Origin of the sequence: Paracoccus halophilus, from assembly GCF_000763905.1 — a bacterium.
GTDB lineage: Bacteria > Pseudomonadota > Alphaproteobacteria > Rhodobacterales > Rhodobacteraceae > Paracoccus > Paracoccus halophilus.
On the sequence record NZ_JRKN01000009.1, the window covers coordinates 53,956 to 109,772 of the forward strand.

Annotated in this window: 54 protein-coding genes (2 of these 54 only partly in view); 34 read left to right on the top strand and 20 right to left on the bottom strand. The window is 67.6% G+C overall.

Annotated elements, in window-relative coordinates; genetic code table 11:
* Both olsB and IT41_RS08655 read right to left on the bottom strand, forming a co-directional pair.
* A protein-coding gene (gene olsB / locus IT41_RS08650; protein ID WP_036740302.1) for an L-ornithine N(alpha)-acyltransferase crosses the window boundary here: on the bottom strand, nt 1-728 show its 5' portion. It extends 52 nt beyond the left edge of the window; only the first 728 of its 780 coding nucleotides appear in the window; it begins with the start codon at nt 726-728; its stop codon lies beyond the left edge, outside the window.
* 147 nt (nt 729-875) lie between these two features.
* Nucleotides 876-1,055 (bottom strand): DUF3553 domain-containing protein, encoded by a 180-nt coding sequence (locus IT41_RS08655; protein WP_036740303.1) that lies wholly within the window; start codon nt 1,053-1,055, stop codon nt 876-878.
* Between the two features lie 39 nt (nt 1,056-1,094).
* Here IT41_RS08655 and IT41_RS08660 point away from each other — a divergent pair, with 39 nt between their 5' ends.
* Nucleotides 1,095-1,748: a histidine phosphotransferase family protein gene (locus IT41_RS08660; RefSeq protein ID WP_052081357.1), complete on the top strand. Its 654-nt coding sequence runs from the start codon at nt 1,095-1,097 to the stop codon at nt 1,746-1,748.
* Nucleotides 1,749-1,759: 11 nt separating this feature from the next.
* On the opposite strand, the gene IT41_RS08665 is transcribed toward IT41_RS08660, so the two are convergent.
* Nucleotides 1,760-3,031 carry a glutamate-5-semialdehyde dehydrogenase gene (locus tag IT41_RS08665; protein ID WP_036740304.1) on the bottom strand — a complete coding sequence of 424 codons (1,272 nt, stop codon included), beginning with the start codon at nt 3,029-3,031 and terminating at the stop codon, nt 1,760-1,762.
* An 80-nt stretch (nt 3,032-3,111) separates the two neighbouring features.
* Nucleotides 3,112-3,798 carry a GntR family transcriptional regulator gene (locus IT41_RS08670; protein WP_036740305.1) on the bottom strand — a complete coding sequence of 229 codons (687 nt, stop codon included), beginning with the start codon at nt 3,796-3,798 and terminating at the stop codon, nt 3,112-3,114.
* A 114-nt stretch (nt 3,799-3,912) separates the two neighbouring features.
* On the opposite strand from IT41_RS08670, the gene IT41_RS08675 reads away from it, so the two are divergent.
* Both IT41_RS08675 and IT41_RS08680 read left to right on the top strand, forming a co-directional pair.
* Complete coding sequence (locus IT41_RS08675; RefSeq protein ID WP_036740307.1) at nt 3,913-5,262, top strand: glutamine synthetase family protein; 1,350 nt, start codon at nt 3,913-3,915, stop codon at nt 5,260-5,262.
* Nucleotides 5,262-6,569: an NAD(P)/FAD-dependent oxidoreductase gene (locus tag IT41_RS08680; RefSeq protein WP_139221648.1), complete on the top strand. Its 1,308-nt coding sequence runs from the start codon at nt 5,262-5,264 to the stop codon at nt 6,567-6,569. The genes IT41_RS08675 and IT41_RS08680 overlap by 1 nt, the downstream gene beginning before the upstream one ends.
* Here the strand turns inward: IT41_RS08680 and IT41_RS08685 are convergent.
* From IT41_RS08685 to IT41_RS08705, 5 genes are all read right to left on the bottom strand, one after another.
* Nucleotides 6,566-7,546 carry a glutathione S-transferase family protein gene (locus IT41_RS08685; RefSeq protein WP_036740449.1) on the bottom strand — a complete coding sequence of 327 codons (981 nt, stop codon included), beginning with the start codon at nt 7,544-7,546 and terminating at the stop codon, nt 6,566-6,568. The genes IT41_RS08680 and IT41_RS08685 overlap by 4 nt on opposite strands.
* A 231-nt stretch (nt 7,547-7,777) precedes the next feature.
* Entirely contained in the window at nt 7,778-9,508 is a 1,731-nt protein-coding gene (locus tag IT41_RS08690; RefSeq protein WP_036740309.1) for a SulP family inorganic anion transporter, read from the bottom strand.
* Nucleotides 9,509-9,556: 48 nt separating this feature from the next.
* Nucleotides 9,557-10,435: an MBL fold metallo-hydrolase gene (locus IT41_RS08695; RefSeq protein ID WP_036740311.1), complete on the bottom strand. Its 879-nt coding sequence runs from the start codon at nt 10,433-10,435 to the stop codon at nt 9,557-9,559.
* 186 nt (nt 10,436-10,621) lie between these two features.
* Complete coding sequence (pyc, locus tag IT41_RS08700) at nt 10,622-14,056, bottom strand: pyruvate carboxylase (RefSeq protein WP_036740312.1); 3,435 nt, start codon at nt 14,054-14,056, stop codon at nt 10,622-10,624.
* A 92-nt stretch (nt 14,057-14,148) separates the two neighbouring features.
* Entirely contained in the window at nt 14,149-14,601 is a 453-nt protein-coding gene (locus IT41_RS08705) for a nucleoside deaminase (protein ID WP_036740313.1), read from the bottom strand.
* Between the two features lie 126 nt (nt 14,602-14,727).
* On the opposite strand from IT41_RS08705, the gene IT41_RS08710 reads away from it, so the two are divergent.
* Complete coding sequence (locus IT41_RS08710; RefSeq protein ID WP_052081367.1) at nt 14,728-16,011, top strand: pseudouridine synthase; 1,284 nt, start codon at nt 14,728-14,730, stop codon at nt 16,009-16,011.
* Nucleotides 16,012-16,032: 21 nt separating this feature from the next.
* Here the strand turns inward: IT41_RS08710 and hemP are convergent, their stop codons facing one another.
* Nucleotides 16,033-16,209, bottom strand: a complete 177-nt coding sequence (hemP, locus tag IT41_RS19895) for a hemin uptake protein HemP (protein WP_074948071.1) — start codon at nt 16,207-16,209, stop codon at nt 16,033-16,035.
* 168 nt (nt 16,210-16,377) lie between these two features.
* The gene (locus tag IT41_RS08715; RefSeq protein WP_036740314.1) at nt 16,378-17,295 is read right to left on the bottom strand and encodes a zinc ABC transporter substrate-binding protein; all 918 of its coding nucleotides are present in this window, start codon (nt 17,293-17,295) and stop codon (nt 16,378-16,380) included.
* Nucleotides 17,296-17,374: 79 nt separating this feature from the next.
* On the opposite strand from IT41_RS08715, the gene IT41_RS08720 reads away from it, so the two are divergent.
* The 4 genes from IT41_RS08720 to IT41_RS08735 all read left to right on the top strand — a co-directional run bounded on the left by IT41_RS08720 (nt 17,375) and on the right by IT41_RS08735 (nt 19,881).
* Nucleotides 17,375-17,869, top strand: coding sequence for a Fur family transcriptional regulator (locus tag IT41_RS08720; RefSeq protein WP_036740453.1), 495 nt, complete (start codon nt 17,375-17,377; stop codon nt 17,867-17,869).
* A complete protein-coding gene (locus IT41_RS08725; protein WP_036740315.1) occupies nt 17,866-18,645 on the top strand; it encodes a metal ABC transporter ATP-binding protein in 780 nt (259 codons plus the stop codon). The genes IT41_RS08720 and IT41_RS08725 overlap by 4 nt, the downstream gene beginning before the upstream one ends.
* Before the next feature lie 8 nt (nt 18,646-18,653).
* Nucleotides 18,654-19,439, top strand: coding sequence for a metal ABC transporter permease (locus IT41_RS08730; protein ID WP_036740316.1), 786 nt, complete (start codon nt 18,654-18,656; stop codon nt 19,437-19,439).
* Nucleotides 19,440-19,650: 211 nt separating this feature from the next.
* The gene (locus IT41_RS08735; protein WP_331435285.1) at nt 19,651-19,881 is read left to right on the top strand and encodes a hypothetical protein; all 231 of its coding nucleotides are present in this window, start codon (nt 19,651-19,653) and stop codon (nt 19,879-19,881) included.
* 177 nt (nt 19,882-20,058) lie between these two features.
* On the opposite strand, the gene IT41_RS08740 is transcribed toward IT41_RS08735, so the two are convergent.
* The 4 genes from IT41_RS08740 to IT41_RS08755 form a co-directional block, all read right to left on the bottom strand.
* Complete coding sequence (locus tag IT41_RS08740; protein WP_036740318.1) at nt 20,059-20,715, bottom strand: YjbF family lipoprotein; 657 nt, start codon at nt 20,713-20,715, stop codon at nt 20,059-20,061.
* Nucleotides 20,712-22,919, bottom strand: a complete 2,208-nt coding sequence (locus IT41_RS08745; protein ID WP_036740319.1) for a YjbH domain-containing protein — start codon at nt 22,917-22,919, stop codon at nt 20,712-20,714. Before IT41_RS08745 ends, IT41_RS08740 begins: the two co-directional genes overlap by 4 nt.
* 88 nt (nt 22,920-23,007) lie before the next feature.
* Nucleotides 23,008-23,853, bottom strand: coding sequence for a hypothetical protein (locus IT41_RS08750; protein WP_036740320.1), 846 nt, complete (start codon nt 23,851-23,853; stop codon nt 23,008-23,010).
* A gap of 125 nt (nt 23,854-23,978) precedes the next feature.
* Nucleotides 23,979-25,361, bottom strand: coding sequence for an L-serine ammonia-lyase (locus tag IT41_RS08755; RefSeq protein ID WP_036740321.1), 1,383 nt, complete (start codon nt 25,359-25,361; stop codon nt 23,979-23,981).
* A 234-nt stretch (nt 25,362-25,595) separates the two neighbouring features.
* On the opposite strand from IT41_RS08755, the gene dusB reads away from it, so the two are divergent.
* The 9 genes from dusB (at nt 25,596) to hflX (ending at nt 37,762) form a co-directional block, all read left to right on the top strand.
* On the top strand, nt 25,596-26,609 hold the full coding sequence (dusB, locus tag IT41_RS08760) for a tRNA dihydrouridine synthase DusB (RefSeq protein ID WP_036740323.1): 1,014 nt from the start codon (nt 25,596-25,598) through the stop codon (nt 26,607-26,609).
* A complete protein-coding gene (locus tag IT41_RS08765; protein WP_081967506.1) occupies nt 26,606-27,778 on the top strand; it encodes a two-component system sensor histidine kinase NtrB in 1,173 nt (390 codons plus the stop codon). Before dusB ends, IT41_RS08765 begins: the two co-directional genes overlap by 4 nt.
* Nucleotides 27,779-27,787: 9 nt before the next feature.
* Nucleotides 27,788-29,287: a response regulator gene (locus IT41_RS08770; protein WP_036740324.1), complete on the top strand. Its 1,500-nt coding sequence runs from the start codon at nt 27,788-27,790 to the stop codon at nt 29,285-29,287.
* Between the two features lie 44 nt (nt 29,288-29,331).
* The gene (locus IT41_RS08775; protein WP_081967507.1) at nt 29,332-31,629 is read left to right on the top strand and encodes a sensor histidine kinase NtrY-like; all 2,298 of its coding nucleotides are present in this window, start codon (nt 29,332-29,334) and stop codon (nt 31,627-31,629) included.
* Nucleotides 31,626-33,014: a nitrogen assimilation response regulator NtrX gene (gene ntrX, locus IT41_RS08780; RefSeq protein WP_036740326.1), complete on the top strand. Its 1,389-nt coding sequence runs from the start codon at nt 31,626-31,628 to the stop codon at nt 33,012-33,014. The genes IT41_RS08775 and ntrX overlap by 4 nt, the downstream gene beginning before the upstream one ends.
* Nucleotides 33,015-33,131: 117 nt before the next feature.
* Nucleotides 33,132-34,508 (top strand): Trk system potassium transporter TrkA, encoded by a 1,377-nt coding sequence (trkA, locus tag IT41_RS08785; RefSeq protein WP_036740327.1) that lies wholly within the window; start codon nt 33,132-33,134, stop codon nt 34,506-34,508.
* Between the two features lie 8 nt (nt 34,509-34,516).
* Nucleotides 34,517-36,139, top strand: coding sequence for a potassium transporter TrkG (locus tag IT41_RS08790; protein ID WP_036740329.1), 1,623 nt, complete (start codon nt 34,517-34,519; stop codon nt 36,137-36,139).
* Between the two features lie 81 nt (nt 36,140-36,220).
* The gene (gene hfq / locus IT41_RS08795; protein ID WP_017999735.1) at nt 36,221-36,454 is read left to right on the top strand and encodes an RNA chaperone Hfq; all 234 of its coding nucleotides are present in this window, start codon (nt 36,221-36,223) and stop codon (nt 36,452-36,454) included.
* On the top strand, nt 36,455-37,762 hold the full coding sequence (hflX, locus tag IT41_RS08800) for a GTPase HflX (protein WP_036740330.1): 1,308 nt from the start codon (nt 36,455-36,457) through the stop codon (nt 37,760-37,762).
* A 91-nt stretch (nt 37,763-37,853) separates the two neighbouring features.
* Here hflX and IT41_RS08805 read toward each other — a convergent pair whose 3' ends face one another.
* The 5 genes from IT41_RS08805 to IT41_RS08825 form a co-directional block, all read right to left on the bottom strand.
* Complete coding sequence (locus IT41_RS08805) at nt 37,854-38,774, bottom strand: carbohydrate kinase family protein (protein WP_036740332.1); 921 nt, start codon at nt 38,772-38,774, stop codon at nt 37,854-37,856.
* Nucleotides 38,771-40,129 (bottom strand): TFIIB-type zinc ribbon-containing protein, encoded by a 1,359-nt coding sequence (locus IT41_RS08810; protein WP_052081359.1) that lies wholly within the window; start codon nt 40,127-40,129, stop codon nt 38,771-38,773. Before IT41_RS08810 ends, IT41_RS08805 begins: the two co-directional genes overlap by 4 nt.
* Before the next feature lie 11 nt (nt 40,130-40,140).
* Entirely contained in the window at nt 40,141-41,295 is a 1,155-nt protein-coding gene (locus IT41_RS08815) for an SPFH domain-containing protein (protein WP_036740463.1), read from the bottom strand.
* Nucleotides 41,296-41,416: 121 nt separating this feature from the next.
* Entirely contained in the window at nt 41,417-42,448 is a 1,032-nt protein-coding gene (locus IT41_RS08820) for a DUF2927 domain-containing protein (protein WP_052081360.1), read from the bottom strand.
* Nucleotides 42,449-42,453: 5 nt separating this feature from the next.
* Nucleotides 42,454-43,632 carry a toxic anion resistance protein gene (locus tag IT41_RS08825; protein ID WP_036740338.1) on the bottom strand — a complete coding sequence of 393 codons (1,179 nt, stop codon included), beginning with the start codon at nt 43,630-43,632 and terminating at the stop codon, nt 42,454-42,456.
* Between the two features lie 220 nt (nt 43,633-43,852).
* On the opposite strand from IT41_RS08825, the gene fabF reads away from it, so the two are divergent.
* From fabF to IT41_RS08910, 17 genes are all read left to right on the top strand, one after another.
* Entirely contained in the window at nt 43,853-45,115 is a 1,263-nt protein-coding gene (gene fabF / locus IT41_RS08830) for a beta-ketoacyl-ACP synthase II (protein WP_036740341.1), read from the top strand.
* On the top strand, nt 45,112-46,290 hold the full coding sequence (gene mltG / locus IT41_RS08835) for an endolytic transglycosylase MltG (RefSeq protein WP_036740342.1): 1,179 nt from the start codon (nt 45,112-45,114) through the stop codon (nt 46,288-46,290). The genes fabF and mltG overlap by 4 nt, the downstream gene beginning before the upstream one ends.
* Before the next feature lie 132 nt (nt 46,291-46,422).
* Nucleotides 46,423-46,866: a type 2 periplasmic-binding domain-containing protein gene (locus IT41_RS08840; RefSeq protein ID WP_036740346.1), complete on the top strand. Its 444-nt coding sequence runs from the start codon at nt 46,423-46,425 to the stop codon at nt 46,864-46,866.
* A 318-nt stretch (nt 46,867-47,184) separates the two neighbouring features.
* The gene (locus IT41_RS08845; protein ID WP_036740466.1) at nt 47,185-47,499 is read left to right on the top strand and encodes a hypothetical protein; all 315 of its coding nucleotides are present in this window, start codon (nt 47,185-47,187) and stop codon (nt 47,497-47,499) included.
* Nucleotides 47,450-48,790 (top strand): DNA-packaging protein, encoded by a 1,341-nt coding sequence (locus IT41_RS08850; RefSeq protein ID WP_052081362.1) that lies wholly within the window; start codon nt 47,450-47,452, stop codon nt 48,788-48,790. Before IT41_RS08845 ends, IT41_RS08850 begins: the two co-directional genes overlap by 50 nt.
* A gap of 114 nt (nt 48,791-48,904) precedes the next feature.
* On the top strand, nt 48,905-50,089 hold the full coding sequence (locus tag IT41_RS08855; RefSeq protein ID WP_036740347.1) for a phage portal protein: 1,185 nt from the start codon (nt 48,905-48,907) through the stop codon (nt 50,087-50,089).
* A gap of 1 nt (nt 50,090) precedes the next feature.
* A complete protein-coding gene (locus tag IT41_RS08860) occupies nt 50,091-50,324 on the top strand; it encodes a GTA head formation protein, RCAP_rcc01685 family (RefSeq protein ID WP_036740348.1) in 234 nt (77 codons plus the stop codon).
* 1 nt (nt 50,325) lies between these two features.
* Nucleotides 50,326-50,874, top strand: a complete 549-nt coding sequence (locus IT41_RS08865) for an HK97 family phage prohead protease (RefSeq protein WP_036740351.1) — start codon at nt 50,326-50,328, stop codon at nt 50,872-50,874.
* Nucleotides 50,875-50,897: 23 nt separating this feature from the next.
* Nucleotides 50,898-52,064 carry a phage major capsid protein gene (locus tag IT41_RS08870; protein WP_036740352.1) on the top strand — a complete coding sequence of 389 codons (1,167 nt, stop codon included), beginning with the start codon at nt 50,898-50,900 and terminating at the stop codon, nt 52,062-52,064.
* Between the two features lie 140 nt (nt 52,065-52,204).
* Nucleotides 52,205-52,822 carry a head-tail connector protein gene (locus IT41_RS08875; protein WP_036740473.1) on the top strand — a complete coding sequence of 206 codons (618 nt, stop codon included), beginning with the start codon at nt 52,205-52,207 and terminating at the stop codon, nt 52,820-52,822.
* A complete protein-coding gene (locus IT41_RS08880) occupies nt 52,819-53,169 on the top strand; it encodes a head-tail adaptor protein (protein WP_036740353.1) in 351 nt (116 codons plus the stop codon). Before IT41_RS08875 ends, IT41_RS08880 begins: the two co-directional genes overlap by 4 nt.
* A complete protein-coding gene (locus IT41_RS08885; protein WP_036740356.1) occupies nt 53,166-53,585 on the top strand; it encodes a DUF3168 domain-containing protein in 420 nt (139 codons plus the stop codon). Before IT41_RS08880 ends, IT41_RS08885 begins: the two co-directional genes overlap by 4 nt.
* Before the next feature lie 12 nt (nt 53,586-53,597).
* Entirely contained in the window at nt 53,598-54,011 is a 414-nt protein-coding gene (locus IT41_RS08890; RefSeq protein ID WP_036740358.1) for a phage major tail protein, TP901-1 family, read from the top strand.
* Nucleotide 54,012: 1 nt separating this feature from the next.
* On the top strand, nt 54,013-54,330 hold the full coding sequence (locus IT41_RS08895; RefSeq protein ID WP_036740359.1) for a gene transfer agent family protein: 318 nt from the start codon (nt 54,013-54,015) through the stop codon (nt 54,328-54,330).
* Complete coding sequence (locus tag IT41_RS08900) at nt 54,327-54,554, top strand: phage tail assembly chaperone (RefSeq protein ID WP_036740360.1); 228 nt, start codon at nt 54,327-54,329, stop codon at nt 54,552-54,554. Before IT41_RS08895 ends, IT41_RS08900 begins: the two co-directional genes overlap by 4 nt.
* Nucleotides 54,555-54,614: 60 nt before the next feature.
* A complete protein-coding gene (locus IT41_RS08905; protein ID WP_036740361.1) occupies nt 54,615-55,283 on the top strand; it encodes a phage tail tape measure protein in 669 nt (222 codons plus the stop codon).
* Nucleotides 55,284-55,286: 3 nt separating this feature from the next.
* A protein-coding gene (locus IT41_RS08910) for a DUF2460 domain-containing protein (protein ID WP_036740362.1) crosses the window boundary here: on the top strand, nt 55,287-55,817 show its 5' portion. It continues 102 nt past the right edge of the window; 531 of the gene's 633 nt are visible here — the first part of the coding sequence; its start codon is at nt 55,287-55,289; its stop codon lies beyond the right edge, outside the window.

The window sequence follows — 55,817 nt, forward strand, 5'->3', positions numbered from 1 at the left end:
TCGGTGTCCACCAGCATGAAGACATCGGTGGTATTGAATTCGCGGTCCAGCCAGGCGCCTTCGCCGACCGTGCCGCCCATGCGCAGATAGGCCTTGATCAGGGTCGGCATGGCGGCCATGGCCGCGCGGCGGTCCAGCGCATCCGGCGGGATCATATCCATGGGCAGGAACCCGTCGGCATGCGCGCGCGGACGCAAGGCTTCGGGCGCCAGGTGATGGTGATGCAGCCAGGCCAGCGGCTGTGCCAGCCGGGCGGTGTCGGTCCCGTGGAACGAGGCGACGCCGAACAGGATCTCGATCCCGCGCGACAGCACGTAATCGGCCAGCGCGTTCCAGATCAGGAACAGGCCGGCACCGCCGCGAAAGCCCGGATCGATGCAGGAGCGGCCCATTTCGAGCAGCGACCGCCCGGAGGCGCGCAGCGGTGCCAGGTCATATTCCCCGTCGCTGTAGAAACGCCCGAAATCGGCCGCCCGCGCGCCGGGCAGAAGGCGATAGACGCCGACCACATGGTCCAGCGCCTCGGGCGAGCGGCGCCTGTCGACAAGGATCAGGTGATCGACGACCGGGTCGAATTCGTCCCGCTCAAGGCGGTTGGCGTGATCCACCAGCGCGCCATTGCCGCCCAGCTCCTCGACAAAGACGCGATAGCGCAGGCGCTGCGCCGCCAGAAGATCGCTTTCATCCGTGGCCAGCCGGGTCTCGAAATAGAAAGTTTCGGGCGTCATCGTCCGGCCAATACCCTGCTGGTTCGCGTCTGCGCCCGTGTCTAGGCGCGGGTGCGTGACAATGCAACCGCATCGATTCGCCCGATCCGCAATCGCTGCGGGCAAAGATTGACACACGCATAAGTTGCTATAATTTGCCCATATATCTTAATGGGATGTATCCGTGACCAGCTCCAGATTGACCCTCCGCCCATCGACGACCTGCTTTCCCGCATGTGTGAAATTGACCGTGATCCTGTCGCCGATGCGTGACTGGACCTGGCCGGTGCCCCATTCCGGCGCGCCGGGATGACGCACGATCATGCCGGGTTCAAGAATTTCATTCATCCGATGCCCTTTCATGCGGCAAAAGCAGGCTAGCTATCCATGGACGATCTGACAATCCACCGCAGCCCCCGGGCCGACAGCCCGATCGCGGCCGAGCATCTGGCGGCACTGGTCAGTTCGCGGCTGTGCCACGATCTGGTCTCGCCCCTGGGCGCGATCGGCAACGGGCTGGAATTGCTGGAACTTTCCGGCGATTTCCCGGGCATCGCGAAAAGCGGCGAAATGATGCTGATCGCGGAAAGCGTCGAGGTGGCGCGGGCGCGGGTGCGCTGGTTCCGCGTCGCCTTCGGCCATGCCGCGCCCGATCAGCGCCTGAGCGGGGCCGAGCTGCAGGCGCTGCTGGCCGATGTCGAAAAGGGCGGCCGCATCCGCATCCGGCTGGATGCCGAGGGCGACCTGCCGCGGATCGAGGCGCGGCTGATCCTGTTGGCGCTGATGTGTCTGGAAAGCGCCATGCCCTGGGGCGGCAGCGTGCTGATCTGCCGCGGCGCCAGCGGCTGGCGTCTTGTCGCCGAGGCCAGCCGCACCAAGCTGGATCCGGCGCTGTGGTCCTGGCTGGACACCGAACCCGACCGGCGGCCGGCACCCGGCTCTGCCGAGGTGCAATTCCCGCTTTTGTCCAGTTTCGCCCGCGCGGCCGAGCGCCGGCTGACATGGGAACTGGACGAGACCGGCGGCGAGATTTCCTTTTAGCGGCCGGGCGTTCAGGGCCGGATCGTGCCGTCGCCGATGACCAGATACTTGAAGCTGGTCAGTTGCTCGGCGCCGACCGGCCCGCGCGCGTGCATCTTGCCGGTGGCGATGCCGATCTCGGCGCCCATGCCGAATTCGCCGCCATCCGCGAACTGGGTCGAGGCGTTGCGCATCAGGATCGCGCTGTCCAGCCCGCTGAAGAAACGCGCGGCGGTCGCGTCATTCTCGGTCAGGATCGATTCCGTGTGCCCCGAGCCGTAGCGGCGGATATGGTCGATCGCCTCATCGACGCCATCGACCAGCTTGACGGCGATGATCTTGTCCAGGAATTCCTGCCCGAAATCGCTGGCTTCGGCGCGGCTCGCGCCGGGGATCTCGGCCAGTTCGCCCTCGGCGCGGACCTCGATCCCGGCATCCAGCAGATCCTGGATCAGCACGCCGTGATGCCTGTCGTAAAAGGCGCGGTCGATCAGCAGGCATTCGGCGGCGCCGCAGATGCCGGTGCGCCGGGTCTTGGCGTTCAGCACCACGCGGCGGGCCTTGTCCAGATCCGCGTCGCCATCGGCATAGACATGGCAGATGCCCTCAAGATGGGCAAAGACCGGCAGGCGGGCCTCGCGCTGGACCAGCCCGACCAGACCCTTGCCGCCGCGCGGCACGATCACGTCGATCAGCCCCTGCGCGCGCAGCATGGCGGCCACCGCCGCGCGGTCGCGGGTCGGGATCAGCTGCACCGAGGCTTCGGGCAGCCCGGCCTGGACCAGCCCCTTGACCAGCGCCCGATGGATCGCGGCCGAACTGTGCAGGCTTTCCGAGCCGCCGCGCAGGATCACCGCATTGCCCGCCTTCAGCGCCAGCGCGGCGGCGTCGGCGGTGACATTCGGCCGGCTTTCATAGATCACCCCGATCACCCCCAGGGGCGTCGCCACGCGCTGGATATGGAGCCCGTTCGGCCGGTCCCATTCCGCCAGCACCCGACCCACCGGATCGGCCTGCCCGGCGACCGCGCGCAGCCCATCGGCCATGGCGCGGATGCGTTCGCTGTCCAGCATCAGCCGGTCCAGCATCGCCGGCGACAGGCCCTTTTCGCGGCCGAAATGCATATCCTCGGCATTGGCGTCCAGGATTTCCTGTTCCGCCGCAAGAATGGCCTCGGCCGCGCCGGTCAGGGCGGCGCGCTTGTCCTCGGCGCTGGCCTGGGCCAGCGCAATCGCGGCCTCGCGCGCGCGCTGGCCTAGGCTTGCGATCAGCGCGTCGGCATCGGTCTGGGTCAGGTCGGTCATGGCGGTATTCCCTTGCTTGGAACCGGGATAAGCGAGCGGGCGGCGGAAGACCAGAGGCAAGCCCGGCAGATCTGCGGCGCCTATGCCGGATCCGCCCCATGCAGCATGGCGCGCCCGGCCCGGATCGAGCCGTCATGAACATCGGCCCTGATCGCCGCGCAGAGCTCCTGCAGGGCGCGTTCGCGCAGCGCGGCCAGCATTTCCTTGTGGTGGTCGGCGCCGGCGATGCTGTCGATATCCTCGATCACCTGACGCTGGAACGGCCCCAGTTGCAGCCACAGGCTTTCGATCAGGGGGATCGCGGCCGCATCGGGGTTGAGCCCGTAGAGCCGCTTGTGAAATTCCTGGTTCATCCGGGTCAACCCGTCCAGATCGCCGCGCGCCAGCGCCGCATCCATCCGGTCGTCCAGCGCCGTCAGCCCGTCGATCGCCTTGTCCGATATATAGGGAAAGGCGCGCGTGGCGGCATGGGTTTCCAGAACGATGCGCAGCTGCACCAGTTCCTCGAAACGGCCCGGCGTCATCCGTGGCACCTGAAGCCGGCGGTTCTCCAGCACCTCGATGGCGTTTTCCGAGCTTAGCCGCCGCAGCGCCTCGCGCACCGGGGTGGCGCTCAGGCCCAGCTGCCCGGCAAGGCCGCGAAAGGTCAGCGATGTGCCGGGCTTCAGCGCGCCAACCATGATCGCATTGCGCAGGCGCCGATAGGCATAATCCTGGGTCGTCATCGCGTCGTCCCGGGCGATCTCGGGCAGCAGGGGCTGGTTCATCCGTGGCCTCGAATTCGTAACGTCCCGACAGGATGGCCCCTGCGGCCGCTTGACACAAGCAGGAATGCTATCACATTATGAGAAATCATATCACAATAAGCAGGGAGCTTGCGGATGAAACCGGCGGATGCCCCGGCCTGGCTGGCCGACCGACCCGAGGTCGAGACGATCTTTGCCTGCATCTGCGACCTGAACGGCGTGATGCGTGGCAAGCGCGTGCCGATCGAACATCTGGACAAGATCACCAGCGGCGCGCTGCGCATGCCGCTGTCGCTGCTCAGCATGGATATCTGGGGCGAGGATATCGAGGGCAACGACCTGGTTTTCGACACCGGCGATGCCGACGGGCTGTGCGATTTCACCGGCCGCCCGATCAGCCTCGTCGACTGGACCTCGCGCCCGGCGGCCTTCGCCCAGCTCTGGATGCGACAAGAGGACGGGCGCCCCTTTCTGGGCGATCCGCGCCGCGCCCTGGCCGCCGTGGTCGAGCGGTTCCGCAAACTGGGCCTGACGCCAGTGGTCGCGACCGAACTGGAATTCTATGTCGTCGATCCCTCGAATGCCGTGCCAAAGCCGCCCTGCTCGCCGGTCACCGGCAAGAGGCTGGATTCCGATGGCGCGCTGTCGCTGGACGAGCTGCAGCATTTCGACGCCTTCCTGAACGATGTCTACGACGCCTGCGCCGGGCATGCCATTCCGGCCGATTCGGCAATCTCGGAGAACGGCGCCGGCCAGTTCGAGATCAACATGCTGCATGTCGCCGATCCGCTGAAGGCGGCGGATGACGCGGTGCTGTTCAAGCGCGTGGTGCGCGGCATCGCCCGCAAGCACGGCTTTGCCGCGACCTTCATGGCCAAACCCTATGGCGACCGGGCCGGCTCGGGCATGCATGTGCATTTCTCGCTGAACGATGCGCAGGGGCGAAACGTCTTTGACAATGGCGCCGAGGACGGCTCGGCGATCATGCGCCATGCTGTCGCCGGGCTGCTGCGCACGATGCAGGAAAACACCCTGGTCTTTGCCCCGCACGAGAACAGCTTCCGCCGTCTGCTGCCCGGCGCGCATGCGCCCTCGTCCATGGCCTGGGGCTATGAGAACCGCACTGTCGCGCTGCGCATCCCCGGCGGCAGCCCCAAGTCGCGCCGGATCGAGCACCGCGTGGCCGGCGCCGACGCCAACCCCTATCTGGTCCTGGCCTCGATCCTGGGCGGCGCGCTCCTGGGCATCGAGGACGAATGGGAGCCGCCGCCCGCGATCACCGGCGACGCCTATGCGCAGGATCTGGAGACGCTGCCGCCGGACTGGGCCTCGGCCATCGAGGCCTTCGTGCGCGGCCAGCATGTGCAGCAGATCTATGCCCGCCGCCTGCAGCGCATGTTCGTGCAATGCAAGCTGCAGGAGTTGCGCCGGTTCACCCGGCACGTCACCGAATTCGAATATCACTCGTATCTGGAGGCCGTATGATGAATGCGATGCGCCATCCCTATGCCGGCACCGGCGATCACACCGGCAGCTATTACGCCGCCTCGGCCAATGCGGCACCGCTGCGCCCCGAATTGCAGGGCGCGCATGACACCGATATCGCCGTGCTGGGCGCCGGGTTCTCGGGCCTGTCCACCGCGCTGCACCTGGCGGAAAAGGGCCACAGGGTCACCTTGATCGAGGGCGCGCGGATCGGCTGGGGCGCCTCGGGGCGCAATGGCGGGCAGATCGTGAACGGGCTGAATGCCAGCCTGCAGACGATCGCCCGGCGCTACGGGCAGGATACGGCGCGCTTTGTCGCCGGTCTGGTGATGGAGGGCGGCGACATCATTCGCGAACGCGTCGCCACCTATGGCATCCAGTGCGATCTCAAGCCCGGCAATCTCTTTGCCGCCCTGACCGATGCCCATATGCGCGAGATCGAGGCGCGCTGGAAGCTGTGGCGCGGCTATGGCATCGACAGCCAGGAGATGCTGACCGCCGGACAGATGCGCGACCATGTCGCGACCGACCGCTATGCGGGCGGCATGATCGACCATCGCGGCGGGCATATGCACCCGCTGAATCTGGCCCTGGGCGAGGCCGCCGCCTTTGAAAGCCTGGGCGGCACCATCTTCGAGATGTCGCCCGTGACCTGGGTCGAGACCGAGGGGCCGCGGCCCGGCCTGCGCACCGCCCGGGGCGAAATCCGGGCGAAAACGCTGGTCCTGTGCGGCAATGCCTATCTGGGCGATGTCGTGCCGACGCTTGAGCGGCGCATCATGCCGGTCTCGACCCAGATCATGGCGACCGAGCCGCTGGGCGATCTGGCGGCCAGGCTGATGCCGAGCGATATCTGCGTCGAGGATGTGCGCTATATCCTTGACTATTATCGCATGTCGGCGGACGGGCGGCTGCTTTTTGGCGGCGGCACGGTTTACGGCGGCGCCGATCCCCGGGATATCAAGGCCAAGCTGTGGAAGAACATGATCAAGGTTTTCCCGCAGCTTGCCGAGACCCGCATCGATTATGCCTGGAGCGGCAATTTCGCGCTGTCCTTCAGCCGCGTGCCGCAGATGGGCCGGATCGGCGCCAATACCTATTTCGCGCATGGCTATTCCGGCCATGGCGTCACCGGCACCCATACCTTTGGCCGGATCCTGTCCGAGGCGATCAGCGGCGATACCGGCCGGTTCGATGTCTTTGCCGGCCTGCCCTGGATTCCCTTCCCGGGTGGGCGCACCTTCCGCGTGCCCTATTCGGTCATGGGGTCCTGGTGGTACGGGCTGCGCGACCGGCTGGGGATCTAAAGGCCGTCGCGGCCATGCGGCGCGTGCCAGTCGATGACCGGGTTGATCGGGATGATGCGGTGCGGATTGATCGTCGCGTGGCTATAGTGATAGTGCCGCACGATATGGTCGAACCGCACCGTTTCGGCGACGCCCGGCCATTGGTAAAGCTCGCGCGTCCAGCCCCAGAGGCTGGGATATTCCCGCAACCAGGCGCGATTGCACTTGAAATGCGTGTGATAGACCGGATCGAAGCGCACCAGCGTGGTGAACAGCCGCCAGTCCGCCTCGGTGATGCGGGGGCCGCAAAGGTAGCGGTTGCCCGAAAGGTGATCCTCCAGCCAGTCCAGCGTCTCGAATAGGGGCGCGACGGCCTCGTCATAGGCCTCTTGCGAGGTGGCGAAGCCGGTCTTGTAGACGCCGTTGTTGACATTGCTGTAGACGCGCTCGTTCATCGCCTCGATCTGCGGCAGCAATTCGGCGGGACAGTAATCCTGCCCGTTGCCGGTCAGCCCGTCGAAGGCGCTGTTGAACATGCGGATGATCTCGGCGCTTTCGTTCGAGACGATGGTGTCGCTCAGCCGGTCCCAGAGCACCGGCACCGTCACCCGCCCCGAGGCGCGAGGGTCGGCCCGCAGATAGAGATCGCGCAGAAAGGGCAGGCCGTAGAGCCGGTCGCCCGTCGCGCCGGGGAAATCGGTGGCGAATGTCCAGCCTTCCGACAGCATGTTGGGATGCACGGCCGAGACGCCGATATGTTCAGTGAGCCCCTTCAGCGCGCGAAAGATCAGCGTCCGGTGCGCCCATGGGCAGGCAAGGCAGACATAAAGGTGATAGCGCCCGCTTTCGGCCGGGAAACCGCCCTTGCCGCTGGGGCCGGGGCGGCCATCGGGCGTGATCCAGTTGCGATAGGCGGTCACGCTGCGGCGGAAGCGCCCGCCCGTGCTTTCGGTATCGTACCAGCTGTCATGCCAGACGCCATCGACCAGTTGTCCCATGCGGTTTTCCCCTTTGCGCGCCGGCGGCCCGCCCCTTTGGCCGCGACCAGCATAGCCCGCCATGGCCCCGGGGCAAGAGGGGCTCACGGCGCGCGCTCGGACCCCACCGGCGCGGCGGATCGCGCCCGGCGACCCGGGCTGGCTGCGCCGAAACTGTTGCAATCGCGACGGCGCCGCGCTGCATCACCCCGGCCATGATTTCAACGATGGCACCATCGGCCGGGGGCTGTCCTATGGGGGCGCGCCCCTGCCGGATTCGGCGCGCAGGGCGCGGAATGCCTCGTGCTGGCTCAGAAAGACGCGGCCCGACAGGTGGCGCAGGAAGTCGCTGCGCCGCAGCCGGTCCATCACCGGGCCCTTGACCTCGGACAGATGAAAGGTCACGCCGCTTTCGGCCAGCCTGCGGTTGATTTCCTCAAGGCTTTCCAGGGCGCTGGCGTCGATATCGTTGATGGCGGGGCACATCAGCACGACATGGCGCAGGCGGTCGTTGCAGGCCACCAGCGTGGCGATGCGGTCCTCGAGAAAGCGGGAATTGGCGAAATACAGGCTTTCATCGACGCGCAGCGACAGGATCTCGGGGCAGGTGATGACGCTGTGGCGGTCGATATTTCGGAAATGCTCGGTCCCCGGGACCTGACCGACCACGGCGGAATGCGGGCGCGAACTGCGGTAAAGCTGCATGATCAGCGACAGCAGCACGCCGGCCACGATGCCCTGTTCGACCCCGATCAGCAGGGTGGTGACGATGGTCGTCGCCATGGCCAGGAAATCGCGCGGCGAATAGGCAAAGACCCGGATCATCGCCGGGATATCGACCAGCGACAGCACCGCCAGGATGATCGTCGCGGCCAGCACCGCCTGCGGCAGATCGGCCAGCAGCGGCGTCAGGAACAGCGCCGCCAGCGCGATGCCAAGCGCGGTCAGGATGCCGGCCGCCGGGGTCTGCGCGTCGGCATCGTAATTCACCACCGAGCGCGCGAAGCCGCCGGTCACCGGATAGCCCGCCGTCAGCCCGGCGGCCAGATTGGCCGCGCCCAGCCCGATCAGTTCCTGATCCGGGGCGATCCGCTCGCGCCGCCGTGCCGCCAGCGTCTGCCCGACCGAGACCGATTCGACAAAGCCCACGACCGAGATCAGCAATGCCGCCGGCGCCAGCGCAAGGATCAGCTCGGGTGACATTGCCGGGATGCCGGGCCGGGGCAGGCCCTGCGGGATCGCGCCGACCAGCGCCACGCCGCTGGCGCCCAGATCCAGCGCCCTGGTCAGGGCGATGGTCAGGGCGATGGCGATGATCGGCGCGGCGCGCGCCAGCATGTCGGCCAGCCATGCGGGCAGGCCGATGCCGCGCAGCCCGCCCCGGCCCCAGCGTCGCGCGGCATATAGAAAGACCAGCGCCGCCAGCCCGATCGCCAGCGTCCAGGGGTTGGTCTGCGGCAGGTTCCGCCACAGCGCGGGTGTGATTTCGGGCAGGGTGGCGCCGCCGCCGGGCACGCCCAGCAGATGCCGGATCTGGCCGGCCGCGATCAGCAGCCCCGAGGCGGTGATGAAACCAGACATCACCGGATGGCTCAGGAAATTGGCAACAAACCCCAGCCGGAGCAGCCCTGCCGCGACCAGCATCGCGCCCGACAAGAGCGCCAGCGCCACCGCCGCCACCATCGGCGTGGCCAGCCCCTGCGCGACCACCGGCCCGATGGCCGAGGCGGTCATCAGCGAGATCACCGCCACCGGCCCGACCGCCAGCACCCGCGAGGTGCCGAAGACCGCATAGGCGATCAGCGGCGCGATCGAGGCATAGAGCCCGACCTCGGGCGGCAGGTTCGCCAGCATCGCATAGGCCAGGCTTTGCGGGATCAGCATGATGGTGACGATCACCGCCGCCAGCAGGTCGGCGCCCAGCATCGCGCCGCCATAGCCGCGCGCCCATTGCAGGCAGGGCAGGCGGGGCGGCGCCTTCACTTGGGTGGATCCCGGCGCGGATCCGGGTGGGGCGGCGGCGCGATCATGCTAGCTCCAGCGTGCATCGAGCAGGTCCAGCGGGATCTTGAGATAACGCCGGCCGTTCGATTCCGGCGCGGGCAGACGCCCGGCATTGGTGTTGATCTGCAAGGCGTGCAGGATCAGTCGCGGCATCGGCAGGGTCTTGTCGCGGGCCTCGCGCAGGGCGACGAAATCGGGTTGCGCGGGATGCCTCGCGATATGGATATTCGTGGCCTTCTGCTCGGCCACGGTCGATTCCCAGCGGGGCGCCCGCCCGCCCGGGCAATAGTCATGGCCGGTATAGATGCGGGTCGCATCGGGCAGGGCCAGGATGTCCTGGATGGATTGCCACAGCGCGTCGGCGCTGCCGCCCGGGAAATCGGCCCGCGCGGTGCCGCTGTCGGGCATGAACAGCGTGTCATGAACAAAGGCCGCGTCGCCGATGACATAGGTGATCGAGGCCAGCGTGTGCCCGGGCGAGAACATGACGCGGCCCGGGATATCGCCGATGCTGAACCTGTCTCCCGCGGCGAAAAGCCGGTCCCATTGCGAGCCGTCGGCAGGAAAATCCGGCCAGTTGTAGAAGCCGGCCCAGAGCTTCTGCACCTCGGTCACCTTTGCGCCGATGGCGGTCGGCGCGCCGGTTCGGCCCTTGAGGTAATCGGCGGCGGTGAAGTGATCGGCATGCGGGTGGGTGTCCAGGATCCACTGCACCCGATAGCCGCGATCCGCGATGAACTGCAGAATCCGGTCGGCCTGGATCGTCGCCGTGGCGCCGGATTTCTCGTCATAATCCAGCACCGGGTCGATGATCGCGCATTGGCCGGTGGCGGGATCGGCCACGACATATTGCACCGAGCCGGTTCGCTTCTCGTAGAACCCTGTCACCTCGGGGGCGGATGTCATGGGAAAACCTCACTGATATTATCGCGTCGGGCGGAATTTCATTCCTGTTATGGCGATGATGTCGGGATTTTCAACATCCTCGGCACCATCGCGGCCGCAATTCCGCGTCAGGGGGGGGCAGAAAGGAAAACGGGCCGTGGCCTGCGCGGCCCGGCCCGTTTCATCCGGTTGCGCCGGGCGCAGCCGTCAGGTGATTTCGACCAGCAGGTCCTTGGCGTCGATCTGTTCGCCGGGGCGGACATGCAGCGCGCTGATCACGCCGGCGCGGTCGGCATGGATGCCGGTCTCCATCTTCATCGCCTCGATGGTCACCAGCATGTCGCCGTGATTGACCCTCTGGCCCTGCGTCACCGCGACCGAGGCGACGACGCCCGGCATCGGCGCGCCGACATGGGCATCATTGGCCGGGTCCGCCTTGGGCCGGGCGACGGTCTGCGATTTCACCAGACGGTTCGGCACCCGGATCACGCGGGGCTGGCCGTTCAGTTCGAAAAAGACCTTGACGTCGCCCTGATCGTCGGTTTCGCCGACGGTCTGCAGCCGGATCTCCAGCGTTTTTCCGGGGTCGATCTCGGCCTCGATTTCCTCGCCCGGCTCCATGCCGTAGAAAAAGCTGCGCGTCGGCAGGGTGCGGACCGGGCCATACTGGCGGTGCCGGCCCATGTAATCCAGAAACACCTTGGGATACATGAGATAACCGTTCAGGTCCTCGTCATCGACCGCCTTGCCCTCAAGCTGTTCGGAGAGGTCGGCGCGCGTCGCCTCGAGGTCCACCGGCGGCATGCTGGCGCCGGGCCGGGTGGTCATCGGCTCCTCGCCCTTCAGCACCTTTTTCTGCAACCCTTCGGGCCAGCCGCCGGGGGGCTGACCCAGGTTGCCGCGCATCATGTCCACGACCGAATCGGGAAAGCTGACATCGGTGTCCGGGTCGATGACCTGTGCGGGCGTCAGGCCCTGCGCCACCATCATCAGCGCCATGTCGCCCACCACCTTGGAGGACGGCGTGACCTTGACGATATCGCCGAACATCCGGTTCACATCGGCATAGGCCTGGGCGACCTCGTGCCAGCGTTCCTCAAGCCCAAGGCTGCGGGCCTGGGCTTTCAGGTTGGTGAACTGGCCGCCGGGCATTTCGTGCAGATAGACCTCGGAGGCGGGGGCCTGCAGGCCGGATTCAAAGGCCGCGTAATGTTCGCGCACCGCCTCCCAATAGTTCGAAATCGCGCGGATGGCGGCAATGTCCAGCCCGGTATCGCGATCCGAATGGCGCAGCGCCTCGACGATCGAGCCCAGCGTCGGCTGGCTGGTATTGCCCGACAGCGCGTCCATGGCGCAATCGACCGCATCGACGCCGGCCGCGGCGGCTGCGAGGATCGAGGCCCCGGCGATACCGCCCGTGTCATGGGTGTGGAAATGGACGGGCAGGCCGACCTCTTCCTTCAGCGCCTTGACCAGCACCCCGGCCGAGGCGGGTTTCAGGAGCCCCGCCATGTCCTTGAGCCCCAGCACATGGGCGCCGGCATCGCGCAGCTCGCGCGCCATGTTCAGGTAGTATTTCAGATCGTATTTCGAGCGCTCCGGGTCGAGGATATCGCCGGTATAGCAGATCGTGCCCTCGCAGATCTTGCCGCTCTCGATCACCGCATCCATGGCGACGCGCATGTTCTCGACCCAGTTCAGGCTGTCGAAGACCCGGAACAGGTCGATCCCGGTCGCGGCGGCCTGACGGACAAAGCCCTGCACGACATTGTCGGGATAGTTCGTGTAGCCCACCCCGTTCGAGCCGCGCAGCAGCATCTGCGTCATCAGGTTCGGGATCGCCTTGCGGATATCGCGCAGCCGCTGCCAGGGACATTCCTGCAGGAAACGATAGGCCACGTCGAAGGTCGCGCCGCCCCAGCATTCGACCGAAAACAGCCCCGGCAGATTCGCCGCGTAAGAGGGCGCCACCCGGATCATGTCGATCGAGCGCATCCGCGTGGCCAGCAGCGACTGGTGCCCGTCCCGCATCGAGGTATCCGTGATCAGCAGGCGTTTCTGCGCCAGCATCCAGTCGGCGACGGCCTTCGCGCCCTTTTCCTCAAGCAGTTGTTTGGTGCCGGGGGCCGGATCGGCCTTGGGCCGGGGCGCCACAGGGTTGCGCGCCTCGGCCGGGGGCATGGGCCGGCCGACGGTCTCGGGATGGCCGTTCACGGTGATGTCGGCGAGATAGATCAGCAGCTTGGTCGCCCGGTCGCGGCGCTTGCGGAAAGCGAACAGATCGGGAGTCGTGTCGATGAACTTGGTCGTGTAGGTGTCGTTCAGGAACGTCGGGTGTTTCAGCAGGTTGATGACGAATTCGATATTCGTCGCCACGCCGCGCACCCGGAATTCGCGCAGGGCGCGGTCCATACGCCGGATCGCCTGTTCCGGGGTCTGGGCATGGGCGGTGACCTTGACCAGCAGCGAATCGTAATAGCGCGTGATGACGCCGCCGGCATAGGCAGTGCCGCCATCCAGACGGATGCCATTGCCGGTGGCGCTGCGATAGGCGGTCAGGCGGCCGTAATCGGGGATGAAATTGTTCAGCGGATCCTCGGTCGTGACCCGGCATTGCAGGGCATGGCCTTGCAGGTGCACGTCCTCCTGCCGCTTGATGCCGGTGGCGTCGGCCAGGGTCGCGCCCTCGGCGATCATGATCTGGGATTGCACGATGTCGATGCCGGTGACCTCTTCGGTCACGGTATGTTCGACCTGGACGCGCGGGTTCACCTCGATGAAGTAGAAGTTCCCGCTGTCCATATCCATCAGGAATTCGACCGTGCCGGCATTCTGATAGCCGACCGCGCGGCCGATCTTCAGCGCCAGTTCGCAGACTTCCTCGCGCTGCTCGGGGGTCAGATAGGGGGCGGGGGCGCGCTCGACCACCTTCTGGTTGCGGCGCTGCACGGTGCAGTCGCGTTCGTAAAGATGATAAAGGCCGCCATGGGTGTCGCCCAGCAGCTGCACCTCGACATGGCGGGCGCGCTGGATCATCTTTTCCAGATAGCCCTCGCCATTGCCGAAGGCGGCCTCGGCCTCGCGACGGCCCTCGCGGACCTTTTCGACCAGCTCGTCGGGGCCGGTGATCGGGCGCATGCCGCGCCCGCCGCCGCCCCAGCTGGCCTTGAGCATCAGCGGATAGCCGATCGCGGCGGCCTCGGCCTTGATGGCGTCGAAATCATCGCCCAGCACCTCGGTCGCGGGAATGACCGGCACGCCCGCGCCGATCGCCACCTTGCGGGCGCTGGCCTTGTCGCCAAGGGCGCGCATGGTTTCCGCCCTGGGGCCGATGAAGGTGATCCCGGCCTTGACGCAGGCATCGACGAATTCGGGGTTTTCCGACAGCAGGCCATAGCCCGGATGGATGGCGTCGGCGCCGCTTTCCCTGGCCACGCGGATGATTTCGGGGATCGAAAGATAGGCGGCGACCGGCCCCAGCCCCGCGCCGATGCGGTAAGCCTCATCCGCCTTGAAGCGGTGCAGGCCCAGCTTGTCCTCTTCGGCATAGATGGCGACGGTTTTCTTGCCCAGTTCGTTCGCGGCCCGCATGACACGGATCGCAATTTCGCCGCGATTCGCTATCAGGATCTTTCGAAACATCCATCACTCCCATGTTCGCTGACGCGGCAGCATAGGCATGCCGCGCTGCAGCGCAAGCTGTCACTAACGCCAGATGATCCTGCAATAATGCGCTATCCACGCCGCTGGCGAAAGAATTCCCGCAAAAGGCCGCGCGATTCTGCTGCCGCAATGCCGTCGATCACCTCTGGCCGGTGATGGCATTGCCTATGCTCAAAGACCCGCGCGCCATGCCGGACGCCGCCCATCCGGGGGTCCTCGGCGCCGTAATACAATGTCGCGATCCGCGCGGCCGAGATCGCGGCGGCGCACATCGGACAGGGTTCCAGCGTGACCCACAGCCTCGCGCCGGGCAGCCGCTCGGACCCGGCGGCGGCGCAGGCCGCGCGAATGGCAAGGATTTCGGCATGCGCGGTCGGGTCCGACAATTCGCGCGTGCGGTTGCCGGCGCGGGCCAGCACGCGGCCATCGGCGCCGACCAGCACCGCGCCCACGGGCACCTCGCCGCGACGGGCGGCGGCCTGCGCCTCGTGCAGGGCATCGGACATGTATGAGACGAAATCCATGCCCGTTTCTGACCTGCCGCGCGCCCGGCTGCAATATGTCCCGGGGCTGGGCCGCGCTCTTCCCTTTGCGGCCATTCGCGCGTAGATATGGCGCTTTGCCACCGCAGAGATGCGCAGGAGATCGCCGTGACCGACCAGACGCCCGAACAGACCCCCGACAACCCGACCCCGAAAGCCGACCGTATCGCCAAGGTGATGGCGCGCGCCGGCATCGCCAGCCGCCGCGAGGCCGAGCGGATGATCCTTGAGGGCCGCGTCACCGTGAACGGCGACAAGATCGACAGCCCGGCGCTGGACGTGCTGCCCTCGGACAAGGTGCGCGTCGATGGCAAGCCGCTGGACGAGCCGCAGGAGACGCGGCTCTGGCTTTATTACAAGCCCATCGGGCTGGTCACCTCGGCCTCGGATGAAAAGGGGCGGCAGACGGTTTTCGACGCGCTGCCCCGCGATATGCCCCGGGTGATGACGGTCGGCCGGCTGGACCTGAACTCCGAAGGGCTGCTGCTTTTGACCAATGACGGCGAGCTGAAGCGCCGGCTGGAGCTGCCCAGCACCGGCTGGCTGCGCCGCTATCGGGTGCGGGTCAACGGCCAGCCCAACGATCTGACATTCGCCCCCCTGCGTCGCGGCGTGACCATCGACGGCGAGGAATTCCAGCCGATGGAGATCAACCTGGACAGCCAGCAGGGCGCCAATGCCTGGCTGACCGTCGGCATCCGCGAAGGCCGCAACCGCGAGATTCGCCGCACCATGGCCCATGTCGGGCTGATCGTGAACCGGCTGATCCGCATCGGCTATGGCCCCTTCAAGCTGGCCGGGCTCGAGGAAAACGAGGTGCGCGAGGTCAGGCGCAAGGTGCTGCGCGACCAGCTGGGCGGCTTGCTGACCGGCGAGACGGATGAAAAGCCGCGCGGTTTTCGCGAACGCGGCGCCGCCCGGCCCGCCTCGCAAGACGAGGCGTCTCGCCCGCGCGGGCCGCGCGCCGAGGGCGAGCGCAAGTTCGCAGCGCGCCGCGACGATCGCGGCGGAGAGCGGCGCGGCGGATCGGACGAGCGCGCCGAAGGCGGCAAGCCGCGCGCCAGGCCCGCCGGTTTTCGCAACCGCGACGAGGCGCGGCGCGAGGCCGATGAGGGGCGCGGCGGCAAGCCCGGCTTCAAGCGCGGCGCCCGGAGCGATCGTCCGGGTGAGGCGAGCGGCGAGGGTCGTGGCGGAAAAGCGGGCGGCTTCAAGCCGCGCGCCGGGGGGAAGCCTGCGGGCAAGCCCGGCGGCAAACCGGGCGGCAAGCCCGGGGCCAAGCCGGGATTCGGGCCGAAAACCGGCCAGAATACCGACAGGCCCGGCCGTCCAAAGACAAATCGCGCCCCCGGCAAGGGGGCGCGACCCGAGGGAAAAAGGCCGGGGCGCGGATGAGACGCGCCCGGCTGCGGCAAATCACTTGGTCAGGATAAGCTTGCCGGCGCGGGTGATGCGCAGGTTGTAAACCTGATCGCCCAACACGATCAGCGCCTGGTTGCCGCCGGCGGTCAGGGTTTCGGCGTCATGCTCGGGCAGGCGCTGCAGGGCGGTCACGCCGGGGCGGGCGAATTCGGCTGGGCGGGTCGCGGTCATTACCATGTCCTCGTTTCTGTCGCGGTAACGATAATCTGACAAATTCGATCAGGGATGTCAAAGGAAATTAGTCAGGAATTTTCCGCTGAAGATAATACATCCATTTCAGTGGTATATTCGCTGTCTCATGGATGTCGTACCCTTGCCGGCCGGCAAGACTGGGACGAGTCAGTTCTGGCCCAGGCATGAGGTCAATGCCCGCGCGAGGCCGCGCAGCACGCCGGCATAGAGATCCGGGCCGGCGGGCAGGGTGCTGCCCTCGGGGTCAAGCGCGGGGCCCTGCCTTGCGGCGCTGTCCTCGATCGCGGTCAGGATCGGGGCGTCGCTGTGATTCGCCTCGGGAAAGGCGCATGTCACGGCCTCGGCCCGGATCCGGTCGCGGATCCCGCTCAGCCGCGCCGCCGAAACGGCCGAGGCATCGCCGGGGCTGATCGCGATGGCCGGGGAGAGGCCGTAATGGTCGGTGAAATAGCCATAGGCGTCGTGCAGGGTGACGAAGCTTTTGCCAGCCAGCGGCGCGAGTTCGGCGCGGATGGCGGCATCGGTTTCGGCAAGCGCCGCGCGGGCGCGCTCGGCGTTGCGGCGATAGACCGGCGCGTTCTCCGGGTCGCTTTGCGACAGGCCGTCGGCAATGGCGCCCAGCCATGCGCCGCCGTTTCCGGGGTCCAGCCAGGCATGCGGATCGAGATCGCCGTGATCATGCCCTGCCGGCGCCGCGTGATCGTGCCCGCTCCCGCCCGAAAAATCGCGGCGATAGGTCTGCGGCAGGCTCAGCAGCGGCAGCGAGACCGCCCGGGCCGCCAATGCGGTGCTGGCGCGGTCCAGCCAGGGTGTCATCTCGGGGCCGATCCAGACCAGCAGATCGGCGCGGGCCAGGTTTCGCGCCTGATCGGGGCGCAGCTGATAATGGTGCGGATCGCTGCCGGCTTGCAGCAGCAATTCGGGTGCGCCCAGATCGCCCATGACCTGCCGGACAAGCGAATCGACGACCGGCAGATCGGTCACCACGCGGGGGATTTCGGCCGTGGCGGGCAGGGCGGGGATCAGCGCCAGTGCGGACAGGATCAGACGGTGGCAAAGGGTCATGGCATACTCGCTTGCGAAAACCACGCGGTTATTTATGTTATATCGTAACCCGTCAAGCGAATTGTGATAATATAACATGATGCAGGATCCTTGCGACCCCGACCCGTTTCACGACCACGATCATGACGGCTGCGCCGCGGCGGTCCTGCACCGCGCCGAAGAGCAGACCCGGGCGGAGGGCGTGCGCCTGACCCCGGTGCGCCGCCGCGCGCTGGAGATCCTGCTGGAATCGCATCGCGCCATGGGCGCCTATGAGGTGCTGGAAAGGCTGGCCGCGGATGGTTTCGGCCGTCAGCCGCCGGTCGCCTATCGCGCGCTGGATTTTCTGGTGCAGCACGGTTTCGCGCATCGCGTCCAGCGCCTGAACGCCTATGCCGCCTGCCTTTCGCCCGAGCGCGATCACGCGCCGGTCTTTCTGATCTGCCGCGGCTGCGAACAGGTGGCCGAGGCTGACGCACCCGCCCTGGCCGCCGCCATGCGCGATCTGGCGACCAGCTCGGAATTCACCATCGAGCGCAGCACCGTCGAACTGCTGGGGCTTTGCGCGCGCTGCCGCGATGAGGGGCGCGGATGAGCGCGCTGATCCAGGCCACGGACCTCTCGGTCAGCCATGCCGGTTCCCAGATGCCGGTGCTGCGCGGCGTCGATTTCCGCATCGATCCGGCCGAGATCGTGACCGTCGTGGGACCGAACGGCTCGGGGAAATCGACGCTGGTGCGCGCGCTTCTGGGCCATGTGGACCTGACTTCCGGCCGGGTGCGGCGGATGGCCGGGCTGCGGATCGGCTATGTCCCGCAGCGGGTGCATATCGAAAAGGCGCTGCCGATGACGGTGCGCCGCTTCCTGTCGCTGCCGCGCCGGGTCGGCGATGCCGAGGCCGGCGCCGCGCTGGCCCGGACCGGCGTGCCGGGGCTGGAAAGCCGCCAGATCACCGCGCTGTCGGGGGGGCAGTTCCAGCGGGTGCTGCTGGCGCGCGCGCTGCTGAACGATCCGCAACTGCTGGTGCTGGACGAACCGACCCAGGGGCTGGACCAGCCCGGCATTGTCGCCTTTTACGAGCTGATCGAGGATGTCCGCGCCGAGACCGGGGCCGCCGTGCTGATGGTCAGCCATGACCTGCTGGTGGTGATGCGGGCCTCGGACCGGGTGGTCTGCCTGAACGGCCATGTCTGTTGCGAGGGCACGCCGCAGGTGGTCAGCGCGGCGCCCGAATATCGCGCGCTGTTCGGCGCCGGATCGCCGGGCGCGCTGGCGCTGTACCAGCACCATCACGACCATGACCACGACCATGTCGCGGACGAGGGCGGGCATGCGCATCGCCACGGCCCCGATTGCCGCCACCAGCACTGAGAGGCCCGATGCTTGACGATTTTCTGACCCGCGCCATCCTTGCCGGGCTGGGCCTGGTGCTGGTGACCGGGGCGCTTGGTTCATTCGTGGTCTGGCGCCGGATGGCCTATTTCGGCGATGCGACCGCGCATGCAACGATTCTGGGCGTCGCGCTGAGCTTTGCCTTTTCGGCCCCGCTCTATCTGGGCACGCTGGGCGTCGCGCTGGCGGTGGCGCTGATCGTCGCGCATCTGAGCGCGCGCGGGCAGACGGTCGATACCGTGCTGGGCGTTCTGGCCCATGGCGCGCTGGCTCTGGGGCTGGTCGCGGCCAGTTTCGTGCCGTCCCTGCGCAGCGATCTGGATGCCTTTCTGTTCGGCGATATCCTGCTGGTCAGCCGCGCCGACCTGGTCTGGATCTGGGGCGGGGCGGCGCTGGTGCTGGGCTTGCTGGTCTGGCGCTGGCAGCGGCTGGTGACTGCCTCGGTGAACGAGGAACTGGCCATGGCCGCCGGCATCGATCCGGCGCGCGAAAGGCTGATCCTGTCGCTGGCCCTGGCGATCGTGGTGGCGATAGCGATTCGGATCGTGGGCGCGCTGCTGATCTCGGCCATGCTGATCATTCCGGCCGCCGCTGCGCGGGGATTCGCCAGAACGCCCGAACAGATGGCGGGTTCCGCCACCGCGATCGGTGCGATATCGGTTCTGGCAGGGCTTGGCGCGAGTTTCTGGCTCGGCACCCCGGCCGGTCCCTCGGTCGTGGCCGTATCGGCGGTGATTTATACATTTTCCTTAATATGTTACGGGAAGGGATGACTTTTCCGTACGCGGCGGAAACCGGCAGAATATGCGCAATGTTACGGCGGGAAGCTGCTGAAACAATAACAAGCTGGCCAATATGCAACAGTTGCCCGCATGGCGTGTGAATTCCCGATCAAGAGCGCTTCCCAAGTCCTTGGGTTTATGCGACTGTCGCTGCGATGCTGTTGGAGACGGCAGCCTTCAAAGTACTGAACGGAGCATGATCATGACCAAATTTGCTACCTTTGCCCTGGCTCTCGGCATGACGGCCTCCTCGGCCCTCGCCGGTGGCTACGTTGCCCCCGTCGTGGAAGTTGAGCCGGTCGTCGTCGACGAGCAGCCCGCTTCGTCGAATGCTGGCCTCGTCGTTCCGGCCCTGCTGCTGCTGGGCGTCATCGCTGCCGTCGCTTCGGACGACGACGACGATGATGACGATGACGGCACCGATGGTACCTAATAGTTATCCGCAAGGATAATTATCTGGTTTAGGGCTGGCCTTCGGGCCGGCCCTTTCCTTTTGCTCCGCCGGTTTTCCTTAATCTCCGCCTGTCGCCTATTGCGATGCCAGCAAGAAAAAAGACCCGCCGACGGCGGGTCTTTTCGCAATTGTGGCCATTGCCGGTCGAAGCAGGCGTCAGGGCCGCAGTTCCTGAATGGTCACATAGCCCAGGTTGGGGCCGATCCATTGCCGCGACACGGTGACCCGGCCTCCCTGTACGATATAGTTGTTCTGGATATTCAGCGGGCCGTTCTGACAGCTTTCCACGATGGTGCCGGCTTTCGCGCCCGGCCCGATGGTGCAATCCAGGCTCAGCGGCCGCTCCAGCCCGTCGCCGGTCCAGTAGCGCATGACCCGCCGCGCCTGCCCGCTGCGGCCCGAGCGGATCAGGGCCGACGAGCCCGACATTTCCGCGACCGACAGGTCGTTGCCCAGCCCGCGCGTGCCGACCAGCATGCCGTCGCGCATGATCAGCGCCTGTTCGTTCTTGGTCATATAGGTGCGCTGACCGGCGTTTTGCCCGGTCATGGCCAGCACCTGCGTGGTGCCCATCCGCTCCAGCCCGACCAGGATCAGCGGGCCGGGATTGACCCGCAGCGCCTCGGCCGCCATGGCCGAGGGATCGGGGGCGGGGGCCACTTTCGCCTCTTCGCCCCGCATCCTGGCGGCGCTTTGCTTCAGCGCCGTGGCGAACATTCCGGAAATCGAACCCTCGCTGCCGGTATTGCCGCAGGCCGCCAGCATGGCCAGCAATGCCGCGCCGATCGCGCCGCGTGTGATCTTGCGGTTCATCGCCAGAACCTCCCCCAACCTTGATTGATCTGGCCCGACTGGCTGTCGCGGATCGTGTCGTAGAGCCGCCCCCTGACGCTTACGCGGGTGCCGCCATCGCGTGAGAGCGAGCGGATATTGCCGCCCACGCGCCGCAGCGAGGGCTGGCCCGTGCCCCAGGCGAGCGGGATCGACAGGGTCACGCCCTTGTCGAACGAACCTTCGCCGAAATCCTCGGTGCTCATATCGGTCTTGGTGACCCATGCGCCGACCCGCCAGCCATTGGCGAATTCGCGGGTCACGGTCAGTGTGGCGCCCTTGTCGCCGGCCAGGTATTTGCCGATATCCAGCTGGGTCGAAATACCGTTCTGGAAATCGTAATAGGCCGAGACATGGCCGGTCGTGACCTCATAGTCGCGGAAACCGAACACGTCGCGGAAATCGCGCTTCTTGACCCGGTTTATCTCGGCGCCAAGTGCCAGCCGCGAATTCGAGGGCCACCACAGCACCTCGCCCGAGACGCCGCCAAAGGCGCGCTCCAGCAGGCCGACGGTGACGCGGCTATAGATGTCCTCGGTCGGCTTGGCGTACCAGGCCAGCGTCAGGCGCGGAACGGTCGGCCCCTTGTCGCCCGAATACATCCGGCTGTCCGAGCGGACGCGCGGCACGCCGTTGCTGTTGTAATCCGTGTCCAGCGCCTTGTACTCGCCGACGGTCAGGCTGCCGGGCGCGTCCTGGTCCTTGTTGCCAAAGGCGCGCTGGCGCACGCTGCCCGAAAGGATCAGCCCCGGCATCAGCTCGTATTCGCCGGAAAGCTGCGCGCCGACCTCGTAGCGGAACGGCTCGTCCGGATCGAAGAGCGAGGTCGAGACATAGGGCCGCAGCGACCAGCTGAAGCGCGGAAACAGGCCCGGCGTATAAACCAGATTGCCGGGGCGCGGATCGGCGCTGGACAGAACCGCGGCCTCCGAGATCTGGCTGGCCTCGGTATTTTCCAGCCGCTCCACATCCGAGCGGCGCAGCGTGACCGAACTGGTCGGCATGCCGTCCTGCGACGAGGTGATGACCAGCGTCTCGACCGAGGGCGGCAGGGCGCGCGTCATCAGCCGCGCGGTGCGGCCGATGGCCTCGGCCTGCTGGATATAGCGGTTGTTGCGGATCCGGACCTCGGCGCGATTGGCGTCCAGCGCCATGCTTTCCAGCACCTGGCCCTCATCGGCCAGGGCGTCGCCAAGCGCCTTCTGGATGGCGGGATGGGCGGTCGGATCGGCCGACCATGCGCCGGACCAGCCTTCGGGATCTGCGTTGCGGGCGACGCGCGGGCGCACCGGGGCCGGGGCCTTTTCGGTGCCCGAGGGGAAGGGCGACTGGCGCGGATCCATGGCCACGGTGAACTGCACGCCCAACTGCTTGCCGCCCAGCACATAGCCGGTGAGCTGGTAATTCTGGCCGATCTGATAGGTCAGGCCCAGGTTGAGGCGGTTCTTCAGCTCGTCCTCGTCGCTGAGCCAGGGGGTGCGCGGGCAGTCCTCGGTATCGCCGGTTTCGCAGGCATACCGGTCGCCGGAATATTCGGCGGTCAGGTAGATATTGTCGGTGGCCTGCCAGCTGGCGCTGACGAAGGGCGCGACATCGCCGCGGAACCACTGGTCGACATTGGGCTTGCCGCCTTCCTCGTCATCGGGATCGGGGCGGTGGCCGAACGGGTTGCCGATGCTGCCCTGCTGCGCGAGGCGGCCCCAACCCAGACCGGCGCTGATCCGCAGGCGCGGGTTGATGGTCTTGGTCGCGACCAGATATTCCGCGCTGAAGATGCCGGTGCCCAGGAAATCCTGCAGGCCGATGGCGACGGCCGGGCGCCAGCTGTTCGGATCCTCGTCCAGGAACTGGTAGCGCAGGTCGAAGCTGCGGTCCCAGATATAGCCGCGGCGTTCCTCGGTGCTCTCGACCCGGGAATAGCGCAGCACCACGGTCAGCCGGGGCAGGGCCTGGAACACGATCGAATTGCGCCGCGCCATGTTGGAATAGGCGACCGTCGCGCCCAGCGTCGAGTCGGGCAGCATCTCGGCGGTCGGCGTGTCGATCGCGCCGGGTAGGCCATAGGCGCCGATGGTCCGGCCGATCAACGGATCGGCGCGCCCGGGCGCGGCATCCTGGCCGATCAGCAAGGCCACCGGCAGGGCCGAGGCCAGCAGGCGGCGGGTCAGTGTCGAATGGGCGCGCATCGGCGGGTCCTCTCAGGTCTTGCGCCCGCCGCCAAGTGCAGCGGGCCGGCGCGGTCCGTGCGGCGGCCGCCGCGCGGACCCGATATGGTCATTCTCCGGCGGATGACGGCTGGTCGCCGGCCGTCGGAGGGGTGGGCGGCAGCACGATCTGCGGCGCCGGCACGCCATTGCCCGTCGGTGCCGTCGCGGCCGGTGCAGTGGTGGCCGGGGCAGTTTCGGCGGGCGGGGTCGCGGCGGGTGCCACCGTTTCCGCTGCCGTTTCCGCTGCCGCATCTGCCCCGGTATTCGCGGCCGGTGCCGCCGGCGCGGGCGCTGGCTCTGCCGGGGTCGCGGGCGCCGGGGTTTCGGCTGGCGTCTCGGCCGGGGCGGTCTCGGCCGGTTTCGGCTGGGGCGCCGCCGGCTTTGGCTGCGATTTCGGCGCGGGCGGCGAGGACGAGGCGCGCGTGTCGGGCCGGGGCAGGGCCTCTGCCGGACCGGCGCAGCCGCTCAGGCGCTGGCTGCCGACGCGCAGCTGCGCGGTAAAGGGCAGCCGCTCGCCCGCGGTCTCGCAGGCGGCGGCGCGGATATTCAGCGAGAACAGCGTGCCGTTCATCATGCCGATGAACTCGACCCCGCTGGCATAGGTCATGCGGCGCACGGTGACGCCCACCGATGACCGGCCGGGGCGCTCATAGACGGCGGTCTTGTCGGCGGCGCTGACCGTCCAGCCGGAGCCCGAGGCGCGGAAGATCGCGGTGTTCATCGTCGTGGCCTCGGCCGTGGCGACGGCACGGCTTGGGGCGCCGGTCTCGATCGGCTGTTCCAGCGGCGAGACGCCGGGCGGGCCGACATGGCCCTGGGCTGCGGGGTCGGAGGCTTGCTGGAACGGCAACTCACCGCAAGCGGCAAGGGCCACAGTCATCGAAAGCGCGGCGAAAGCCGAACTGAATTTCATCTGCTCTGTCCCGGTTCCTTGGGCTTATTGTGGCCATTCGCTACAGGAAGGCCATGGTTTGAGCAAGCAAAGACAAACACCGGACAGTTCAAAACCTGCGGACTGCGCGAATAATCGCACGGTTTTCAGCAGTTGGGCACGTTGACGGCCAGACCGCCCAGCGAGGTTTCCTTGTACTTCTCGCTCATGTCCTGACCGGTCTGGCGCATCGTCTCGATGGCGGCGTCAAGCGGCACGAAATGCTGGCCGTCGCCGCGCAGCGCCAGGCTGGCGGCGGACACCGCCTTGATCGCACCGAGGCCGTTGCGCTCGATACAGGGGACCTGCACCAGCCCGCGCACCGGGTCGCAGGTCATGCCCAGATGATGCTCCAGCGCGATTTCGGCGGCGTTCTCGACCTGCGCCGGGCTGCCGCCCAGGGTCGCGCAAAGCCCGGCCGCCGCCATGGCAGAGGCGCTGCCCACCTCGGCCTGGCAGCCGCATTCCGCGCCCGAGATGCTGGCATTGTGCTTGATCAGCCCGCCGATCGCCGCCGCCGTCAGCAGGAATTCGTCCAGCTGCCGCTCGGAGGCGCCGGGCACATGATCCAGCCAGTAGCGGATCACCGCCGGCACCACGCCCGCCGCGCCATTGGTGGGGGCGGTCACGACCTGCCCGCCGGCGGCGTTTTCCTCGTTCACGGCCATGGCATACATCGACATCCAGTCGTTGATGACATGGGGCGCGGTCAGGTTCATCCCCGCCTCGGCCTTCAGCGCGTCAAGGATGCCGGGCGCGCGGCGGCGGATCGACAAGCCGCCGGGCAGGATGCCGCGCGTCGCCAGCCCGCGATCCATGCAGTCGCGCATCACGCCCCAGATGCGATGGATGCCGGCGGTGATCTCGGCATCGTTGCGAAAGACGCGCTCGTTCTCGCGCTTCATGGCGGCGATGGATTTGCCCGATTTCGCGGCCATGTCCAGCATCTCGGCGGCGCTGGCAAAGGCATAGGGCACTTTGGGCGAGGCATCGCTGCGCGTGTCGTCGCCGCGCGCGGCCAGCTCCGCCTCGGTCAGCACGAAGCCGCCGCCGATCGAGTAATAGGTTTCCTGCGAGATCACGTCGCCCTGCGCGTCGGTCGCCATCAGGATCATGCCATTGGCATGACCGGGCAGGGCGCGGTCGAAGTCGAAGATCAGGTCGCGCGCGGGATCAAAGGACAGCTCGCCCAGATCGCGGGGCGACAGGGTTTTCGTCTCGCGATTGGCCGCCAGCGCGGCCTCGGCAGCCTCGGCATCCATGGTTTCCGGCAGGAACCCGGCGAGGCCGAGGATGGTGGCGCGGTCGGTGGCGTGTCCCGTGCCGGTGAAGGCCAGGCTGCCATGCAGGCTGGCGCGCAGCCCGTGCGGGCGAAAGGGCTGGCCGCGCAGCAGGTCCAGAAAGCGCCCGCCCGCCACCATCGGCCCCATGGTATGCGAGGACGAAGGGCCGACCCCGATCTTGAAGATGTCGAAGACCGAAAGAAACATGGGCCGGCTCCTGCAAATCAGTGGCGCCTGCAGGTTAGCCGCAGTCGCGATCCCGGGCCAGAGGGGCTGCGACGCCGGCAAGGGAACTCTGCGACATCCGGCAGGTTGAACCTTGCCTGAAATCTTGGCATTCTGCGCAAAATAACGGCAATCCTCGGCGCGGGCAGACCGGAAATTCACCGGGCCTGTGCCGTATTCTTTCCCGTTTCACACAGCAGACTTACGAATCCCCACATGAGATTGCCCGAACCGATCACCCTTGGCACGATCCGGCTTGGCCCGCCGGTCTTTCTGGCGCCGATGGCCGGGATCACCGATCTGCCCTTTCGCCGCGCGGTGGCGCGCCGTGGCGGCGCCGGGCTGATGGTCAGCGAGATGGTCGCCTCGACCGAGATGGTGACGCCGCGCCCCTCGACCCGGGCCGGGGTGCGGGCCAGGGCGCTGACCGAGGGCGCGCTGCCGGTCAGCGTGCAGATCGCCGGTCGCGAGGCGGGCGCGATGGCCGAAACCGCGCGGATCGTCGCCGGCATGGGCGCGCGCATCGTCGATATCAACATGGGCTGCCCGGCCCGCAAGGTGACCGGGGGGCTCTCGGGCGCGGCCCTGATGCGCGATCTGGATCATGCCCTGGGGCTGGTCGATGCGGTGGTGGCTGCCGTGCCCGACCTGCCGGTGACGCTGAAGATGCGGCTGGGCTGGGATCACGATTGCCTGAACGCCCCGGAACTGGCGCGCCGCGCGGCGGCGGCCGGGGTGCGGATGCTGACCGTGCATGGCCGCACGCGCGCGCAGTTCTATACCGGGCAGGCCGACTGGCGCGCCATCCGCGCGGTCGCGAACCTGCCGGGCCGGCCGCCGCTGGTCGCCAATGGCGATGTCGTCGATGCCGGCTCGGCGCGCGCGGCGCTGGAGCAGTCGGGCGCCGAGGCGGTCATGGTCGGGCGCGGCGCGCAGGGCGCGCCCTGGCGGCTGGCGCAGATCGCGCATGCGCTGTGGAACTTGCCGGCGCCGGTCATCCCGCAAGGCGCCGCCCTGGCCGAGGCGGTGGCCGAGCATTATGCCGATATCCTGTCGCTTTACGGGCGCGAGCTGGGGCTGCGCGTCGCGCGCAAGCATCTGGGCTGGTATGCCCAGGCGAATGGCGCCCCGAATCGCGCCGAGCTGATGCGCGCCGCCACCCCCGAGGCGGCGCTGGCCGCGATCCGCGCGGGATTCAGCGATGCCGGCTGCGCCGCGGCGGGGGCATGACGGCGCGATCCCGCCCCGGGCGCGGAACCGGCGGCCGCGCGGCCGCCCCGCCCCTTGTCGTCCCGCCCTTTGTCGCCGCGACCGTCGGGCCGAACTGGTCGGCCCTGCCCCTGCCCGCGATCATCCTGGACGCGCAGGGGCGGATCGCGGCGATGAACGATCTGGCGGAAGCCTTTCTGAACATCTCGTGCCGCTCCTCCCTTGGCCTGGCGATCGAGGGGGCGGATATGCTCAAGCGGCTGCGGGTGGTGCCGCCGCTCGCCACGCTCGTCGAGCGCGTGGCGAGCGGCCATGATGCGCTGCACCGCGCCGGCATCCGCTTCGAGATCGGCGACCGTTCGGGCGGCCATTCCGACCGCATTGCCACCGTCCATGCCGGCCCCGCCCCCAGCCCCGCGGGCGGCACCGTGCTGATGATCGCGCCGGACGGGGGCGGCGGCTGGCTGGGGCAGGGGCAGGCGGCGCGCTCGGCCGCGCGCTCGGCCATCGGCATGTCCGAGATGCTGGCGCATGAGATCAGGAACCCGCTGGCCGGCATCCGCGGCGCGGCGCAGCTGATCGGCATGAACCTGCGCCCCGAGGATCGCGACCTTGCCGATCTGATCGTCGCGGAATCGCGGCGCATCGTCGACTTGCTGGATCAGGTCGAACGGTTCGGCGACAGTTCGGCGCCGCGGCTCGCGCCGTTCAATCTGCATGACGTGCTGGAACGGGTGCGCCGCTCGGCGCTGCTGGGCTTTGGCGAGGGGGTGCGGATCGTGCCCGATTACGACCCCTCGCTGCCGCCGGCGCTGATCGATGCCGACCAGATGGTGCAGGTGTTTCTGAACCTGGTCAAGAACGCCGCCGAGGCGATCCGCCGCGCCGGGGACGAGCCCGGCACGATCCGTATCCGCACCTGCTATGACGGCGCCCTGCGCCTTGCGCCGAGCCCGGCCGAGCCGCAGGGCCGCAGCCTGCCCCTGCAGGTCGAGATCGAGGATGACGGCCCCGGCATCCCCGGCCCGATCGTCGAGCAGGTATTCGAGCCCTTTGTCTCGGGGCGCGAGAACGGCACCGGGCTGGGCCTGGCGCTGGTCTCTAAGATCGTCACCGATCACGGCGCCTGGATCGCGCTGGAGACACGCCCCGGCCGCACCGTTTTCCGCATTTCCCTGCCCAAAGCCTGAGGTTTCATCATGGACGGCACCGTATTGATCGCCGATGACGACCGCACCATCCGCACGGTGCTGACGCAGGCACTGACCCGTGCCGGCTGCCGGGTCCATGCCACCGGCGCGCTGGCGCAGCTGCTGCGTTGGGTCGAGGAGGGGCGGGGGGATCTGGTGATCACCGATGTGATGATGCCCGATGGCAACGGGCTGGACCTGATCCCGGCGATCCGCAAGGCGCGGCCCGATCTGCCGGTGATCGTGATCTCGGCCCAGAACACGATCGTCACCGCGATCCGCGCCACCGAGGCCGAGGCTTTCGACTATCTGCCCAAGCCCTTTGACCTGCCGGACCTGATGACGCGGGCCGGACAGGCGCTGTCGCGCCGCCTGCGCCGCGGCGATATCGCGCCCGCCTCCTCCGGCGTGGCGGCCGGGGATGCGCCCGCCACCGAGGGCGCCGATCCGGCGCTGCCGCTGATCGGCCACGCGCCGGCCATGCAGGGCCTGTTTCGCATGGTGGCGCGGATGCTCAATGCCGACCTGCCGGTGCTGATCGCGGGCGAGGCCGGGGTGGGCAAGACCGTGGTCGCGCGCTCGTTTCACGATCTCTCGGACCGGCGCGAGGCCGGGTTCATCACGCTGACCTCGGCCGACCTCTCCGAGGAGGCGGTGCAGCGCGCGGGCGAACGTGCCCGAGGCGGCACGCTGCTGATCGAGGATCCGCCCGGCTTCGACATGGCCGCGCAGGCGCGGCTGATCGGCATGATCGAGGCCTGGGAAAGCGGGCCGCTTCGCAGCCAGATGCCGCGCATCGTCTCGACCACCGGACCCGACCCGGCGGGCGATCTGGCGGCCGGGCGGCTGCGGGCCGATCTGTATTACCGGCTGGCCGGCGCCACGATCACCGTGCCGCCGCTGCGCGCCCGGGTCGATGACATCCTGCCCCTCGCGCGGCATCTGCTGGCCCGCGCGGCGATGCATGGCCTGCCCTCGCGCCGGCTCTCGGACGAGGCCGCGGCACTGATTCGCGCCTATCCCTTTCCCGGCAATGTGCGCGAGCTGGAAAACACCATGCGCAGGCTTGCCCTGACCTCGGCCGGCGAGGAAATCACCGGCGCCGAACTGCTGGCCGTCCTGCCCGATGCCCGGCTTGTTCCCGCGACGCCGGGGGCGGGGCCGGCCCGCCATGCCGGCGCCGCGAAAACCGGCGGCGCGACCCCGCAGCCGGTTGCGGCGGCGATGGCGGGCCTGCCGCCGGGCGAGACCGCGAATATGCGGCTGGCACAATCGGTTGAGATGCATTTGCAACGCTATTTCGACCTGCATGGCGATCAGCTGCCGCCGCCGGGCCTCTATGACCGCATCCTGCGCGAAATCGAAAAGCCGCTGCTGGAAATCGCGCTGGACGCAACCGGCGGAAACCAGCTTCGCTGCGCCGATCTGCTGGGCATCAATCGCAATACGCTGCGCAAGAAACTGACGGATCTGAATATCGAAGTGACAAGGCGCCGCAAACTGATGTAAAACCGCCACAGGTGGCCGCGCGAGAGTCACGCAGCCGCCACATAATGCCGCGAGACAGCGGCAATGGCGTGAGGTCGGGCGAATTGGCGGAAACGCTGTCCAGAAGAACATGGGAACGGGTCGCGCTGCTGCGGCGCAAGCGGTGGTATCACAATGCCATGACGCTGATCCTGGTGCTGTTGGGGCCGCTGCTGGCGGCGCTGACCTTTACCGTCATGGGTCCGCCCGCCGATGCGGGCGGCGGCGGTGCCGCGCTGCGGCTGGTCCTGCTGGCCGACCTGATCTACCTGATCGTGCTGATCGGGCTGGTGGTGACGCGGATGGCGCGGATCGTCGCCGCGCGGCGCAACTCGGCCGCCGGCTCGCGGCTGCATATGCGTCTGGTCGGGGTATTCGCCACCATCGCGCTGGTGCCGACGGTGCTGGTCGCGCTGTTTGCCGGCCTGACGGTGAATATCGGGCTGGAGGGCTGGTTCTCGGACCGGGTGCAGCAGGTGGTCTCAAGCTCGCTTGCCGCGGCCGAGGCCTATCAGGAGGAACACCGGCGCGACCTGACCAAGGACGCGCAGCTGCTGGCCGGCGCCTTGAAACAGGCGGCGCGGCAGAACCCGATGCTGGTCGATGGCGAGTTGCGGCAGCTTCTGGGGCAGGGTCAGGCCCTGATCCAGCGCGGCCTGCGCGAGGCCTATGTGATCGACGGCCGCGGCGAGATCCGCGCCCGCGGCGAACGCAGCTATCAGTTCTGGTACGAGGAACCGACCGACCGGCAGTTCGACGCCGCCAGCGCGCAGGGGCTGGTCCTGATCGAGGACTGGCAGAACAATGAATTCCGCGCCCTGGTGCCGCTGCCGCCGCTGACCGACCGCTATCTTTACGTCACCCGCGATGTCGATGGCAGCCTGCTGGGGCTTCTGGACGACACCCGCGCGACGGTCGGCGAATATCAGCGCCTGGAGCAGGAGCGCGGCCGCGTCCTTCTGGAGTTTTCGCTGCTTTATCTGGGCTTTGCCCTGCTGCTGGTGGCGGCGGCGATGTGGCTGGGCCTGTGGTTCGCGGATCGCCTGTCGCGCCCGATCGGGCGGCTGGCCGAGGCCTCGGAACAGGTGGGCGAGGGCAATCTGGACCTGCAGATCCCCGAGCCCGATACCGGCGACGAGATCCAGACGCTGGGCCAGAGCTTCAACCGCATGATGCGGCAGCTGAAGCAGCAGCGCCAGGAACTGGTCGAAAGCTATCGCGCCGCCGATGACCAGCGGCGGCTGTTCGATTCCGTGCTGACCTCGGTCACGGCGGGGGTGATCGGTCTGGACGCGGCGGGCGAGATCGACTTTCTGAACCGCTCGGCCACGCGGCTTCTGGGGCTGGACCCGGGGCGCGACCACGACCGGCTGCTGTCCGAGGCGGTGCCGGAATTCGGGCCGCTTTTCGAGCGGCTGCACCAGTCGGTCAACGAATGGGTGCAGGACGAGATCCGCCTGACCCGCGAGGGGCGGGTGGAAAGCCTGCTGGTGCGCATGGCGATCCGGCGCGGCGCGGCCGGCGGGCTCGAGGGCTATGTGGTGGCGCTGGACGACGTGACCGATCTGGTCTCGGCGCAGCGCATGGCGGCCTGGGGCGATGTCGCGCGCCGCGTCGCGCATGAGATCAAGAACCCGCTGACGCCAATCCAGCTGTCGGCCGAGCGGATCCGGCGCAAATTCGGCCCGATCGCCGGCGCCGATCGCGACACGCTCGAGCAATATACCGAGGTCATCATCCGCCAGACCAACGATCTGCGCCGGATCGTGGACGAGTTCTCGCGCTTTGCCCGGATGCCCGAGCCGGACCGCAAGGAAACCGATATCGCCCGGCTGCTGCGCGATGCCGAACTGCTGCAGCGCGACGCGTTGCGCGGCGCGCTGGAATCCGACATCCCCGACCAGCCGGTGGTGGTGGATGCCGATCCGGGCATGCTGCATCAGGTGTTCACCAATCTCTTGAAGAACGCCGGAGAGGCCATCGACGATCTGCGCGAAAACCCACCCGATGGATGGGTGCCCAAGGTCCGGGTCGAGATGCGCTCGGCCCCCGATTCGGTCACCATCCGGATCATCGACAACGGCCCCGGCCTGCCCGACGACCGGACCCGTCTGTTTGAGCCCTATGTGACGATGAAGCCCGGCGGCACCGGCCTTGGCCTGCCGATCGTCAAGAAGATCGTCGAGGAGCATGGCGGCAGCCTGTCTCTGACCGACGCCCCCGGAGATCGCGGCGCCATGGCCGAGATCCGGCTGCCGCGCGAGCGCCAGCCGGTGCGCCTTTCGGCCCGCCGCCAGAAAAACGAGCAGGAAGCAGTGAAATGAGCGATATTCTTATTGTGGACGACGAACGGGACATCCGCGAACTGATCTCGGACATCCTGCGCGACGAAGGCTACGCGACCCGCCTGGCGGCCAATTCCGACCAGGCGATGACAGAGCTGAACGCCGAGGAACCTGCGCTGATGATCCTGGATATCTGGCTGAAGGACAGCAAGATGGACGGGATCGACATTCTCAAGCAGGTCAAGCGCAACAATCCCGACGTGCCGGTGGTCATCATCTCGGGGCATGGCAATATCGAGATCGCGGTCGCGGCGATCAAGCAGGGCGCCTATGACTTCATCGAGAAGCCGTTCAATATCGACCAGCTTCTGGTGGTCATCCGCCGCGCCATGGAGACCTCGCGGCTGCGCCACGAGAACGCGACGCTGAAACGCGGCGAGGCCCGCGCGGCCGAGATGCTGGGCAATTCCCCGCCCTATCGGCGGCTGCGCGACCAGCTCGACAAGGTGGCGAAATCGAACGGCCGGGTGATGCTGACCGGCGAGCCGGGCGCGGGCAAGGAAATCGCCGCGCGCTACATCCATGCGCAAAGCCCGCGCGCGCGCGCGCCCTTTGTCACCGTGTCCTGCGCCACCATCGAGCCCGAGCATATGGAAGAGGTCCTGTTCGGCCGCGAAAGCGCCGAGCGCGGCATCGAGCCGGGCCTGCTGGAACAGGCCCATGGCGGCGTGATCTATTTCGACGAGGTCGCCGACATGCCGCTGGGCACGCAGCCGAAAATCCTGCGCGTGCTGACCGAACAGCAATTCCAGCGCGCCGGCGGCTCGGACAAGGTGCGGGTCGATCTGCGGGTGATTTCCTCGACCAATCGCGATCTGGCGGCGGAAATCGCCGCCGGCCGGTTCCGGCAGGAACTCTACGACCGGCTGAACGTGGTGCCGGTCGCGGTGCCGTCGCTGGCCGAACGGCGCGAGGATATTCCGATGCTGGCCGAATATTTCATCGAGCAGTTCCACGCCACGCAGGGCCTGCCGCTGCGCGAACTGCCCGAGGAAACCAGCGCCGCGCTGCAGGCGATGAACTGGCCCGGCAATATCCGCCAGCTGCGCAACGTGATCGAGCGGGTGCTGATCCTGGGCGACGGCACCGGCCCGATCCAGCCCTCGGAACTCGAGACGCGGAACGGCGGCGCGGGCGCCGGAGAGGCGCTGGCATTGGGGCCGCAGATCACCAGCCTTGCCCTGCGCGAGGCGCGCGAGCTGTTCGAGCGCGAATACCTGCTGGCCCAGATCAACCGTTTCGGCGGCAATATCAGCCGCACCGCGCAATTCGTCAGCATGGAGCGCTCGGCCCTGCATCGCAAACTGAAATCGCTGGGCGTGGTCGGCGGCGTGCGCGTCGATGACGAGGTGGCGGCGAAATAGGCCGGGCCGGGCGCACCGCATCGCGGCTTTTTCCGGCCCTGCCGCCGGCGGCCTCTATCCGGCGCCGCGCCCACGGGTTAGGATCGCGGTTCACGAAGGGCAGAAACCGGGATCAGGATGAAGATCATTATCTGCGGAGCGGGGCAGGTCGGCTGGCATATCGCGCGCCACCTCGCGGGCGAGCGGAACGATGTCACCATCATCGACACCAATGCCGAACTGATTCGCCGGGCGACCGATGCGCTGGACGTGCAGGGGGTGACGGGTTTCGCCAGCCATCCCGACGTGCTGGACCGCGCCGGGGCGCGCGACGCCGATCTGCTGATCGCCGCCACCCATTCCGACGAGGTGAACATGGTCACCTGCCAGGTCGCGCATTCGGTGTTCCAGGTGCCGCGCAAGATCGCGCGGCTGCGCAGCTCGGCCTATCTGGACGCGATCTATTCGGATCTCTACCGCACCGATCACCTGCCCATCGACGTGGTCATCAGCCCCGAGCGCGAGGTGGCGCGGGCGGCGCTGCAACGGCTGTCGGCGCCCTCGACCTTTGACGCCGAAACCTTTCTTGACGGGCGCTTGCATCTGCTGGGCATCGCGCTGGAACCCGACAGCCCGGTGCTGAACACGCCGCTGCGCCAGCTCAACGACATGTTTTCAAGCCTGTCGGCGACCGTGGCCGGGGTGCGGCGGCAGGGCAAGCTGTTCGCCCCCGAGCCCAATGACCAGCTGTTCGAGGGCGATCAGGTCTATGTCTTTACCCTGGCCGAGGACGTGCCGCGAACGCTGGAAATCTTTGGCAAGCCGATGGCCAAGCAGGAAAGCGTGGTCATCATCGGCGCCGGCAATGTCGGCCTGGCGGTGGCCCAGACGCTGGAATCGCGGCCCGAGCGGATCCGCGTCAAGCTGATCGAGCGCAATCGCGGCCGGGCCGAGGACGCGGCCGACACGCTGAACCGGACCATCGTGCTGAACGGCGACGGGCTGTCCGCGGAACTGCTGGAAGAGGCCGCCGTGCCGCGCGCGGATGCGGTTCTGGCGATCACCGATGACGACAAGACCAATATCCTGGCCGCGGTGCGCGCCAAGCAGGCTGGCGCCAAGCTGGCGATTTCGCTGGTCAACGACCCGACGCTGATGCCGATGATGGAGCCTTTGGATATCGACGCCTTCATCAACCCGCGCGCCAGCACGGTTTCGACCATCCTGCGCCATATCCGGCACGGGCGGGTGCGCGACATCTATTCCATCGGCGATGCCGAGGCCGAGGTGATCGAGGCGCAGGTGCTCTCTACCTCGCCGATCGCGGGCCGGCCGGTGCGCGACATCGAATTCCCCGAGGGCGCGCTGATCGGCGCCGTCCAGAAGGGCGGCAGGGTCATCAAGCCGGTGGGCGATCTGCGTGTCGAAGAGGGCGATATCGTGGTGATCTTCTCGCTGGCATCCGATATCCCCGAGGTCGAGCGCCTGCTGCAGGTCTCGATCGACTTTTTCTGAGGCGCGCGATGGGCATTCTTCTGCGCCTGCCGCTGATCGTCATCCTGGCCGGGATCGGCTCGCTGGCGATGCTGGTGCCGGGGCTTTATGCGCATGCGCTGGATCAGCACAAGGTCGGCACGATATTCGTCAGCTCGTCCGGCCTTTTCCTGCTGCTGAGCGCGATCCTGGGGCTTGCCACCGCCGGCCGCCCCGAGGGGCCGCGCGCGCGCAGCGCCCTGCTGACCATGCTGGGCACCATGGCGCTGTTGCCGGCGATGCTGGCGGTGCCCTTTGCCATGTCGCTGCCCGATACCGGCTATCTGAACGCCTGGTGGGAAATGGTGTCCAGCCTGACGACCACCGGCGCCTCGCTCTATTCGGCGGATCTGCTGGCGGCGCCCCTGCATCTGTGGCGTGCGACCGTGGGCTGGCTGGGCGGGCTGTTCATGCTGACCGCGGCGGTGGCGCTGCTGGCGCCGCTGAGGGTCGGCGGGTTCGAGATCCTGTCCTCGCCCTATGGGCGCAGCGAACGGTTCCAGCGCCTGCCGCAATCGGCCGAGGCGGCCTTTCTGCCCGGCTATGTGGTGGCGCCCACGCATCGCAGCGGGCTGGTCGGGCCGGTCTTTCGCATGATGCGTGCGGGGCAGCTGGTGTTGCCGCTTTATGGCGGGCTGACCCTGCTGATGTGGGTGTTGCTGCTGATGATCGGCGAGCCCGGGCTGATCGCCCTGACCCGCGCCATGGGCACCCTTTCGACCAGTGGCATCAGCCCGGTCACCGGCCCGGCCGGGCAGTCCAGCGGCATCCTGGGCGAGGTGGTGATATTCCTGTTCCTGATCCCCGCCCTGTCGCGGCGTTTCTGGCCCGGCGGAAACGAGCTGAGCACCGGCGGCGGCTGGATCGAGGACCCCGAATTGCGGATGGCCGCCGGGGTCGTCCTGCTGGTTTCGCTGGCGCTGTTCGCGCGCCATTTCGTCGGCGCCATCGACGTGTCGCCCACCGGCGCGGCGGGGGTGCTAGAGACATTGGACAGCGCGGCATCGGCGGCCTGGGGCGGCATTTTCAGCGCGCTGAGCTATCTGACCACGACCGGCTGGAACTCGGTCGAGTGGCAGGGTGCGCGGAACTGGTCCGGGCTCAGCTCTCCGGGGTTGATGCTGGCGGGGCTGGCGATGATGGGCGGCGGTGTCGCGACCACGGCGGGCGGGGTCAAGCTGCTGCGCGTCTATGCGCTGGCACGTCACGGCGAACGCGAGATGGAAAAGATCGTGCATCCCGATTCGATTGCCGGCGGCGGGATGATGGCGCGGCGGCTGCGCCGCGAGGGGGCCTATCTGGCCTTTATCTTCTTCATGCTGTTTGCCAGTTCCATCGCGGTGGTGGTGATGCTGATCTCGATCCAGGAGATCGAGTTCGACAGCGCCACGATCCTGTCCATCGCCGCGCTGACCAATACCGGGCCGCTTGCCGGCGCGATTCCGCTTACGCCGACCTTTCAGGGTTCGGCCGGCATGGCCGGCGCCCCGTGGGAGGGCTGGGCCGGTCTGCCGGCGGCCACCAAGGCCATTCTGGCCGGCGCGATGATCGTCGGACGGGTCGAGACGCTTGCGATTCTGGCGCTGTTCTCGCCGGAATACTGGCGCCGCTAGGCCGTTGCCGATGACATGCTTGCAAGCCGCTGCGGGCTCGCCTAAGTCTTGAAAAACAGCGATAAGGACAAGGTGCCACCTATGGCCGGCGACAAACAGAACCTGCAGGACGCTTTTCTCAACCATGTTCGCAAGGGCAAGGTTCCGGTCACGATCTTCCTTATCAATGGCGTCAAGCTGCAGGGCGTCATCACCTGGTTCGACAATTTCTGTGTGCTGTTGCGCCGCGACGGGCAATCGCAGCTGGTCTACAAACATGCCATCTCGACCATCATGCCGGGCCAGCCGATCAGCCTTTACGACGGCGAGGACTGATTGGCGGAAGCCTTTGAAACCCGCGAACGTCCGACCCGCGCCTATGTGATCCATCCCGATCTGGGCAATGAGCGCACCCGCCGCGCGCCCGATCTGGCGCTGGAAGAGGCGGTGGCGCTCGCTCATGCGCTGCCCGCGATCGAGGTCACCGGCGCCGAGGTCGCGCGGCTGCGCAAGCCCGATCCGGGGATGCTGTTTTCCAAGGGCAAGCGCGAGGAGGTGGGCCGCAACATCAAGGCTGCCGCCGGGGGCGAGGGGGCCGAACTGGTGCTGATCGACGGGCCGGTGACGCCGGTCCAGCAGCGCAATCTGGAACAGGACTGGGGCGTCAAGATCCTGGACCGGACCGGGCTGATCCTCGAGATCTTCGCCGACCGCGCCCAGACCCGCGAGGGGGTGTTGCAGGTGGAACTGGCGGCGCTGGCCTATCAGCGCACGCGGCTGGTCCGCGCCTGGACCCATCTGGAGCGCCAGCGCGGCGGGCTGGGCTTTGTCGGCGGTCCCGGCGAAACCCAGATCGAGGCCGACCGCCGCGCAATCGACGACCAGATGGTGCGCCTGCGCCGGCAGCTGGAGCGCGTGGTCAGGACGCGCGAGCTGCATCGCAAGGCGCGCGCCAAGGTGCCCTATCCGATCGTCGCGCTGGTGGGCTATACCAATGCCGGCAAATCGACGCTGTTCAACCGCCTGACCGGGGCCGAGGTGATGGCGAAGGACCAGCTTTTCGCGACGCTGGACCCGACCATGCGGCAATTGACCCTGCCCGGCGGGCGGCGGGCGATCCTGTCGGACACGGTGGGCTTCATCAGCGATCTGCCGCATGAGCTGGTCGCCGCCTTCCGCGCCACGCTGGAAGAGGTTCTGGCGGCCGATCTGATCCTGCATGTGCGCGATATTTCCCATCCCGAGACCGAGGAACAGGCCGGCGATGTCGGCGAGATCCTGGACAGTCTGGGCGTCGATGACGACGTGCCGCTGATCGAGGTCTGGAACAAGATCGACGCGCTCTCGCCCGAAACCCGCGCCGCGCTGCGGCGCGCCGATGCCCGGACCGAGGGCGTTCAGGCGATCTCGGCGCTGTCGGGCGAGGGGCTGGAGGATCTGCTGGCCGCGATCGAAGCGCATCTGGCCGCGGCCCTGGAAGAGCCCCGCAGCGAGGCCGAACTGGTCCTGCCCCATGCCGATGGCCGGCGCCGCGCCTGGCTGCATGGCGAGGGTGTCGTCCTTGGCGAAGAGATCGCCGAGGACGGGGTGCATATGCGGCTGCGCTGGACCGAGCGGCAGAAAAGCCGGTTCGAGGGGCTGTGACGGCGGCGCCGGTGACGGCCGCCGCATGGATATTTATCTGAAGAAGAAAGCCGCGGCGGCGCCCCGGTCCGGCGCGGCCGCTGCGTGACGCTCAGGCCGGGAGCGCCGTCAGTTCATGCGCCCAGGGCGGGTCGGCGCCGGGGCGCGAGACGGTGATCGCCGCCGCGCGGGTGCCCAGCGTCAGGGCGTCGAGGATCGTCCCGGCTGTCAGCTGGCCGATCCCGGCGCGTGTCAGGGCGCCCTGTCGCGCCAGCGCGGCCAGCACGCCGGCATTGAAGGTATCGCCCGCGCCGATGGTGTCGGCCACCTTGACGCTGACGGCGCTGGCGGCCAGGGTTTCGCCCGACCAATGCGCGCGCGCCCCCCGGGCGCCGCCGGTCTGGAAGATCACCCGCGGTCCCTTGCCGAGGATGGCGGCGGCGGCTTCGTCCGTGCTTGCGCCCGGGGCCAGCCATTCGAGGTCGTCGCCGGAGAGCTTGACCAGATCGGCCATGCCGAGCAGGCGTTCGAGCCGGGCGCGATAGGCGGCTTCATCGGCGATGAAGAAGGGCCGGATATTGGGGTCGATCATGACCGGCATACGGGGGCGGCAGCGCGCGACCAGCGCCTCGATCGCGGCGCCGCAGGGATCGGGGACCAGGCTGATGCCGCCGATGAAAAGGGCCGTCACGGTTTCCGGGATTTCGGGCAGATCCTCGGGGCGCAGCATGCGGCCGGCCGAGCCTTCGTCGTAAAAGGCATAGCGGGCCTCGCCGCCGGTCAGCGTCACGAAGGCCAGCGTGGTCAGCCGGTCGCTGCGCGGACAGAGCGAGATATCGACGCCTGCCCCGGTCAGCGGCGGCAGCAGCATTTCGCCGAAGCCATCGCGCGAGATCGGCCAGAGATAGCCGCTGGGCGCGCCCATCCGTCCCAATGCGATGGCGGTGTTGTAGACCGCGCCGCCCGGCATCGGGCGGTAGCTGGCGCCTTCGGGCACCATGTCGATCAGCGATTCGCCTGCGCAAAGGATCATGTCGCCTCCTCCCTCCGGGCCGGCCCCGCGATGGCCGCGGTGTCGGACAAGGTTCTCTGATAGCGGTAACTTCCGTGCGGGGGAAGGGATTTCATCGGGAGGCCGGCGGTGACCTGTGTCGCCGCGTCACCCGCCCGGCCGATGCGCAGGAAGCCGCTCTTTTCGTTCAGCGCCAGCAGCCCCGCCAGCAGGACAAGCGCCAGCAGCACCGCCAGCGCGATCTTCCAGACCGACCAGGGCCGTTCGCCCTGCACGCGCCCCGACTGGCCGTTGACCACGAAGCGGTAGCTTTTGCGGTTGTAGCGATAGGCGGCGGTCCAGACCGGCAGCAGGATATGTTTGAACGTCTCGTCCCGGTAATCGGTCTGGACGGCATTGATGCGCTGTTCATCGCCGCCGATATCGCGGCGCACATCCATGGCGATGACGCCGGCCATCTCCTGGCGCGCGATCTCGTGGCCCGCGGCAAGCGGCACGGTATAGCCCTCGGCCAGGAAGCCGGCGAGGTAATCGGGGCGATAGGGCATCAGATGCGACAGGTCCCATGGCGTCAGCGCATCGGTGATGCGGCGCGGCAGGGAACTGGTGGCAAGCACCAGCACATCGTCGAAATCCCGCGCGACCCGGCCCGAGACCGGGCTCCAGCGGGTGCGGCGGACCTGCTGCGCCACGCGCTGCTTGCGGCCGTTGATTTCGCGCGTGACATGGACGGTTTCGTAGTACCAGTCGCCGCGCGCGCCGCTGTAGCGCGAGGCGGTATCTGCGTCGAAGGTCCAGAAGGGCGAATAGATGCCGTTCATCTTCTTGCCGCGGCGGGCATAGGCCGTGAGGCCCGAGGGCGCGAACCAGAGACCCCTGAGCCAGTCCTCGAGCGCGGCTTTCGCCTGCGCCTCGGTGATCACAAAGGGCAGCACGCCCTGCGGCTTGAGAAAGCGGCTCGTGCCCGTATCGGTGACGACCGGCGTCGCGCAGAAGGGGCAGGTCGTGGCGTGGCGTTCGCTGGTGATCTCGATCCGGGCGCCGCAATTGGGGCAGGAGAGCGTGCGATGGCTTTCCGTCAGGTCGCTGTCGCGGTCGAGCGACAGGCCCTGCGCCAGCGGCACTTCGCCAAGCTGCGGCGCCTTGTGCCCGGCATCCCATTGCAGCGCGCGGCCGGTCGAGGGGTCGAGCAGGATGGCGCTTTCGCCCCATGGTCCCTGTCTTGGCTGGCGGCCGGGTGCGCGGCTCGGGCCGGGGCCGATCTCCTGCTTGTGTCCGCAATAGGGGCAGACGAGGCTTTGCTGCCCCGGCGAGAATTCAAGGCTGGCGCCGCAATTCTCGCAGGGATAGCGGTATTCTGACGGGGGCGTCGGCATTCCCGCCCCGTTCAGCCGTCCTGCCTGGGCAGCGGCGGCGGAGGTGGCGGCGGTGCGATGGTGAAGAGCTGCGCCAGCTCGTTCACTTCATCGGCGGGTTTCCAGCCGTCCTGGCCGGGGGTCCAGACCAGCGTGTCGCGGCTGAACTGGCCTTCGTTTGCCAGCCGGCCCAGCTTGGCGCGGCCATAGGGGCCCTGCGCCTGACCGTCCACGGCGATATGCCAGACGGTTTCGGGTTGCAGCGGCGGCGGGCTTTGCGGGGCGGGTTGCGACGCCGATTGCGGCACCGGTCCCCAGGGGCCGCGCGCCCCGGCCATGTTCATCCCGGCCATGGCCGCGCCCATGCCGGCGCCAAGCCCCGCGCCGAGGCCGGCCCCCATGCCGCCGCCGGGCTGGTTCGAGGCGTTCAGCATTGCCTCGGAGGCGGCATATTGGCCGAAGCGGTTCAGATCGCCGACGATCCCCATCGAGGTGCGCTTGTCCAGAATTTTTTCAACTTCATCCGGCAGGCTAATGTTTTCGATATAGAATTCAGGAATGGTCAGCCCGTATTCCTGAACTGTGGGGCTGATCGCCTGGGCGATCATCTTGCCGAAATCGCCGGTATTGGCCGCCATGTCCAGAACCGGGATACCGGAGCCCGCGATCATCCGCGAGAATTCCTGCACGATGATATTGCGCAGCTGAAAGCTGATCTCGTCGCGGGTGAATTCGCCATCGGTGCCGACGATCTCGGTGATGAAGCGGCCGGGATCGGTCACGCGCATGGAATAGGTGCCGAAGGCGCGGATGCGGACCGGGCCGAATTCCGGATCGCGCGCGATGACCGGGTTGCGCGTGCCCCATTTCAGATCGTTGAAGCGGGTGGTGTTGACGTAATAGATTTCCGATTTGAACGGGCTGCGAAAGCCGTGATCCCAATGCTGCAAGCGGGTCAGGATCGGCAGGTTGTTGGTTTCCAGCATGTAAAGGCCGGGGCCGAAGACATCGGCCAGCTGGCCCTCGTGGATGAAGACAGCCGCCTGGCCCTCGCGCACGGTCAGCTTGGCGCCGTATTTGATCGCATTTCCGACGGTAGGAAAGCGATAGACCATCGTGTCGCGCGAGTCGTCGGTCCATTCGATGATCTCGATGAACTCGCCGCCAAGGATGTTGAACAGGGACATGAGGGCCTCGCTTGCGAAAATGGTCTTGTTCGGGCCGCAGGTTAGCGCAGGGGGGCGGCGCGATCCATCGGCCATTCGGGCCGCGGGTAAAATCTGCGTCAGGCGCGGCGCTGGCCGGCCGTCATGCCTCGATCGCCAGCAATTCGCGGGCGATCTGCAGCACGATGGGGCGGGCCTCGGCCTCGGTCATGCCGGGTTGCAGGCGCGCATCGTAGAGGATTTTCAGCAAAAGCTCGTCATGGCGGGTCAGATAGGCGAATTCCTCGTCATCGTTGAAGATCGAGGGCCGCGCCATCGGGCTGTCATTGGCCAGCCCCATGCCCTGGGCCAGTTCCTCATGGATGCAGGAGCGGCGAAGCCGGGGCGGCAATTCGGCCCGGATCAGCGCCACCGCCTGGACATAGACAGCCGAATTCCCCTGTGAATAGGCGAAGACCGTGCAGTAGTTCTGCGGCGCCAGTTCGCTGAGCGCGTTCACATCCGAGTCGGGGATGCCCGGCACCAGCGAGTTCAGGCGCGGGCCGATGGCGCGGCGCTCGTCCTCGTTGACGATCAGCACGGCGAAATTGCCCTCGGCCCCGGTCAGGGAAACCGGATGGCCGCTGACGCGCTGGATGCGGGCGGCGAAACTGCCGATCTCGGCCCTGTCGCGGCTGCGCTGGCCGGTATCCACCGAATCGCCGAATTCGACGCGCAGCTGGACGGGCCGCTGCCAGCGCCGCAGCGGTGCCGGGGTGTCGCGCGCAACCAGCCGGCCGCCGTCGCGGGCATATTCGTCATAAAGCGCGATCCTGATGAAATCATCGGCCAGCTTTTCCGGCGACAGCGCGATCTCGCTGCCCTGATCGGTGCGCAGCTTGCCGCGCGCGATCAGCGCCTCTTCGATGCCGGTCAGGTAGTTGCGCATGTTCATGCTGGCAGGGCTGGCCGCCGCGGCCCTGGCGCGGGCATTGGCGTCGCGCGCGCCATGCGCGCGTTCGCGGCGCAGCGCGGCCTGATCCACACGCGGCAGATCGGGCTTTTCCGGCGGGGCCGTGCTGTCGATCCCGGGCGGCGGTGGCGGCGGCGGCAATTCGGCGGCACAGCCCGCCAGAGCCGCGGCCAGCGTCACGGCAAGGGGCAGGCCGGCGCGCGGCCTGCGGACTTGAAGCATGGCTGTCACGATGGCGCGGTCTGGGTGGGGGTTGTGGATCGGGCGCTGGCCGCGGCGAGGGTGTTGCGCAATTCGCTTTCCATCGTCTTGAGGTCCTCTTCGGCGGCGGCGCGGCGGGTGCGGCCCTCATCGGCGATGCGCAGGCTGTCCTCGATGGTCGAGATCAGTTCCGCATTGGCGGTGCGCACCGCCTCGATGTCGAAGACGCCGCGCTCGACTTGGGTGCGGATCTGGGCATTCGCCTGACGCAGGTTCCTGGCATTGGCGGTCAGGAGGTCGTTGGTCAGGTCATTGGCGCCCTTGACCGCGCGGGCGGCCTCGGCGCTGCGCTGGATGGTGACGGCCTGCGCCAGCTGGGTTTCCCACAGCGGCACGGTGTTGACCAGCGTCGAGTTGATCTTGGTGACCAGCGACTTGTCGTTTTCCTGAACCAGCCGGATCGAGGGCAGCGACTGCATGGTGACCTGGCGGGTCAGTTTCAGGTCATGCACGCGGCGCTCCAGATCGTCGCGCGCCGAGCGCAGGTCGCGCAGCTCCTGCGCCGCCATGACCTTGTCGTTTTCGGCCGCGGCCTCGATGGCGGCCTCTTTCGCGGGAATCTCGGTGGCGTCGATCTGCGCCAGCTTTTCCTCGCCGGCGGCGATGTAGAGCGCCAGTTCGTCGTAGAAATTCAGCGTGCGGTCGTAAAGCAGGTCCAGCGACTTGATATCCTTGAGCAGCCGGTGCTGGTGCTGGTCGAGATCGGCGCTGATCCGGTCGATCTGGGACTGCACCTCTTCGTAGTTGGCGACGAATTTGGCAAAGGGCGCGGCGCGGCCCAGCAGGCGTTCCCACCAGCTGCGCTGGCGGCGCACGTCGAGTTCACTGACCGAGAAACCGCGGATGGTGGTCACTATCTCGCGCAGCGATTCGCCGGCCGGACCGACATCCTTGTTCTTGACATCGGCCAGCATCGCCTGGCTGATTTCCTGCAGCTCGTTCTGGGCGCGGGCGCCGAAATGGACGATCGAGCCGGAATCGCCGATATCGAGCTCGGCAAGGCGCTTGCGGATCTCGCCGGCGACGGCGGGATCGGCCTCGGCAAGCTTTGGGGCGGTCGCGGGCGGCTCGGGCAGGACTGTGGCGGTTACGGTCTGGATCTCTTCCAGGGCCGCTTCGGCGCTGGCCTGCGTCTGGGTGGTCATCCGGTCGTCCTTTCTGCTGGGTTCAGGACCGGCGGCAGAATAGGCCGATTCCCGGCAAGTGCAACGAGCACCAGAGGGGAAAGTTCCTGTCGTCGCGGTAATGTCGCCGATCTGTGGCTATCGTGTTCGCGGTGCGCCGCCTGCCGGGAGGCTTTGCGTTGCGCGCCGTTCGGACGGCGTGTAGAACCTGTGCGATTACACGCTGCTAAGGAGCCCGTGCATGCGCAGAGTTGTCGTCACCGGTCTGGGAATGGTCACGCCGCTGGCCTCGGGGGTCGAGGAGACCTGGAAAAGGCTGCTGGCCGGGGAATCCGGCGCCGGTCCGATCACCCGCTTCGACGCGACGGACGTGACGACGAAATATGCCTGCGAGATTCCCTTTGGCGACGGCAGCGACGGCACGTTCAACCCCGATGACTGGATGGAGCCCAAGGACCGCCGCAAGGTCGATGACTTCATCCTTTACGGCATGGCGGCGGCGGAACAGGCGGTCCGGGATTCCGGCTGGGCGCCGGTCACTGACGAGGATCGCGAGCGCACCGGCGTCATGATCGGCTCGGGGATCGGCGGGCTGCGCTCGATCGCCGAGACCGCCGTGATGATCAAGGAGCGCGGGACCAGGCGGGTTTCGCCGTTTTTCATTCCCGGCGCGCTGATCAATCTGGTCTCGGGGCAGGTCTCGATCCGCTTCGGCTTCAAGGGGCCGAACCATGCGGTGGTCACCGCCTGCTCGACCGGGGCGCATGCGATCGGCGACGCGGCGCGGCTGATCATGCTGGGCGATGCCGATGTCATGGTCGCAGGCGGCACGGAAAGCCCGATCTGCGAGATCGGCGTCGCCGGCTTCAACGCCTGCAAGGCGCTGTCGACCAGATACGAGGACAACCCCCGGACCGCCAGCCGTCCCTGGGACCAGGATCGCGACGGCTTCGTCATGGGCGAGGGGGCCGGCGTCGTCGTGCTGGAGGAATACGAACATGCCCGCGCGCGCGGCGCGAAGATCTATGCCGAGGTGCTGGGCTATGGCCTGTCGGGCGATGCCTATCACATCACCGCCCCCAGCGAGGATGGCGATGGCGGTTTCCGCAGCATGACCAACGCGCTGAAGCGGGCGGGGATCGCGGCCGGGGATCTGGACTACATCAATGCGCATGGCACCTCGACCATGGCCGATGTGATCGAGCTGGGCGCGGTCGAGCGGCTGCTGGGCGATGCGGCGGACAATGTCGTCATGTCCTCGACCAAATCCTCGATCGGGCATCTGCTGGGCGCGGCGGGCGCGGTCGAGGCGATCTTTGGCATCCTGGCGATCCGCGACCAGATCTGCCCGCCGACGATCAACCTGGACAAGCCCGCGCGCGCGACCCGGATCGATCTGGCCGCCAATGCGGCGGTGCGCCGCAAGGTGGATCATGTGCTGTCGAACAGCTTCGGTTTCGGCGGCACCAATGCAAGTCTGGTCATCGGGCGGGTCAAGGAATGATCTGGCGCAACATCGCGTCCAATTTCCTGACCTTGCTGATCGTGATCCTGATCGCGGTCGCGGCGACGGTCGCATGGGCCAAGCGTGAATACAGCAAGCCCGGCCCCAGCACCCTCGCCGCCTGCGTGCGGGTGGCGCCGGGCGCCAGCCTCAACGCGGTCAGCCAGCAACTGGCGGAACAGGGCGTGGTGTCCAATGCCTATGTCTTTCGTGCCGGCGCAGATTACGCGGGCAAGGCGCGTGATCTGAAATTCGGCTCGTACCTGATGCCGCCCAATGCCAGCATGGAGGATGTGGTCGCCGCGATCACCGCCGGCGGCCCTTCGACCTGCGGCACCGAGGTGGTCTTCCGCATCGGTGTGCGCGAAAATTCGGTCGTGCTGCGCGATCTGGACGCCGAGACGGGCGAATTCGCGGAACAGGCGAAATATGTCCCCGGCGCCGAAGAGGTTCCCGCGGCGATCGCCGCCGCCGAGCAGAAGCCCGATGCCCGCCTGCGCATCGCCGTGGCCGAGGGCGTGACCAGCTGGCAGGTGTCCGAGGGGCTGAAACAGGCCGGTTTCATGGCCGGAGAGATCGGGGACCTGCCGCCCGAGGGCAGCCTTGCGCCCGATACCTATGATGTCCAGAGAGGCGCCGACCGCGCCGGGCTGCTGGCCGAGATGGGCCGCCGCCAGGTCGCGATCCTGGCGCAGGCCTGGGAAAACCGGGAAGCCGGCCTGCCCTATGATAGCCCCGAAGAGGCGCTGATCATGGCCTCGATCATCGAAAAGGAAACCGCCGTTCCCGATGAGCGGCGCGTGGTGGCCAGCGTTTTCGTCAACCGCATGCGGCAGGGCATGCGGCTGGAGACGGATCCGACGGTGATCTATGGAATCACCAATGGCGAAGGGGTTCTGGATCGCGGTCTTCGCGGCTCGGAACTGCGCCGGCGGACGCCCTATAACACCTATCAGATCGACGGCCTGCCGCCGACGCCGATCGCCAATCCCGGCCGCGCCTCGATCGAGGCGGCGATGGATCCCGAGGATACGGATTACATCTTTTTCGTGGCTGACGGCTCGGGCGGGCACGCCTTCGCGCGCACATTGGACGAGCATAACGAGAACGTCCGCCGCTGGCGCGAGATCGAGCGCCAGCGCGGTCAGGCATTGTCGCCGGTTCAGGGCGAATGATGGCGGCGGCGCGGCCGTCGCCTTTCGCGCGTGTTTGACAGAATCGCCAACACTTCGCACCATTCGCGGGATGGCCGGCCGCCGGCCGGATGCGGCGCCGCTTTGGCGCATCGCGATCAAGGAGAATAAACGATGAAACTTTCCGACCTGTTTATCAATCTTGCCGATGGTGCCCGCAATCTGGAGGAGCGGGTCAAGAAATGGCAGGAGGATCTGGAAGCCCGGAACGCGGATATGATGGAAAGCGCCCGCCGCTGGCAGGCCGATGCCGCCGCGCGCCAGGAAGAGCTGCAAAAGAAGATCCAGGGCTATCTGGACGATGCCAGCGACAATGTGCGCGCGCAGTGGAACGGCATGCAGAAAAGCTGGGACGAGCAGGTCGCCCAGACCAGGGCCAAGGCCGAGGAGATGCGCAGCAAGGCCGAAACCATGACCGCCGAGGAAAAGGCCGACTGGCACGAGGCCTATGCCGCCACCATGGTCAATTTCGCCCAGAAGATGCAGGATGAGGCCAGCACCGCCGTTGCCGCCGCCGCCGAGGCGCGCGCCAAGGCAGAGGCGGCGAAAAAGGGGTGATTCCACGCCCCGGCGCCCGTGATCCGGCCGGGCGTGGAAGCTGTTGCATGGGCGCGCGCTGCGGTGTTGCGCGCGGTATTTCATTGATAATAATGAAGAATATGTGAATCGCGGATCAACCTGTGGTTAAGCATTGACTGTGCGAACGCCCTGAGGTAGAAATTACCCATGCTGGGAGAGGTGGGCAAGCGGCCGGGTCGGATGACCTGAGGCCGCTTTTTTCATGTCTCGCTCGTGCGGACAGGCACACGAGGGCAGGGCGATACAGGAATGGTGATGAACTTCGATCCGGGGCCCGGGGCGCCGGAAGGACCTTTCATGCCCGGCGCCGCCATGGCGCAAGACATGGATGTGGTCGAGATCGCGGATGGGCTGTTCCGGTCCTATGCGGGGGATCTGCACAAGCTGCGCCTGAAGATTCAGGCGGGCGAAACCGATGAACTGAAGGAATCCGGCAAGCTGGTGCGCGACCTTCGGGCTGCGGCGCAACTGGTGCTGGAGGAAAGGAACAAGGTTGACAAGCTTCGCAAGGACGCAGCCGGGAATGTCGGAGCAGGCACGCTCGACCTTGCCGCGGCACGAGATGAAATCGGGCGCCGCCTGGCTTGCCTGCGCCGAGCCGGAGGAGGTTGACGAATTCCTGGGCGCGCTGAGCGACAATGCGCTGGCAAGCCTGCCCTGGCTGTTCGAGTTCTGGGCCCTGCCGCATCAGTTGCCCCCGGCGGGTGACTGGAAGACATGGGTGATCATGGGCGGGCGCGGCGCCGGCAAGACCCGCGCCGGGGCCGAATGGGTGCGCGCCCAGGTCGAGGGCGCCACGCCCGAGGCGCCGGGGCGCGCGCATCGCGTGGCGCTGGTCAGCGAGACCTTCGATCAGGCGCGCGATGTGATGGTCTTCGGGGATTCGGGCATTCTGGCCTGTTCGCCCCCCGACCGCCGTCCGCAATGGGAGGCCGGGCGGCGCAGGCTGGTCTGGCCCAATGGCGCCACCGCGCAGGTCTATTCGGGGCATGAGCCCGAGGCGCTGCGCGGCCCGCAATTCGATGCCGCCTGGGTCGATGAACTGGCCAAGTGGAAAAAGGCCGAGGACAGCTGGGACATGCTGCAATTCGCCCTGCGTCTGGGCGAGCATCCGCAGCAGGTCGTGACCACGACGCCCCGCAATGTCGCGGTGCTGAAGCGGATTCTGGGCAATGCCTCGACCGTGACCACCCATGCGCCGACCGATGCCAACCGCGCCTATCTGGCCGAAAGCTTCCTGACCGAGGTCGAGGCGCGTTATGCCGGCACAAGGCTGGGCCGGCAGGAACTGGAGGGGCTGCTGCTGGATGATGTCGAGGGCGCGCTTTGGACCACCGCGATGATCGAGGGCTGCCGGGTCGAGGCGGCGCCGAAACTGTCGCGGATCGTGGTCGCGGTCGATCCGGCGGTGACCGGCGGGGCTGGTTCGGACGAATGCGGGATCGTGGTGGCCGGGGTGGTCTCGGACGGGCCGGCGACCGGCTGGCGCGGCTATGTGCTGGAGGACGCGACGGTGAAGGGCGGGCCGACCGACTGGGCGCGCGCGGCGATTGCCGCCATGGACCGGCACGGGGCCGAGCGGCTGGTGGCCGAGGTCAATCAGGGCGGTGATCTGATCGAGAGCGTGATCCGCCAGATTGATCCGTTGGTGCCGTTCCGGGCGTTGCGCGCCGGGCGCGGCAAGGGGCTCCGCGCCGAGCCGGTGGCGGCGCTTTACGAGCAGGGGCGCATTCATCACCTGCGCGGGCTTGGTGCGCTGGAGGACCAGATGTGTCGCATGACGCTGCATGGTTATGACGGCAAGGGATCGCCCGACCGGCTGGATGCGCTGGTCTGGGCGATCCATGAGCTGATGATCGCGCCGGCGGCGCGGGACCGGCGACCGCAGGTGCGGGGCTTGTAAGCCGGGGCTCTGCCCCGGACCCCGGGATATTTGGAATGAAAGAGAATGGGCCTTTTGGGGCCGGGAAGGGCTGCGGTTTGCGGCCCTTTTTCATTGGAAATTCAGGAGGGACCTATGGCGTTTCCTTGGTTCGGGCGGGCGCGTTCCGCCGCTGTCGAGGTCGAGAAGAAGGCCAGCGCCACGGGCAAGCTGGTGGCGCTGGCGGCGGGCTCGGGGCGGGTGGTCTGGTCGCCGCGCGATACGGTCTCGCTGGTGCGGACAGGCTTTGCCGGAAATCCGGTCGGTTTTCGGGCCGTGCGGCTGATCGCCGAGGCTGCCGCGGCCGTGCCGCTGATCTGCCAGGATCGCGAGCGGCGCTATGAGATGCATCCGGTTCTGGACCTGCTGCGCCGGCCCAATGCCGGGCAGGGGCGGGCCGAGCTGTTCGAGGCGCTGATCGGGCAGATCCTGCTGAGCGGCAACGGTTATCTCGAGGCCGTGGGCGCGGGCGTGAAGGGGCTGCCGGCAGAGTTGCATGTGCTGCGCTCGGATCGGGTGGCGGTGGTGCCGGGGGCGGATGGCTGGCCCTCGGGCTATGAATATTCGGTGGGCGGGCGCAAGTTCCGTTTCGATATGACCGGCAGCCCCGATCCGATCTGCCATATCCGCAGTTTCCATCCGCTGGACGATCACTACGGGCTGTCGCCGATGCAGGCGGCGGCTGTCGCGGTGGATGTGCATAACAGCGCGTCAAGCTGGTCCAAGGCGCTTTTGGACAATGCCGCGCGGCCTTCGGGCGCGATCATCTACAAGGGGGCGGATGGGCAGGCCAGCCTGTCGCCCGACCAGTATGACCGGCTGGTGACCGAGATGGAGATGCATCATCAGGGCGCCCGCAATGCCGGGCGGCCGATGCTGCTGGAAGGCGGGCTCGACTGGAAGCCGATGGGTTTCAGCCCCAGCGACATGGAATTTCATGAGACCAAGAAGGCCGCCGCGCGCGAGATTGCCCAGGCGTTCGGCGTGCCGCCCATGCTGATGGGGATACCGGGCGATGCGACCTATGCCAATTACGCCGAGGCGCATCGGGCGTTTTACCGGCTGACGGTGCTGCCTTTGGTTTCGCGCGTGGCCAGTGCGCTGGCCTGGTGGCTGGGCGAGCATCTGGGGGCCGAGATCGATCTGCGCCCCGACCCCGATCAGGTGCCGGCACTGGCCGAGGAACGCGACCAGCAATGGAAGCGCATCGGCGAGGCCACGTTCCTGACCGATGCCGAAAAGCGCGCGGCGCTGGGTCTGCCGCCGCTGCCGGAGGATTGAGATGGAGGGCTCGCGTTTCGTCAAGGAGCCCTTTGACTGGCACGATCAGCGCATGGACGCGCAGGAGCGGATCATGGCGCTGCAATTCGGCCAGGTCGAGCGCCGGCTGGAACGGATCGAGGCGCTGATCGAGGGGCTGGAGCGCCGGCTCTGGATGACGGTTTACGGCGTCGTCGCCGTGATCCTGACCCAGGCGGTGCAGTCCATCCTGGAATTTGCACCGAAAGGAGGGTGACGTGAATTCAACTGATTACGGGCTGGAGCTGAAATATGCGCCGGGCGCGCAGATCGTCAGCGACGGCACGCGGATCGAGGGATATGCCAGCCTGTTCGGGCTGACCGATCAGGGCGGCGACATCGTCCAGAAGGGCGCCTATGCGGCCAGCCTGAAGCGGCTGGCGGCGCGGGGCGACAAGGTGCGGATGCTGTGGCAGCACGATCCGGCCCGGCCGATCGGCGTCTGGGACGAGATCCGCGAGGACGAGAAGGGCCTGTGGGTCAAGGGGCGCCTGCTGCCCGATATCGCACAGGCCCGCGAGGCGGCGGCGCTGATCGCGGCGGGGGCCATCGACGGGCTGTCGATCGGCTATCGCACGATTTCCGCGGAGCGAGACGGCAAGGGCCGGCGCCTGCTGAGCGAGGTTGAACTGTGGGAGGTGTCGCTGGTCACATTCCCGATGCTGGCCGAGGCCAAGGTGGGGCGGAAATCCGACCCGGCGGCGGTGCAGGCCAACGAGATGGCGGCGGCATTCCGTGCCGCGACGCTGGCGCTGCGCGCCGAATAGGTTTCACCGAAACGGAGAGGACCATGACCGAGGTGAAAGCCGCGGCCGGGGCGGATATGCCCGGCGATCTGGGGGCTGAAATGATCGGGTTCGTCAATGAACTCAAATCATTCCGCGACGATTTTCAGAAAAAACTGCAAGCACAGGATGAACGCATGAGCATGTTGGACCGCAAGACCGTTTCGCGCGCCCGCGCCCCTCTGTCGGCCGAGGCCGATGCGGGTGCGCCGCATCAGAAGGCGTTCGACGCCTATATCCGCCATGGCGATGACGATGCGCTGCGCGGCCTGCCGCTGGAGGGCAAGGCGATGACCACCGTCAGCGATGGCGGTTTCCTGGCGGCGCCCACGGTCGCCTTGCAGGTGCAGGATGCGCTGAACGTTACCGCCTCGCTGCGCCGGGTGGCCAATGTCGTCAGCGTGGAATCGGCCAATTACGAAGTGCTGGTCGATATGGGCGATATCGCCTCGGGCTGGGCGAGCGAGGCCGGCACGCAGGACGAGACCGGGACCTCGACCGTGCAGCGCGTGGTCATTCCGGTGCATGAACTGTCGGCCATGCCCAAGGCCAGCCAGCGCCTGCTGGACGATGCCGCCTTTGACGTCGAGACCTGGCTGGCCGGTCGCATCGCCGAGAAATTCGCCCGCGCCGAGGCCACGGCCTTTGTCAGCGGCGACGGTGTGAACAAGCCCAAGGGGTTCCTGACCCATCACATGGCCCCCGATGCCACGGCCACCCATGCCCAGATCGGCACCATCGCGTCGGGCGGGAACGGCGATTTCGCCACCACCAACCCGGCCGATGCGCTGATCGATCTGGTCTATGCGCTGGCGGCGGAATATCGTGCCAATGCGAGCTTCGTGATGAATTCCAGGACCGCCGCGGCGGTGCGCAAGATGCGCGACGCCGACGGTCGCTTCCTGTGGACCGATTCGCTGGCCGCCGGTCAGCCGGCGCAGTTGCTGGGCTATCCGGTGCTGGTCTGCGAGGACATGCCGGATATCTCGCTGGGCTCCGCCTCGATCGCGTTCGGCGATTTCCGCGCCGGTTATACGATCGTCGAGCGCCCTGACCTGCGGGTGCTGCGCGATCCCTTCTCGGCCAAGCCGCATGTGCTGTTCTATGCCACCAAGCGCGTCGGCGGCGGGGTGACCGATGCCCGCGCGATCAAACTGATGGTCTTCGGCTGATCCAGGGCCGAAGCGGGGGCCGCGCAGGCAGATGTCCGCCTGACCGGCTGAGCAACTGTCCGCGCGCGCGACGGCGGATCTGCGCGGCCCCCATTTCTTTTGCCCTTGGGATGCAGGCTCCGCACACGGGAGAGACGAAGATGATGCTTGTGGAAGTGACGGCGCCCCCCCTTGCGGCGCTGCCGGTCGCCGGTTTGCAGGACCATTTGCGGCTGGGAACGGGGTTCGGGACGGCCGGGGACATGGCCGAGACGGCGGCGCTGGCGGGGTTCCTGAGGGCCGCCATCGCCAGCATCGAGGCGCGCACCGGCAAGGTGCTGCTGGCGCGGCAGTTCCGGCTGCGGCTTGAGGAATGGCGCGACCCGATGGGCCAGCCGCTGCCGCTGGCGCCGGTCAGTGCCATCGAGCGGGTCGAGATCGTGAATGTGGCGGGGGCCGTCACCCCTGTCGATCCGGCGGTCTATCGGCTGGTGCCGGATATGCAGCGCCCGCTGCTCGCGCCCGTTGGGGCGTTTCTGCCGGGGATTCCTGCCTCGGGGCATGCGCTGGTGACCTTTTCGGCGGGGTTTGGTTCCGCATGGGCGAATGTGCCGGCCGATCTGGCGCAGGCGGTGCTGATGCTGGCCGCGCGCTATCACGAGGATCGCAGCTATGAGGGCACGCAGGCGGCGATGCCCTTTGGCGTGAGCGCGCTGATCGAGCGCTGGCGCTCGGTCCGGGTGCTGGGAGGGCGTGGCAATTCGCGCGGCGGGGCATGAGCACGCCGCGACTGACGGTGCCGCTGACCATCGAAAGCCCGGTCCGTGAGGCCGACGGCATGGGCGGCTATGAGCTGCGTTGGCGTGATATCGGAAAAATCTGGGCCGAGATGCGGTCGGGTGCGGGTGGCGAACGGTTCGCCGAGGTGGGGGCGCAGAGTGTCGTGACCTGGCGGATCACCGTCAGGGCGGCACCGGCCGGCGACCCGCGCCGCCCGCGCCCCGAGCAGCGGCTGCGCATGGGCGAAGGTGCCGACGCGCGCCGCTTCAAGATCGAGGCGGTGGCCGAGAAGGATGCCGGCGGGCGCTGGCTGGTCTGCGTTGCGAAAGAGGAGTCCCTGGCATGAGCTATGCAGCGACGGCCGCGCTTCAGGTGGCGGTCTATCAGGCCTTGCGGCAAAGCCCGGCGCTGACCGACCTGGTCGGCGACGCGATCTATGACGCGATGCCGGTGGCGGCGCCGACGGGGACCTATGTCGCGCTTGGTCCCGAGGATGTGAAGGATGCCGGCGACATGACGGGCGCGGGCGCCATGCATGATTTCGTGGTCTCGGTACTGTCCGGCTCGGACGAGGCGAGCGGGTTCGGCGCGGTGAAAGAGGTCGCGGTGGCGGTCTCGGACACGCTTGAGAGCGCCGCGATCGCGCTGGATCGCGGTCATCTGGCGGGGCTGTGGTTCCTGCGCGCCCGCGCGCGGCGGGCTGAAAAGGGCGCCGGGCGGCGGGTCGACATGACCTTTCGCGCGCGCATTGATCTGGGTTGAGGAGAGACGGATATGGCGGTGCAGAACGGACGCGACCTGCTGATCAAGATGGACATGACCGGGGACGGCCAGTTCGAGACGATCGCGGGCCTGCGCGCGACTCGGCTGGGCTTCAATGCCGAGACGGTGGATGTGACGAGCCTGGAAAGCGAGGGCCGCTCGCGCGAATTGCTGGCCGGCGCGGGGGTGCGCTCGGCCTCGATCTCGGGGTCCGGGGTGTTTCGCGACGGCACCACGGATGAGCGCGCGCGGCAGGTGTTCTTTGACGGCGAGGTGCCGCGCTTTCAGGTGGTGATCCCCGATTTCGGCACGGTCGAGGGGCCGTTCCAGATCACGTCGCTGGAATATGCAGGCAGCTACAATGGCGAGGCAAGCTATGAGATTTCCCTGGCAAGCGCGGGCGCGCTCAGCTTCGTCGCGCTCTGACATGGCCAATCCGTTGACCGGAGAGGTCGAGATCTGGCTGGACGGGCAGGCGCATCGCGCCAAGCTGACGCTGGGTGCGCTGGCCGGGCTTGAGGCGGAACTGGGCGCCGACAGCATGGTGGCGCTGGTCGAACGCTTTGAGGGCGGGCGCTTTTCCAGCCGCGACGTGATGGCGGTGCTGGTCGCGGGCCTGCGTGGCGGCGGCTGGACCGGTGGCGGTGACGATCTGCTGGCGGCCGAGTTCCGGGGCGGGCCGGTCGGCGCCGCCCATGCGGCTGCGGCGCTGCTGGCGCGTGCCTTTCGCATCGAGGGCACATGAGCGGCGCGCAGGCCCCGGGCGGCATGGACTGGCCCGGCCTGATCCGCGTGGGGATCGGGCCGGCGCGGCTGGGCGGGCTGGGCCTGACGCCGGCGCAGTTCTGGGCGCTGACCCCGGCCGAGCTGGCGCTGATGCTGGGGATCGCGCCGGGCACGGGCGGCGCGATGACGCGCGCCCGTCTGGCCGAGCTGGTCGCGCGCTATCCCGACGGCCAGGCGCGATGACCGGGCCGCGGGTGCCCGCGCTCGCAAAGTGAAACCGGATATTTGAGAGGAGGCGTCGTCGTGGCGAACAAGGACGGATTCGACGCGCTGGTCGAGGATGGCCAGACCACGCTGGGTAAGACTGCCGATCAGGGCGCGCGCGCCACGGCCGAGCTTGACGCCGAACTGGCGCGGCTGCGGCAGTCGATGCTTTACACAAATCGCGAGATGGCCAGCCTGACCTCGGGGATCGGCCGCGGTCTGCGCCGCGCCTTCGAAGGCCTGGCCTTCGACGGCATGAAGCTGAGCGATGCGCTGAAGGGGATCGCACGCAGCATGGCCGATACCGCCTTTTCGGTGGCGATGAGGCCGGTTGAGCAGGCGGTTTCGGGGGCGCTGGCGCAGGGCGTGAACGGGCTGGTCTCGGGGTTGTTGCCATTCGCCGATGGCGCGGCTTTCGCGCAGGGGCGCGTCATGCCCTTTGCCAGGGGGGGCGTGGTCAGCCAGCCCACCTATTTCCCGATGCGCGGCGCGACCGGGCTGATGGGCGAGGCCGGGGCCGAGGCGATCATGCCCTTGCAGCGCGGTGCCGATGGCCGGCTGGGGGTCGCGGCCCAGGGAGCGGCGGCCCGGCCGGTCAATGTGACCTTCAATGTCTCGACCCCCGATGTGGCGGGGTTCCAGCGCAGTCAGAGCCAGATCGCGGCGCAGATGGGGCGGCTGCTGGCGCGTGGCGAAAGGAACGGGTGAGAAATGGCGTTTCACGAGATCAGATTTCCCGCCAACCTGTCATTCGGCTCGGTCGGCGGGCCGGAGCGGCGCACCGAGATCGTCGCCATGACCAACGGCCACGAGGAACGTCGCACGCCCTGGGCGCATTCGCGCCGGCGCTACGATGCGGGGCTTGGCCTGCGTTCGCTGGACGATGTGGCGGCGCTGATCGCCTTTTTCGAGGCGCGCGCGGGCCAGATGCACGGCTTTCGCTGGAAGGACTGGGCCGATTACAAATCCTGCGCCCCCAGTGCCACGCCGGCCTTCGAGGATCAGAATATCGGCACCGGCGACGGCGTGAACCGGGTTTTCAGGCTGCGCAAGGCCTATGCCTCGGGTCCCGGGCGCTATGCGCGTCCGGTGACCAAGCCGGTCGGCGGCGCGGTGCTGGCCGGCGTGGGCGGCATCGAGCTGCGCGACGGGCTTGATTTCCAGGTCGATACGGCAAGCGGGACCGTCACCTTCGCGGTTCCGCCCGAGGGGGGCGCGAGGGTCACCGCCGGGTTCGAATTC

What these genes read in the sequence shown, in the direction of transcription:
- IT41_RS08655 (WP_036740303.1), bottom strand. Translation starts at nt 1,055, where the DNA reads ATGAATGAAATTCTTGAACCCGGCATGATCGTGCGTCATCCCGGCGCG.
- IT41_RS08660 (WP_052081357.1), top strand. Translation starts at nt 1,095, where the DNA reads ATGGACGATCTGACAATCCACCGCAGCCCCCGGGCCGACAGCCCGATC.
- IT41_RS08665 (WP_036740304.1), bottom strand. Translation starts at nt 3,031, where the DNA reads ATGACCGACCTGACCCAGACCGATGCCGACGCGCTGATCGCAAGCCTA.
- IT41_RS08670 (WP_036740305.1), bottom strand. Translation starts at nt 3,798, where the DNA reads ATGAACCAGCCCCTGCTGCCCGAGATCGCCCGGGACGACGCGATGACG.
- IT41_RS08675 (WP_036740307.1), top strand. Translation starts at nt 3,913, where the DNA reads ATGAAACCGGCGGATGCCCCGGCCTGGCTGGCCGACCGACCCGAGGTC.
- IT41_RS08680 (WP_139221648.1), top strand. Translation starts at nt 5,262, where the DNA reads ATGAATGCGATGCGCCATCCCTATGCCGGCACCGGCGATCACACCGGC.
- IT41_RS08685 (WP_036740449.1), bottom strand. Translation starts at nt 7,546, where the DNA reads ATGGGACAACTGGTCGATGGCGTCTGGCATGACAGCTGGTACGATACC.
- IT41_RS08695 (WP_036740311.1), bottom strand. Translation starts at nt 10,435, where the DNA reads ATGACATCCGCCCCCGAGGTGACAGGGTTCTACGAGAAGCGAACCGGC.
- pyc (WP_036740312.1), bottom strand. Translation starts at nt 14,056, where the DNA reads ATGTTTCGAAAGATCCTGATAGCGAATCGCGGCGAAATTGCGATCCGT.
- IT41_RS08705 (WP_036740313.1), bottom strand. Translation starts at nt 14,601, where the DNA reads ATGGATTTCGTCTCATACATGTCCGATGCCCTGCACGAGGCGCAGGCC.
- hemP (WP_074948071.1), bottom strand. Translation starts at nt 16,209, where the DNA reads ATGACCGCGACCCGCCCAGCCGAATTCGCCCGCCCCGGCGTGACCGCC.
- IT41_RS08715 (WP_036740314.1), bottom strand. Translation starts at nt 17,295, where the DNA reads ATGACCCTTTGCCACCGTCTGATCCTGTCCGCACTGGCGCTGATCCCC.
- IT41_RS08720 (WP_036740453.1), top strand. Translation starts at nt 17,375, where the DNA reads ATGCAGGATCCTTGCGACCCCGACCCGTTTCACGACCACGATCATGAC.
- IT41_RS08725 (WP_036740315.1), top strand. Translation starts at nt 17,866, where the DNA reads ATGAGCGCGCTGATCCAGGCCACGGACCTCTCGGTCAGCCATGCCGGT.
- IT41_RS08730 (WP_036740316.1), top strand. Translation starts at nt 18,654, where the DNA reads ATGCTTGACGATTTTCTGACCCGCGCCATCCTTGCCGGGCTGGGCCTG.
- IT41_RS08735 (WP_331435285.1), top strand. Translation starts at nt 19,651, where the DNA reads ATGACCAAATTTGCTACCTTTGCCCTGGCTCTCGGCATGACGGCCTCC.
- IT41_RS08740 (WP_036740318.1), bottom strand. Translation starts at nt 20,715, where the DNA reads ATGAACCGCAAGATCACACGCGGCGCGATCGGCGCGGCATTGCTGGCC.
- IT41_RS08745 (WP_036740319.1), bottom strand. Translation starts at nt 22,919, where the DNA reads ATGCGCGCCCATTCGACACTGACCCGCCGCCTGCTGGCCTCGGCCCTG.
- IT41_RS08750 (WP_036740320.1), bottom strand. Translation starts at nt 23,853, where the DNA reads ATGAAATTCAGTTCGGCTTTCGCCGCGCTTTCGATGACTGTGGCCCTT.
- IT41_RS08755 (WP_036740321.1), bottom strand. Translation starts at nt 25,361, where the DNA reads ATGTTTCTTTCGGTCTTCGACATCTTCAAGATCGGGGTCGGCCCTTCG.
- dusB (WP_036740323.1), top strand. Translation starts at nt 25,596, where the DNA reads ATGAGATTGCCCGAACCGATCACCCTTGGCACGATCCGGCTTGGCCCG.
- IT41_RS08765 (WP_081967506.1), top strand. Translation starts at nt 26,606, where the DNA reads ATGACGGCGCGATCCCGCCCCGGGCGCGGAACCGGCGGCCGCGCGGCC.
- IT41_RS08770 (WP_036740324.1), top strand. Translation starts at nt 27,788, where the DNA reads ATGGACGGCACCGTATTGATCGCCGATGACGACCGCACCATCCGCACG.
- IT41_RS08775 (WP_081967507.1), top strand. Translation starts at nt 29,332, where the DNA reads ATGCCGCGAGACAGCGGCAATGGCGTGAGGTCGGGCGAATTGGCGGAA.
- ntrX (WP_036740326.1), top strand. Translation starts at nt 31,626, where the DNA reads ATGAGCGATATTCTTATTGTGGACGACGAACGGGACATCCGCGAACTG.
- trkA (WP_036740327.1), top strand. Translation starts at nt 33,132, where the DNA reads ATGAAGATCATTATCTGCGGAGCGGGGCAGGTCGGCTGGCATATCGCG.
- IT41_RS08790 (WP_036740329.1), top strand. Translation starts at nt 34,517, where the DNA reads ATGGGCATTCTTCTGCGCCTGCCGCTGATCGTCATCCTGGCCGGGATC.
- hfq (WP_017999735.1), top strand. Translation starts at nt 36,221, where the DNA reads ATGGCCGGCGACAAACAGAACCTGCAGGACGCTTTTCTCAACCATGTT.
- IT41_RS08805 (WP_036740332.1), bottom strand. Translation starts at nt 38,774, where the DNA reads ATGATCCTTTGCGCAGGCGAATCGCTGATCGACATGGTGCCCGAAGGC.
- IT41_RS08810 (WP_052081359.1), bottom strand. Translation starts at nt 40,129, where the DNA reads ATGCCGACGCCCCCGTCAGAATACCGCTATCCCTGCGAGAATTGCGGC.
- IT41_RS08815 (WP_036740463.1), bottom strand. Translation starts at nt 41,295, where the DNA reads ATGTCCCTGTTCAACATCCTTGGCGGCGAGTTCATCGAGATCATCGAA.
- IT41_RS08820 (WP_052081360.1), bottom strand. Translation starts at nt 42,448, where the DNA reads ATGCTTCAAGTCCGCAGGCCGCGCGCCGGCCTGCCCCTTGCCGTGACG.
- IT41_RS08825 (WP_036740338.1), bottom strand. Translation starts at nt 43,632, where the DNA reads ATGACCACCCAGACGCAGGCCAGCGCCGAAGCGGCCCTGGAAGAGATC.
- fabF (WP_036740341.1), top strand. Translation starts at nt 43,853, where the DNA reads ATGCGCAGAGTTGTCGTCACCGGTCTGGGAATGGTCACGCCGCTGGCC.
- mltG (WP_036740342.1), top strand. Translation starts at nt 45,112, where the DNA reads ATGATCTGGCGCAACATCGCGTCCAATTTCCTGACCTTGCTGATCGTG.
- IT41_RS08840 (WP_036740346.1), top strand. Translation starts at nt 46,423, where the DNA reads ATGAAACTTTCCGACCTGTTTATCAATCTTGCCGATGGTGCCCGCAAT.
- IT41_RS08845 (WP_036740466.1), top strand. Translation starts at nt 47,185, where the DNA reads ATGCCCGGCGCCGCCATGGCGCAAGACATGGATGTGGTCGAGATCGCG.
- IT41_RS08850 (WP_052081362.1), top strand. Translation starts at nt 47,450, where the DNA reads ATGAAATCGGGCGCCGCCTGGCTTGCCTGCGCCGAGCCGGAGGAGGTT.
- IT41_RS08855 (WP_036740347.1), top strand. Translation starts at nt 48,905, where the DNA reads ATGGCGTTTCCTTGGTTCGGGCGGGCGCGTTCCGCCGCTGTCGAGGTC.
- IT41_RS08860 (WP_036740348.1), top strand. Translation starts at nt 50,091, where the DNA reads ATGGAGGGCTCGCGTTTCGTCAAGGAGCCCTTTGACTGGCACGATCAG.
- IT41_RS08870 (WP_036740352.1), top strand. Translation starts at nt 50,898, where the DNA reads ATGACCGAGGTGAAAGCCGCGGCCGGGGCGGATATGCCCGGCGATCTG.
- IT41_RS08875 (WP_036740473.1), top strand. Translation starts at nt 52,205, where the DNA reads ATGATGCTTGTGGAAGTGACGGCGCCCCCCCTTGCGGCGCTGCCGGTC.
- IT41_RS08880 (WP_036740353.1), top strand. Translation starts at nt 52,819, where the DNA reads ATGAGCACGCCGCGACTGACGGTGCCGCTGACCATCGAAAGCCCGGTC.
- IT41_RS08885 (WP_036740356.1), top strand. Translation starts at nt 53,166, where the DNA reads ATGAGCTATGCAGCGACGGCCGCGCTTCAGGTGGCGGTCTATCAGGCC.
- IT41_RS08890 (WP_036740358.1), top strand. Translation starts at nt 53,598, where the DNA reads ATGGCGGTGCAGAACGGACGCGACCTGCTGATCAAGATGGACATGACC.
- IT41_RS08895 (WP_036740359.1), top strand. Translation starts at nt 54,013, where the DNA reads ATGGCCAATCCGTTGACCGGAGAGGTCGAGATCTGGCTGGACGGGCAG.
- IT41_RS08900 (WP_036740360.1), top strand. Translation starts at nt 54,327, where the DNA reads ATGAGCGGCGCGCAGGCCCCGGGCGGCATGGACTGGCCCGGCCTGATC.